50 protein-coding genes and 1 pseudogene (2 of these 51 only partly in view) are annotated in these 57,671 nt (G+C 66.0%); 15 read left to right on the forward strand and 36 right to left on the reverse strand.

Annotated features, from left to right (window positions below):
• Together R3P95_RS13635 and R3P95_RS13640 are read left to right on the forward strand one after the other, a co-directional pair.
• A protein-coding gene (locus R3P95_RS13635; RefSeq protein ID WP_269593935.1) for a LysR family transcriptional regulator crosses the window boundary here: on the forward strand, positions 1 to 945 show its 3' portion. 42 nt of this gene lie to the left of the window's left edge; the window shows 945 of its 987 coding nt (coding positions 43–987); its start codon lies beyond the left edge, outside the window; its stop codon occupies positions 943 to 945.
• Positions 946 to 1,025: 80 nt separating this feature from the next.
• Positions 1,026 to 2,747, forward strand: coding sequence for an HNH endonuclease signature motif containing protein (locus R3P95_RS13640; RefSeq protein WP_269593934.1), 1,722 nt, complete (start codon positions 1,026 to 1,028; stop codon positions 2,745 to 2,747).
• Between the two features lie 53 nt (positions 2,748 to 2,800).
• Here R3P95_RS13640 and R3P95_RS13645 read toward each other — a convergent pair whose 3' ends face one another.
• From R3P95_RS13645 to nadA, 5 genes are all read right to left on the reverse strand, one after another.
• Positions 2,801 to 2,983 carry a hypothetical protein gene (locus R3P95_RS13645; protein ID WP_068052666.1) on the reverse strand — a complete coding sequence of 61 codons (183 nt, stop codon included), beginning with the start codon at positions 2,981 to 2,983 and terminating at the stop codon, positions 2,801 to 2,803.
• A 66-nt stretch (positions 2,984 to 3,049) separates the two neighbouring features.
• Positions 3,050 to 3,424 (reverse strand): RNA-binding S4 domain-containing protein, encoded by a 375-nt coding sequence (locus tag R3P95_RS13650; protein ID WP_269593933.1) that lies wholly within the window; start codon positions 3,422 to 3,424, stop codon positions 3,050 to 3,052.
• Positions 3,425 to 3,457: 33 nt separating this feature from the next.
• Positions 3,458 to 4,333, reverse strand: coding sequence for a carboxylating nicotinate-nucleotide diphosphorylase (gene nadC / locus R3P95_RS13655; protein ID WP_269593932.1), 876 nt, complete (start codon positions 4,331 to 4,333; stop codon positions 3,458 to 3,460).
• A 1-nt stretch (position 4,334) separates the two neighbouring features.
• Positions 4,335 to 5,903, reverse strand: a complete 1,569-nt coding sequence (locus R3P95_RS13660) for an L-aspartate oxidase (protein WP_269593931.1) — start codon at positions 5,901 to 5,903, stop codon at positions 4,335 to 4,337.
• The gene (nadA, locus tag R3P95_RS13665) at positions 5,900 to 6,958 is read right to left on the reverse strand and encodes a quinolinate synthase NadA (RefSeq protein ID WP_269593930.1); all 1,059 of its coding nucleotides are present in this window, start codon (positions 6,956 to 6,958) and stop codon (positions 5,900 to 5,902) included. The genes R3P95_RS13660 and nadA overlap by 4 nt, the downstream gene beginning before the upstream one ends.
• Before the next feature lie 67 nt (positions 6,959 to 7,025).
• Between nadA and R3P95_RS13670 the strand changes: the two genes are divergently transcribed.
• Positions 7,026 to 7,736: an NUDIX hydrolase gene (locus R3P95_RS13670; protein WP_394855418.1), complete on the forward strand. Its 711-nt coding sequence runs from the start codon at positions 7,026 to 7,028 to the stop codon at positions 7,734 to 7,736.
• A 10-nt stretch (positions 7,737 to 7,746) separates the two neighbouring features.
• Here the strand turns inward: R3P95_RS13670 and R3P95_RS13675 are convergent, their stop codons facing one another.
• The 3 genes from R3P95_RS13675 to bioB are packed head-to-tail and all read right to left on the reverse strand — an operon-like array spanning position 7,747 to position 9,583.
• Positions 7,747 to 8,343 (reverse strand): DUF2567 domain-containing protein, encoded by a 597-nt coding sequence (locus R3P95_RS13675; RefSeq protein ID WP_269593928.1) that lies wholly within the window; start codon positions 8,341 to 8,343, stop codon positions 7,747 to 7,749.
• Positions 8,344 to 8,568 carry a biotin synthase auxiliary protein BsaP gene (gene bsaP, locus R3P95_RS13680; protein WP_068283637.1) on the reverse strand — a complete coding sequence of 75 codons (225 nt, stop codon included), beginning with the start codon at positions 8,566 to 8,568 and terminating at the stop codon, positions 8,344 to 8,346.
• Positions 8,569 to 8,590: 22 nt separating this feature from the next.
• Positions 8,591 to 9,583 carry a biotin synthase BioB gene (gene bioB, locus R3P95_RS13685; RefSeq protein WP_317548573.1) on the reverse strand — a complete coding sequence of 331 codons (993 nt, stop codon included), beginning with the start codon at positions 9,581 to 9,583 and terminating at the stop codon, positions 8,591 to 8,593.
• 126 nt (positions 9,584 to 9,709) lie between these two features.
• Here bioB and R3P95_RS13690 point away from each other — a divergent pair, with 126 nt between their 5' ends.
• A complete protein-coding gene (locus tag R3P95_RS13690) occupies positions 9,710 to 10,297 on the forward strand; it encodes a TetR/AcrR family transcriptional regulator C-terminal domain-containing protein (protein ID WP_269593927.1) in 588 nt (195 codons plus the stop codon).
• Between the two features lie 4 nt (positions 10,298 to 10,301).
• Here the strand turns inward: R3P95_RS13690 and R3P95_RS13695 are convergent, their stop codons facing one another.
• From R3P95_RS13695 to R3P95_RS13705, 3 genes are all read right to left on the reverse strand, one after another.
• On the reverse strand, positions 10,302 to 10,709 hold the full coding sequence (locus tag R3P95_RS13695; RefSeq protein WP_068052689.1) for an META domain-containing protein: 408 nt from the start codon (positions 10,707 to 10,709) through the stop codon (positions 10,302 to 10,304).
• The gene (gene secA2 / locus R3P95_RS13700; RefSeq protein WP_269593926.1) at positions 10,702 to 13,005 is read right to left on the reverse strand and encodes an accessory Sec system translocase SecA2; all 2,304 of its coding nucleotides are present in this window, start codon (positions 13,003 to 13,005) and stop codon (positions 10,702 to 10,704) included. The genes R3P95_RS13695 and secA2 overlap by 8 nt, the downstream gene beginning before the upstream one ends.
• Positions 13,006 to 13,071: 66 nt before the next feature.
• Positions 13,072 to 13,461 carry a hypothetical protein gene (locus tag R3P95_RS13705; RefSeq protein WP_269593925.1) on the reverse strand — a complete coding sequence of 130 codons (390 nt, stop codon included), beginning with the start codon at positions 13,459 to 13,461 and terminating at the stop codon, positions 13,072 to 13,074.
• A 62-nt stretch (positions 13,462 to 13,523) separates the two neighbouring features.
• On the opposite strand from R3P95_RS13705, the gene R3P95_RS13710 reads away from it, so the two are divergent.
• A complete protein-coding gene (locus R3P95_RS13710; protein WP_269593924.1) occupies positions 13,524 to 13,904 on the forward strand; it encodes a helix-turn-helix transcriptional regulator in 381 nt (126 codons plus the stop codon).
• 37 nt (positions 13,905 to 13,941) lie between these two features.
• On the opposite strand, the gene R3P95_RS13715 is transcribed toward R3P95_RS13710, so the two are convergent.
• Entirely contained in the window at positions 13,942 to 14,721 is a 780-nt protein-coding gene (locus R3P95_RS13715) for an SIR2 family NAD-dependent protein deacylase (protein WP_269593923.1), read from the reverse strand.
• A gap of 47 nt (positions 14,722 to 14,768) precedes the next feature.
• On the opposite strand from R3P95_RS13715, the gene R3P95_RS13720 reads away from it, so the two are divergent.
• Positions 14,769 to 15,368 carry a CHAP domain-containing protein gene (locus R3P95_RS13720; RefSeq protein WP_269593922.1) on the forward strand — a complete coding sequence of 200 codons (600 nt, stop codon included), beginning with the start codon at positions 14,769 to 14,771 and terminating at the stop codon, positions 15,366 to 15,368.
• A 3-nt stretch (positions 15,369 to 15,371) separates the two neighbouring features.
• Here the strand turns inward: R3P95_RS13720 and R3P95_RS13725 are convergent, their stop codons facing one another.
• Positions 15,372 to 16,241: a GGDEF domain-containing protein gene (locus R3P95_RS13725; RefSeq protein WP_269593921.1), complete on the reverse strand. Its 870-nt coding sequence runs from the start codon at positions 16,239 to 16,241 to the stop codon at positions 15,372 to 15,374.
• Between the two features lie 147 nt (positions 16,242 to 16,388).
• Between R3P95_RS13725 and R3P95_RS13730 the strand changes: the two genes are divergently transcribed.
• Complete coding sequence (locus tag R3P95_RS13730; protein ID WP_269593920.1) at positions 16,389 to 17,186, forward strand: MerR family transcriptional regulator; 798 nt, start codon at positions 16,389 to 16,391, stop codon at positions 17,184 to 17,186.
• 214 nt (positions 17,187 to 17,400) lie between these two features.
• Here the strand turns inward: R3P95_RS13730 and R3P95_RS13735 are convergent, their stop codons facing one another.
• Positions 17,401 to 18,615, reverse strand: a complete 1,215-nt coding sequence (locus R3P95_RS13735; RefSeq protein ID WP_269593919.1) for an MFS transporter — start codon at positions 18,613 to 18,615, stop codon at positions 17,401 to 17,403.
• A gap of 293 nt (positions 18,616 to 18,908) precedes the next feature.
• Between R3P95_RS13735 and R3P95_RS13740 the strand changes: the two genes are divergently transcribed.
• From R3P95_RS13740 to treZ, 4 genes are all read left to right on the forward strand, one after another.
• Positions 18,909 to 21,041: an acyltransferase family protein gene (locus R3P95_RS13740; protein WP_269593918.1), complete on the forward strand. Its 2,133-nt coding sequence runs from the start codon at positions 18,909 to 18,911 to the stop codon at positions 21,039 to 21,041.
• A 77-nt stretch (positions 21,042 to 21,118) separates the two neighbouring features.
• Entirely contained in the window at positions 21,119 to 23,410 is a 2,292-nt protein-coding gene (gene glgX, locus R3P95_RS13745) for a glycogen debranching protein GlgX (RefSeq protein WP_269593917.1), read from the forward strand.
• A 3-nt stretch (positions 23,411 to 23,413) separates the two neighbouring features.
• Positions 23,414 to 25,789: a malto-oligosyltrehalose synthase gene (gene treY, locus R3P95_RS13750; RefSeq protein ID WP_269593916.1), complete on the forward strand. Its 2,376-nt coding sequence runs from the start codon at positions 23,414 to 23,416 to the stop codon at positions 25,787 to 25,789.
• Positions 25,790 to 25,815: 26 nt separating this feature from the next.
• A complete protein-coding gene (treZ, locus tag R3P95_RS13755) occupies positions 25,816 to 27,561 on the forward strand; it encodes a malto-oligosyltrehalose trehalohydrolase (protein WP_269593996.1) in 1,746 nt (581 codons plus the stop codon).
• Here the strand turns inward: treZ and R3P95_RS13760 are convergent.
• Positions 27,534 to 29,089, reverse strand: a pseudogene (locus R3P95_RS13760) (MFS transporter). The gene treZ and the pseudogene R3P95_RS13760 overlap by 28 nt on opposite strands.
• A gap of 125 nt (positions 29,090 to 29,214) precedes the next feature.
• Here R3P95_RS13760 and R3P95_RS13765 point away from each other — a divergent pair.
• Positions 29,215 to 29,739: a TetR/AcrR family transcriptional regulator gene (locus tag R3P95_RS13765; RefSeq protein WP_269593915.1), complete on the forward strand. Its 525-nt coding sequence runs from the start codon at positions 29,215 to 29,217 to the stop codon at positions 29,737 to 29,739.
• Between the two features lie 27 nt (positions 29,740 to 29,766).
• On the opposite strand, the gene ilvA is transcribed toward R3P95_RS13765, so the two are convergent.
• Positions 29,767 to 31,122 carry a threonine ammonia-lyase IlvA gene (gene ilvA, locus R3P95_RS13770; RefSeq protein ID WP_269593914.1) on the reverse strand — a complete coding sequence of 452 codons (1,356 nt, stop codon included), beginning with the start codon at positions 31,120 to 31,122 and terminating at the stop codon, positions 29,767 to 29,769.
• A gap of 70 nt (positions 31,123 to 31,192) precedes the next feature.
• Positions 31,193 to 31,627, reverse strand: a complete 435-nt coding sequence (locus R3P95_RS13775; RefSeq protein ID WP_269593913.1) for a nitroreductase family deazaflavin-dependent oxidoreductase — start codon at positions 31,625 to 31,627, stop codon at positions 31,193 to 31,195.
• 157 nt (positions 31,628 to 31,784) lie between these two features.
• On the opposite strand from R3P95_RS13775, the gene R3P95_RS13780 reads away from it, so the two are divergent.
• The gene (locus R3P95_RS13780) at positions 31,785 to 32,054 is read left to right on the forward strand and encodes a hypothetical protein (protein WP_269593912.1); all 270 of its coding nucleotides are present in this window, start codon (positions 31,785 to 31,787) and stop codon (positions 32,052 to 32,054) included.
• Here the strand turns inward: R3P95_RS13780 and dnaE are convergent.
• From dnaE to lspA, 4 genes are all read right to left on the reverse strand, one after another.
• On the reverse strand, positions 32,025 to 35,561 hold the full coding sequence (gene dnaE, locus R3P95_RS13785) for a DNA polymerase III subunit alpha (protein WP_269593911.1): 3,537 nt from the start codon (positions 35,559 to 35,561) through the stop codon (positions 32,025 to 32,027). The genes R3P95_RS13780 and dnaE overlap by 30 nt on opposite strands.
• A 146-nt stretch (positions 35,562 to 35,707) precedes the next feature.
• Positions 35,708 to 36,364 carry a hypothetical protein gene (locus R3P95_RS13790; protein WP_269593995.1) on the reverse strand — a complete coding sequence of 219 codons (657 nt, stop codon included), beginning with the start codon at positions 36,362 to 36,364 and terminating at the stop codon, positions 35,708 to 35,710.
• Positions 36,364 to 37,290, reverse strand: a complete 927-nt coding sequence (locus R3P95_RS13795; protein WP_094640119.1) for an RluA family pseudouridine synthase — start codon at positions 37,288 to 37,290, stop codon at positions 36,364 to 36,366. Before R3P95_RS13795 ends, R3P95_RS13790 begins: the two co-directional genes overlap by 1 nt.
• Positions 37,287 to 37,919, reverse strand: coding sequence for a signal peptidase II (lspA, locus tag R3P95_RS13800; protein WP_394855419.1), 633 nt, complete (start codon positions 37,917 to 37,919; stop codon positions 37,287 to 37,289). Before lspA ends, R3P95_RS13795 begins: the two co-directional genes overlap by 4 nt.
• 89 nt (positions 37,920 to 38,008) lie before the next feature.
• Here lspA and R3P95_RS13805 point away from each other — a divergent pair, with 89 nt between their 5' ends.
• Positions 38,009 to 39,001 (forward strand): hypothetical protein, encoded by a 993-nt coding sequence (locus R3P95_RS13805; RefSeq protein WP_317548574.1) that lies wholly within the window; start codon positions 38,009 to 38,011, stop codon positions 38,999 to 39,001.
• Positions 38,998 to 39,741, forward strand: coding sequence for a hypothetical protein (locus R3P95_RS13810; RefSeq protein ID WP_269593908.1), 744 nt, complete (start codon positions 38,998 to 39,000; stop codon positions 39,739 to 39,741). The genes R3P95_RS13805 and R3P95_RS13810 overlap by 4 nt, the downstream gene beginning before the upstream one ends.
• A 94-nt stretch (positions 39,742 to 39,835) precedes the next feature.
• Here R3P95_RS13810 and R3P95_RS13815 read toward each other — a convergent pair whose 3' ends face one another.
• From R3P95_RS13815 to murD, 15 genes are all read right to left on the reverse strand, one after another.
• Positions 39,836 to 40,321 (reverse strand): hypothetical protein, encoded by a 486-nt coding sequence (locus R3P95_RS13815; RefSeq protein WP_176460298.1) that lies wholly within the window; start codon positions 40,319 to 40,321, stop codon positions 39,836 to 39,838.
• Between the two features lie 197 nt (positions 40,322 to 40,518).
• Positions 40,519 to 41,877 (reverse strand): DNA polymerase IV, encoded by a 1,359-nt coding sequence (locus tag R3P95_RS13820; protein WP_317548773.1) that lies wholly within the window; start codon positions 41,875 to 41,877, stop codon positions 40,519 to 40,521.
• A 2-nt stretch (positions 41,878 to 41,879) separates the two neighbouring features.
• Complete coding sequence (locus R3P95_RS13825; protein ID WP_269593907.1) at positions 41,880 to 42,527, reverse strand: peptide deformylase; 648 nt, start codon at positions 42,525 to 42,527, stop codon at positions 41,880 to 41,882.
• Positions 42,524 to 45,661, reverse strand: a complete 3,138-nt coding sequence (gene ileS / locus R3P95_RS13830; protein ID WP_269593906.1) for an isoleucine--tRNA ligase — start codon at positions 45,659 to 45,661, stop codon at positions 42,524 to 42,526. Before ileS ends, R3P95_RS13825 begins: the two co-directional genes overlap by 4 nt.
• Before the next feature lie 541 nt (positions 45,662 to 46,202).
• Positions 46,203 to 47,054 carry a DivIVA-like cell division protein Wag31 gene (gene wag31 / locus R3P95_RS13835; protein WP_094640120.1) on the reverse strand — a complete coding sequence of 284 codons (852 nt, stop codon included), beginning with the start codon at positions 47,052 to 47,054 and terminating at the stop codon, positions 46,203 to 46,205.
• A gap of 160 nt (positions 47,055 to 47,214) precedes the next feature.
• Positions 47,215 to 47,502 (reverse strand): YggT family protein, encoded by a 288-nt coding sequence (locus tag R3P95_RS13840; RefSeq protein ID WP_068051947.1) that lies wholly within the window; start codon positions 47,500 to 47,502, stop codon positions 47,215 to 47,217.
• An 82-nt stretch (positions 47,503 to 47,584) separates the two neighbouring features.
• Entirely contained in the window at positions 47,585 to 48,229 is a 645-nt protein-coding gene (locus tag R3P95_RS13845) for a cell division protein SepF (protein ID WP_269593905.1), read from the reverse strand.
• An 83-nt stretch (positions 48,230 to 48,312) separates the two neighbouring features.
• Positions 48,313 to 49,068, reverse strand: coding sequence for a YggS family pyridoxal phosphate-dependent enzyme (locus R3P95_RS13850; protein WP_269593904.1), 756 nt, complete (start codon positions 49,066 to 49,068; stop codon positions 48,313 to 48,315).
• 19 nt (positions 49,069 to 49,087) lie between these two features.
• On the reverse strand, positions 49,088 to 49,855 hold the full coding sequence (gene pgeF / locus R3P95_RS13855) for a peptidoglycan editing factor PgeF (RefSeq protein ID WP_068051953.1): 768 nt from the start codon (positions 49,853 to 49,855) through the stop codon (positions 49,088 to 49,090).
• The gene (gene ftsZ / locus R3P95_RS13860; RefSeq protein ID WP_269593903.1) at positions 49,852 to 51,147 is read right to left on the reverse strand and encodes a cell division protein FtsZ; all 1,296 of its coding nucleotides are present in this window, start codon (positions 51,145 to 51,147) and stop codon (positions 49,852 to 49,854) included. Before ftsZ ends, pgeF begins: the two co-directional genes overlap by 4 nt.
• A 171-nt stretch (positions 51,148 to 51,318) precedes the next feature.
• A complete protein-coding gene (locus R3P95_RS13865; RefSeq protein ID WP_082898936.1) occupies positions 51,319 to 52,113 on the reverse strand; it encodes a cell division protein FtsQ/DivIB in 795 nt (264 codons plus the stop codon).
• Positions 52,110 to 53,615, reverse strand: coding sequence for a UDP-N-acetylmuramate--L-alanine ligase (gene murC / locus R3P95_RS13870; protein WP_269593992.1), 1,506 nt, complete (start codon positions 53,613 to 53,615; stop codon positions 52,110 to 52,112). Before murC ends, R3P95_RS13865 begins: the two co-directional genes overlap by 4 nt.
• A 63-nt stretch (positions 53,616 to 53,678) precedes the next feature.
• The gene (gene murG / locus R3P95_RS13875) at positions 53,679 to 54,821 is read right to left on the reverse strand and encodes an undecaprenyldiphospho-muramoylpentapeptide beta-N-acetylglucosaminyltransferase (protein WP_269593902.1); all 1,143 of its coding nucleotides are present in this window, start codon (positions 54,819 to 54,821) and stop codon (positions 53,679 to 53,681) included.
• Complete coding sequence (gene ftsW, locus R3P95_RS13880; protein ID WP_269593901.1) at positions 54,818 to 56,416, reverse strand: putative lipid II flippase FtsW; 1,599 nt, start codon at positions 56,414 to 56,416, stop codon at positions 54,818 to 54,820. Before ftsW ends, murG begins: the two co-directional genes overlap by 4 nt.
• Positions 56,413 to 57,671 carry the 3' portion of a UDP-N-acetylmuramoyl-L-alanine--D-glutamate ligase gene (murD, locus tag R3P95_RS13885; protein WP_269593900.1) on the reverse strand. It continues 214 nt past the right edge of the window, so 1,259 of the gene's 1,473 nt are visible here — the last part of the coding sequence; its start codon lies beyond the right edge, outside the window — the gene reads right to left on this strand; its stop codon occupies positions 56,413 to 56,415. The genes ftsW and murD overlap by 4 nt, the downstream gene beginning before the upstream one ends.

Below are 57,671 nucleotides of genomic sequence, written 5' to 3' on the forward strand. Positions count from 1 at the left end.
GCGCAGCAACTGCATTTCGCGCGCGCTGCTCAGTCGCTGGGAATCTCGCGAATCCGCTTGAGCAAGACGGTCGTGGAACTCGAGGATCAGCTCGGCGTCGACCTGTTCGTACCGGGTGCCTCGCCCACCGAGCTCACCGCGGACGGCCGCGATCTACTGGAACGGGCGCTGGCGGCGATCGCCGAGGACGACCGGCTGTCGGAACTCGCGCAGGTTGCTGCAGCCGAACCGACGACCTTCACCATCGGGTACGCCGAGGGAGTCACGCTCACCAAGTGGACACGCATCTGGGCCGATCGGTTCCCCGATGTCACTCTCTCCGTGGTGGCGACCACACCGGAGACACAGGTGGCGGCCTTGCACGACGGCACGGTCGATGTGAGCTTCGTTCGTCCGCCGATCGATCGTGAAGGTCTCAACGCGATCGGTCTCTACCAAGAGGTGCAGGTCGTGGTGGTACCGAAGGACCACGCAGTCGCCGCATTCGATTCGGTCACCGCAACCGACCTCGCCGACGAGCATCTGCTCGCCGACCCCGCGACGGTGCCCGAATGGGCAGCTGTGGCAACCGAACTCGTGACCGGCAGCCGCCCGGAACTTCCGCCGATGAATTCCGCCGCGGAGACGTTCGAGTACGTGGCTGCCGGGTTGGGGGTGGCGATCGTGCCGCACTCGGTGGCCCGTTTCAACGCCCGTAAGGACCTCGTCTACCGCCCGGTGACCGACGTCGAGCAGTCGCAGATCGCACTCGCCTGGGTCGCCGCACGCGAGGACGACCGTATCGAGGAATTCATCGGCATCGTCCGCGGCCGCTCGACCCGCAGCTCACGCGGTGCATCGGACGAGACACCGGTCAAGAAGAAGAAGAAAGCGCACCCCTCCAAACCCGCTCGCCCCGTTGCCAAGACGAAAACGAACGCCCGACGCAGCGGGAAGCGTCGCTGAATCTGCACCCTCGCGCCGGCCCGGATCCTGGACGAACCTGTGTTCGAAAGTTTGTCGGTGGGTCGCGGTAGATTCTGTTCATGCTTTCGGGGGACGGCGGATCAGGGGTGGACGGCATCGATACGGTGCCGTCCACCCCTGACGTGTCCGATCCGGACTTGTCGGTGTTGGTGGAGCGGGTCGAGGCCGCGTTTGCCGAGTTGGCGGAACAAGCGTCGGCGTCGTGGACGAACCCGGATCGGCGTGCGGTGATCCAGCGCATGGAGATGCTGACACGGTCGCTGACCGCGTACTCGTACACCTGGCTGAACGAGCTGATCGCGCAGCACGGCCTCGACGTGTATCCGGGCTCGGTCCCGTCCTCGGTGGCGTGGATGCTGCGGATCACCCCTCGAGCAGCAGGAGCACGAGTGCGTCTGGCCGCGGAATTGGGTGACCGGACTGCGTTCTCCGGAGAAGTACTGGCCCCGTTGCTGCCGCGGACAGCGCAAGCACTGCGGGCGGGGTTACTCGATGCCAAGCATGTGCAGATGATCCGCGAATTCTTCCGCCATCTGCCCTCGAGTGTCGATCCGCAGACCCACGATCTCGCCGAACAACAGTTGGTGGAACAGGCAGTGAAATTGCGGCCGGACGATTTCGCGCCGGTGGTGGCGTGCCTGGACGCGATGCTGAACCCGGACGGCGACCACGATGATGATGACGATGACGACGGAAACCCACCGAAGCCGCGGAAGCGACGGGATGCGTTCTTCTACCTCGGCGAGCAAGGGGTCGACGGAATGTCGGAAGGAAAATTCTGCGTCGACCCCGAACTACGCGCCTACCTCGAGGCCCTGTTCTCCAAAGCCGCGAAACCCGGCATGTACAACCCCGCCGACGGCAAACCGATCACCGACAACGACACCGAAGGGGACGGCAGTGCCACTGCGCCGCAGCCCGAGTCGACGTCCAATGATGCAGGGTTGTGGGACAACACCGGCTGTGACGGTGACGGCGAATGCGGCGAGGGTGCCGACTGTGGTTGCGGCACTGAGTCAGGTGACACGCCTGACCCCGACGACACCGGCGACGACGACAGCGACACTGGTGTCGACGATCCCGCCGCGGACAAGACAGCAGCGCGGGACGCTGCCGCCGCACGCGATCTCCGCACCCAGAACGAACGTCGTCACGACGCCCTGAAGCTGGCGCTCCGGCACACCCTCGCCTCCGGGACCCTCGGCACACATCGCGGCCTGCCCGTCACCGCGATCGTCACCATGAGCCTGAAGGATCTGGAAGCCGGCAGCGGCTATGCGAAGACCGCCACCGGATCACGAGTGTCGATCCGCGACGCCATCCGCATGGCCTCCCACGCCCACCACTACCTGACCATCTTCGACGACCACGGCCGAGCGCTGTACCTGGGTCGCTCGAAACGCATCGCCTCCGCCGACCAACGCATCGTGCTCATCGCCCGCGACCGCGGCTGCAGCTTCCCCTCCTGCACCCGCCCCGCAACCTGGTGCCAAGCCCACCACCTCACCGACTGGATCGACGGTGGCACCACCGACATCGACGGGTTGACCTTCGGCTGCGACATGCACCACGCACTCGTCGGCACCGGACCAGGAAAGTGGGCAACCACCAAAACCACAGCAACACATCGCTACCCCGGCCGGACCCTGTGGCATCCACCGGCCGGGATGGACCCGAAGCGCCGCGGGCTGATCAATCACGCACACCACCCCGAGGAAGTGCTGTACCCAACCGACCAGCACGACGACACCGGCGACGAGGAACCGCGACAACCCGCCTGACGACCCACACCAGTCTCAGGGCACAGCCCTGCCTGCACCCGCGCTGACGTGCCTCAGCGAACCGGGTGGCGCTTCCGATTGTGAATCAGAACAGCTACCCCGAGTCCCACCAACGTCAACAGAAGCGGTGCAGCGATGACGAGGGAAGCGTCGATCGCCACGAACAGAATGAGCAGCAACGCTGCTGCCAGGAAATACACGGCGGCGAAACGTGGAGTCCACAGGACGGAGTCCATTCCACACCTCCTTGCGCGTACGAACTACTTGTCGTTACCGAAGGTAACTGAAAAGAGCTGAGCGCACTAGAGGCCCAGGCCCCGCAGGCGGTCGATCTCACGACGATCGCGCTTGGTGGGCCTGCCTGCCCCTCGATCACGCCTCGGTACGGAAGCCAGAACTTCTTTCGGTGGCGGCGGCGGACTGCGATCGATCAAGCACTCCGGTACGACCGCTGCGCCGACGCGTTTGCCGATGGCCCGCACCACGACGACGATCTTCTCGAGCCCATCGACTCGAAGCCTGATCTCGTCGTCGGGGCCGATGCGATGCCCTGGCTTGGCGGGTGTTCCGTTGACGCGAACGTGCCCGCCGCGGCAGGCAGCAGCGGCGGCGGACCGCGTCTTGAACAACCGGACCGCCCAGATCCAACTGTCGAGGCGGACACTCTGAACTTCCATCTTCGAACGAATTCCTCACATTGCGAGGCTCGACTACATGTCCAGGCCGAGATCGAGCACTGTCACCGAGTGTGTCAGACCGCCGACGGCAAGAAAGTCGACCCCCGTGCGCGCATAGTCACGTGCCACGTCGACGGTCAGGCCACCCGAGGATTCCAGCTTCGTCTGCGGCGCGAACTTGTCTCGGCGCTGCACGGCCATCTGCGTCTGCCACAGCGCGAAGTTGTCCAGCAGAACGAGTTCCACGTTCTCCGACAGCACCTGGTCGAGTTGCTCGAGGCTGTCGACCTCGACCTCGCACGCGATGTCGGGAGCCGCAGCCCGCACCGCGTTCAGAGCGGCGACGACCGAACCGGCCGCTGCGACGTGATTGTCCTTGATCAGCGCGGCATCGCCCAGACCCATCCGGTGATTGACGCCACCACCTGCGCGTACCGCGTACTTCTGCAGCGAACGCAACCCCGGCAACGTCTTTCGACTGTCCCGGATCTTGCACTCGGTGTCTGCGACCTCGGCGACCCAGCCGGCCGTCGCGGTGGCGATTCCCGAGAGATGGCAGACGATGTTGAGCATCGTGCGTTCGGCAGTGAGCAGACCCCGCGTCGGTGCCTCGACCGTCAGAACGGCCTGTCCCGGTTCGACCTCGGATCCGTCCTCGATGCGATGCACGACGGAGTATCCGTCGGCTCCGATCACCTCGTCGAGAACCAGGAGGCCGACGTCGATCCCGGCGATCGTGCCGAACTGGCGCGAGACCACCGACGCCGTGGCGACGGCATCCTCGGACACCGTTGCCAGCGTGGTGATGTCGGGCCCGTACCGCAGGTCCTCATCGAGCGCGGTCCGGATCAGTGCGAGTACCTCGGTGCGATCGACGCCCGGGTTCACCTCGTTCGCGGTGTCGGTCATGTCAGCGTGCTCCCGTCATCACGTCGTCGTTGACTATCGCCAGCCGTCCGTCGAGATCTCGTTCGACGAACAGGCTTCGGCGTTGCGCAGGCGCGCTCTCCGGATGATCGCGTCGGGTATGGCACCCTCGGCTCTCACGGCGCTCGGCCGCGGCCAGCACGATCACCTCCGCCGCAGCGGTCAAGGCTGCGTCCTCGACGGCGCGCGCATCCACCGGAGGTTCCGATACCACGCCGTGCGCCAGAACGCGTTGCGCTGCAGCAAGACCCGTCGCATCTCGCACCACTCCGACCTCGGCGGTCATGGTTCGCTGCAGTACCGCACGGTCGATACGGGAATACGTGGGCATTGCGACATCGGAAATGCTGCCGTGTCTACCGACCCGTTCGGCAGCCACGTAGGCCGCACGCTCACCGACGACGAGACCCTCGAGCAGACTGTTCGACGCCAACCTGTTGGCACCGTGCAAGCCGGTGCGCGCCACTTCACCTGCAGCGAGCAAGCCGGGAACCGAGGTGCGCCCGGATGTATCCGTCGCCACGCCCCCGCAGGAGTAATGCGCTGCAGGTGCCACCGGAATCAGGTCTTTCGCCGGATCGATGCCGGCCTCTAGACATGAGGCGGTCACGGTCGGGAACCGTTCGTGGACGCGTTCCACCGTGCGGGCATCCAGTAACACGTGGTCGTCACCGCGTTCGTGCAGCAGCTCGGCGATGGCGCGGGACACCACGTCGCGTGGCGCGAGGTCGCCGAGCGGGTGCACTCCCGCCATGAAGGCACGGCCGGTGACATCGACCAGGCGGGCTCCCTCTCCCCGCACTGCCTCGCTGATCAACGGGCGACGGCCCGTCGACCCCGCGGCGAACAACACCGTCGGATGGAACTGCACGAATTCCAGATCCGCGATCCGAGCACCGGCGTCGAGGGCGAGTGCGATGCCGTCGGCCGTCGCGCCGGACGGGTTGGTGCTGCACGAGAAGAGTTGTCCCAGTCCGCCGGTCGCGAGCAGCACCGTCGGGCAATGAACGACGCCGACACCGCGAGGCCCGCGCACGAGCAGACCGACCACCTCGCCGTGGGTGGTCAGTACCCGCAGCGCGGTGGTGTCGAACTGCACCGTGGGCACGGACGCGTCCAACGTGCGCTGCACCTCTGCCCCGGTGGCGTCTCCCCCGGCATGAACGATGCGACGGACGCTGTGGCCACCCTCGCGGGTCCGCGCAACGGTGCCGTCGGCCGCCAGGTCGAACTGAGCGCCCGCAGCTTCGAGCGAGGTGATCGCCGCCCGCCCGCCGGAGACGATCGAACGCACCGCGTCCTCGTCGCACAGGCCGGCACCGGCGACGCAGGTGTCGGCCACATGCGATTCGATCGAATCCTCGAGTTCGGGGCCGACGACCGCGATCCCGCCCTGGGCGTACTGCGTCGCCGTGTCGGTGGAACGCCCCTTGCTGACGGTCAGCACCCGCAGGCCGCGAGCTGCCGCCGTGCGAGCCGCGGTGAGTCCGGCAATTCCACCGCCGACCACGACGAGATCGGCCGCGGTTTCCCACGCGACCGATGGATTCACTCGCCGCCGCCAGGGGTGCCGATCTCGATCATCCGCTGCACCGACTTGCTCGCGATGTTCGCGGTCTCGAGGTCGACGTGCACCTCGTCGCGGCCCTCGACGAGGCAGCGCAGCAGAGCAGCAGGGGTGATCATCTTCATGTAGCCGCACGAAGCGCGGTCGTTGACGGCGAGGAAGTCGACGTCGGGTGCAGCCATCCGCAGCTGATGCAGCATGCCGATCTCGGTGGCGACCAGAACCTGCTTGGACGCGGTGGTGCGGGCAGCGTCGAGCATGCCGCCGGTGGAGAGGATCTTGACCTTGTCGGCGGGTACGAACCCCTCGCCTGCGAGGTACAGAGCCGATGTGGCGCAGCCGCATTCGGGGTGCACGTACAGCTCGGCATCGGGGTGGGTACGAGACTTCTCGGCCAACTCGTCTCCGTTGATGCCGGCGTGCACATGGCATTCTCCGGCCCAGATGTGCAGGTTCTCGCGCCCGGTCACGCGCTTGACGTGCGCGCCGAGGAACTGATCGGGCAGGAACAGGATGTCGCGGCCCGGATCGATCGACTCGACGACCTCGACGGCGTTCGAGGAGGTGCAGCAGATGTCGGTCAGTGCTTTGATCTCGGCGGTGGTGTTGACGTACGAGACGACGACGGCGTCGGGAGAATCGGCCTTCCATTCGCGGAGCTGGTCTGCGGTGATGGAATCGGCCAGTGAGCAGCCGGCGCGCTGGTCCGGGATGAGGATCGTTTTCTGCGGGCTCAGGATCTTGGCGGTTTCGGCCATGAAATGAACTCCACAGAACACGATCGTGTCCTCGGGCACCTCGGCGGCCATCCGCGAGAGCGCGAGCGAGTCGCCGACATGGTCGGCAACGTCCTGAATCGCGGGCAGCTGGTAGTTGTGCGCGAGCAGCGTCGCGCCGCGCAGATCGGCGAGCCGTCGAACCTCTGCCGCCCACTCGGGAGTTGCCTCCACTCCCCCGTAACCACCTGCTCCGTCGACGATGTCGCGAACTCCGGCGAATGCCGAGTCCAGGATGTTCACCCGGGTAGCGCTGCTGGTCATGACGGTTCTCCTTCACCGATCATCCGGTCGTCGGTGACCGAATTTCCTCCGAGGGAGTTTTCGACCTATGATCGAAAACGTGACCTATCGTAGCACCGTCCACGAAGTACTCATTGCGGTGTTCCAAGTTCGAGCCTTTTCCGACCCCGACGCGCCTGAACTGGCGGTGCTGCTGTGGCAGCGCGCCCTCGACCCCGAGGCCGGCACCTGGTCGCTGCCCGGTGGCACGCTGCGCGACGACGAGAACCTCGCCGCGTCCGCGCGCCGTCAGCTCGCCGAGAAGGTCGACGTGCGCTCGGTGGCGCACCTCGAGCAGCTGTCGGTCTTCAGCGAACCCGAACGCGTACCGGGAGACCGGCGGATCGCGTCGACCTTCCTGGGCCTGGTACCGATCTCGGCCGAGCCGACACTCCCCCCGGACACCGCATGGCACCCGGTTTCGGCACTGCCCGACATGTCGTTCGATCACGGAACCGTCGTCGCGCACGCGAGACATCGACTGGTCGCCAAACTGTCGTACACCAACATCGGATTCGCACTGGCTCCGGTCGATTTCGCGATCTCGTCGCTGCGCGAGATCTACGGTGCCGCACTCGGATATCAGGTCGATGCCACCAACCTGCAGCGGGTGCTGAGCCGGCGCGGTGTCATCGAACCCACCGGACGGCGCGCGCCGTCGGGCAAGGCCGGTGGTAGACCGCCTGCACTGTTCCGCTTTGCCGACAACAGCATTCGAGTCACCGACGAGTTCGCCGCATTGCGGCCGCCCCAGGCGTGAACGGCTGCTGTCAGTCGGCTCGATTCGAGTCGAACGATGGTGGCGGCGGATAGAACTCGACTTCGAGGTCGTCCGGATCGGGATCGGTGTGTTGCAGATTGTCGTTGGGATTCATCGCCGCCAGAAGCATGATCACCAGCGACGCCATCAGTGCCTGAACGATCAGCACCTGCGGAGTCTCGATACTGGGCGCAACGGTGACGATCGACCCGACCTCCGGATCGGTGACCTTCGGAAACCGAAGAGCAGCAATCCCGTTGCCCACCAAAATCGCAGCGACCGAGCCGACGAGTGCGCCGACGAAGACGGCACCGAACAGCCGCGGCCCCCGCTCGGACCTCCACAGCCACCACCCGATCGGGAGAACGAGACCGAGGGCCAAGGAAAGGAACGAGAACATCGCGAGGCCGTCGAAGCTGTGCAGGCTCTCCCCGGTCAGGGCCGCCCCGCGATCCTGCGCCACCACGAGCAGCTGCTGCGCCGGTGCCAGGAATCCCCACAGCATCCCGCCCAGAGCCGACACTGCCACCGAGATTCCGACAACCACCGACAACACCCGAACGGTGCTGCTCCGCGGCGGCACTTCGAGAACGTCCGACGTGACCACCTAGCGCCTACCCGTCGCGGCCGAATCGACGAGGCCGTGACGCGAGCACAGCGACGTCCACCCGTCGGGGACGATCTGCACCACCATGCGGCGACCGCATTCTGCGCAGAACCGCGGCGGCTCCAAACCGAGTCGGACGGCGACCGACAACGAACCCGCACTCACCTCGGCTCCGGCGTCGACAGGCCGACCGGTGTACGGGTCGTAGTGGGTCTCGCTCGTCATTCGACCCACCCTAATACGCCCATCAGATCGTCGAGTTCAGCGCTTTGATCGGCATCTGCAGCTCGCCGAGAAGATCGAGATCCTGCTCTGCCGGGCGGCCGAGTGTCGTCAGGTAGTTGCCGACGATGACGGCATTGATCCCGCCGAGAATTCCTTGCTTGGCACCGAGGTCGCCGAGGGTGATCTCGCGCCCGCCTGCAAATCGCAGAATCGTGCGTGGCAGAGCGAGACGGAACGCGGCGACGGCGCGCAGAGCATCGGATGCCGGCAGCACATCGAGATCTCCGAACGGAGTTCCAGGCCTGGGGTTGAGGAAGTTCAGGGGCACCTCGTCGGGTTCGAGTGCGGTGAGATCGGCCGCGAACTCGGCGCGTTGCTCGAGCGTCTCCCCCATACCGAGAATTCCGCCGCAGCACACCTCCATGCCTGCCTCGCGCACCATGCGCAGGGTGTTCCACCGTTCCTCCCACGTGTGGGTGGTCACCACGTTCGGAAAGTACGAGCGAGAGGTCTCGAGGTTGTGGTTGTAGCGATGTACACCCATCGCCGCGAGCTGATCGACCTGATCCTGGTCGAGCATGCCGAGCGAGCACGCGATATCGATCTCGACCTCGTTCCGGATGGCTTCGATACCGGCGGCGACCTGCGCGAGCAGCCGAGCGTCGGGGCCACGCACCGCCGCGACGATGCAGAATTCCGTTGCTCCGGTCTTCGCGGTCTGCTTCGCAGCTTCCACCAGCGACGGAATGTCGAGCCACGCAGCACGAACCGGGGAAGCGAAAAGACCGGACTGCGAACAGAAGTGACAATCCTCGGGACACCCACCGGTCTTGAGGCTGATGATTCCTTCCACCTCGACCTCGGGCCCGCACCACTTCATCCGCACCTCGTGGGCCAACAGCATCGTCTCCTCGAGACGGTCGTCGCCGAGCTCGAGAACCTCGAGAACCTGAGGTCGATCGAGCGCGATGCCGTCACCGAGCACCTGAGTACGCGCCGTGCGCAAAATGTCCATTCCGGGTCCCCTCGTAGTCGAACGGCATCATCATTGAACACCGTTCAAGTTGAACGGCGTTCACGTTAGGCGCCGGGCTCGGCTACTGTCAAAGCGAAGACGCGTCGAACGACTTGGGGGGCAGCAGTGCAACTGAACAGGCAGGACGTCCTGGACGGCGCGATCGCCATTCTCGACGAGTACGGCCTGGCAGACCTGACGATGCGGCGTCTGGCGACGTCCCTGCACGTGCAGCCGGGCGCGCTGTACTGGCACTTCCCCAACAAACAGACGCTGCTCGGTGCCATCGCCGACCACATACTCTCCGGTGCCGATGCACCGTCCACCGAGGATTCGTGGGACGCACAGATCGCACAGATCGCCCACCGACTGCGCGACGCCCTTCTCTCTCGACGCGACGGTGCCGAATTGGTGGCCGCGACCTACGCGTCGAGGCTGACCACCAACCACATTCGCGAACGCATTGCCGCCGTGTGCATTCGAGCAGGACTGCCGCGACGCGACGCGGAACTCACCGCCGACACGTTGCTGTACTACATCCTGGGCCAGACCGTGGACGAGCAGGCGCGCCTACAGATGGACTCCGTCGGAGCCCTCACGCCCGACGCGTCACCGCTGTTCGAAGAACCCGACCCGACGAGCAGATTCGATTTCGGACTGAAGCTCTTCCTCGACGGAGTACGGCATACCGCGGCGGACCGCATCCGCCACTAGTCGATCAGAATTCGGCGAAGACGATCCGCCCGTTCCCGTTGTCCAGGGTCATGGTTCCGTCGTCCCGAGACCACCGCGGGGTGGAGGTCAGGAACTCCGACAGCCACCGGTCCTGCTCCATCAACGCCTCCGGGCAAGCCATCCGCGTCGACCCGAGAGAGTCGATGGTGATCCTGCCCTGCGAGGTGTCCACGGTGCCGAACAACCTGTTGCACCCGGCCTCGGCCGAGATTCGGTCGTCGACGAACTCGAGCCTGACCGTCGTACCGGCGACCGGCGTGTAGGAGTCGGGTGCCTCGACCGACGAGTACGTCTTGCCGGCCGGGAATTCACCGTACGAGTCGGTGCACCCGGAGGCCACCGCACTCGCACCCAACGCGAGAGCGACCAGCGCGCGCCGCGCGTCAGCCACCGAAGATCGGCCCCAGACCGGCCGCACCGGCATTTCCGCGGGACGCGAACGGGTTGTCGTGCACCATGTACGTCCAGGTCGACGTCGGGCGTCGCAAGCCCGCCTCGTCCAGATCGATTCCGTCCGAGGTGATCTCGGCCGACTCGAACGTAGCGTGCGAGAGATCCATCGCCTTGGAGGACACCGTTTTGAACGCCTCGACAGCGATCCGGTGGTACTCGTCCAACGGATTCTCCCGACCCAGTGCGCGCAGGTGAATACTCTCGCGCACGTCGGCGAGGTGCGCGAGATAGTCCGACCACGACCGATCGAGGTGGTACAGAACGATCTGGCGGGCGACATCGACCAGAGTCTTCTCGGACACGTTCTCGCGCAACTCCTTCGAGCGCGCAGGCGCGTGCTGCTCGAGTAGCGTCAACGCCTCGTCGGTGTCGAGCAACGTGGCCCGGCGGCGATCCAGGATCTCACGGTGCTGAGCCGTCAGCTGGTTGTAACGCCAGGTACGCGAATGTATTTCGAGCATCTGCCCCTCGGCGATGCGCTGTGCATGATCGACGCGGTCGGCCGCGGCCGAGGAAGTGAACATTCCGCTCTCGTCGATGTCCTTCGGTGCATCCTTGTCGCCGATGTTGTTCTTGACGACGTCGTCCTCCCAACTGCCGAAGAACAGCGACCGCCCTGGATCTCCCTGCCTGCCCGCGCGTCCGCGGAGCTGATTGTCGAGACGCTCGGTGGTGTGGCGACCGGTACCGAGAACGAACAGTCCGCCGAGCTCGGCGATACGTTCGCGATCGGTGCCGTCGGGACCACCGAGCTTGATGTCGGTTCCGCGCCCGGCGATCTGCGTCGATACCGTCACTGCGCCGTGCACACCCGCCGCGGCGATGACCGCCGCTTCCTCGGCGTCGTTCTTGGCGTTGAGTACCACCACGTCGACGCCCGAGGCGGTGAGCGTCTCGGCCAGCGCCTCGGACTCGGCGACATCGTGGGTACCGATGAGAATCGGCTGACCGGTCTCGTGAATCTCTTTCACCTGCAGAGCAATTGCAGCGTTCTTGTGCTCGATCGTGTCGTACACACGGTCGTCCTCGTCGACGCGCACCGTCGGCACATTGGGGGCGATGACCGAGACACCGAGACTGTAGAACGTGCGAAGCTGCTCCCCCGCCGCCATGGCCGTACCGGTCATACCGCACACCGTTGCGTACCGATTGATCAACGCCTGCACGGTGATCGTGTCGAGAATTTCACCGGTCTCGGTGGGGGCGAGCCCTTCCTTGATCTCGACCGCGGCCTGCAACCCGTCCGGCCAGCGCTGCAGTTCGGCGACTCGGCCACGCGAGGCGTTGATCAGCTGTACACGGCCGTCACGAACGATGTAATCGACGTCGCGCTGGACCAGCACCTGGGCGTGCAGGGCCACGTTGACCGCAACCAACGTCGTCCCGACGTGCTGCTCGGAGTACAGGTCGATTCCGCCCAGTTCCTTCTCCATCCGCAACGCGCCCTCGTCGGTGAGGAACACGTTGCGTCCTTCGGCATCGGTGTCGAAATGAACGCCCTTGTCCAACAACCGGACCGCATCCATGACCGTCGAAGTCGAGACGTCACCGGAGACCGAACCGGCCAACACCAGCGGAACGAGCGCCTCGTCGACCAGCACCGAATCGGCCTCGTCGATCAGGGCAACGCCCGGCACGGGCGCGACCAGATCGTCGCGGTCGTTCACCAGATGATCACGCAGAACATCGAAACCGATCTCGTTGACCGAGGCATAGGTGATGTCGCAGGCATACGCGGTGCGCCGCTCCTGGGCAGTCGAGGACTCACCGATGGAACCGACGGTGATACCGAGGGACTCGAACAGCGGTTGCATCCACTGCGCGTCACGTTGCGCGAGAAAGTCGTTGACCGAGATGACGTGCACCGCGCGTCCGGACAACACGTATCCGACGGCAGCGATGGCACCGGCCAGCGTCTTGCCCTCGCCGGTAGCCATTTCCACCACGTCACCGGCGAGCAACCGCACGGCACCGTGCAGCTGCACGTCGAAGGGCCGTAGCTTCAGCGCACGCTCGCTCGCCTCGCGCGTCAACGCCAGATACCGCGGAACGTCGAGACGCTCGGCGGCGTCGACACGCAGCGCGGCCGCCTCGGTCGCCAATTCACTCTCGCTCAGGGCAGCTGCCCACTCCGCGTGCTCCTGGGCCCGGTCGACGCTTCGACGCGAGGTGCTCTGCGCCTTCTGTGCGGATCGGCCGAGTACACGCCAGAATCGGTCGGAGCCCAAAGCCATCTGTTATCCCTACCTGAGAAAGAAAAACCGTTCTCACCCACAGTACCGATGCGGCTCCGCCCAGCTCTAGGCATCGAGCGGCGTCGTCACCGCGATCCGGCGCGTGCCGTCGTCCAACGTCACCACCTGATAGGCATTGCGCTCGGTTCCCACCGGCGAACCGTCGGAGTCGAGGTTCTCGAGTAGAAGATGCCCGACCCAGATACCCGGCACCTCTGCCTCGGTGACGATGTCGCGGGCCCGCACACCCTCGATTCCGCGCGACCGATAGTAGGTCTGCCCCTCCCGAAAGAACTCTCGAGTCTGCTGCGGATCGGCGATCGCCGCACATCCACGCGCTGTGACCGCCAGAGCCGGATAGTTGTAGATCTCGGCCAGACCGTCGAGATCACCCGAGGTCAGGTACCCCGTATAACGAGCGAAGAAGCTGTCGACCGATTCGTTGTCAGGTGTCATATCGACAACGGTAGGACCCATTCCCGTCAGGGCTGTGTCGGGAATCGGGAAAAATTCGGACGGTGCCGAAGCAGAATGCGCCCCAGTCGCTCGACAGCGTGCTCACCCTGCGCCGCGTCGCGCGTCAGCAGCGGATCGTCGAATGGCTGGGGTCGGCAGCTGCGCCGTTGACCTCGCCTGAACTCGCGCAGCGGCTCGGGGTCTCCGTGCGCACCGTCGAACGCGACCTCGCCCGGTTGCGTGAGTCCGGGGTCCCTGTCGATGCGGTGCCGGGTGTGCACGGCGGATCTCGGCTGGCGAGTGTCGCCTCGCCCCGGCCTGTGAGGTTGACCGCCCCCGAAATAGCAGCACTCATCGCGAGCCTCGCCGCTCTGGGGCCCACCGAAACCGACAGTGCCGCATCGGCAATGAAAGCCTTGATCGAGGCATTGACCACCGAGTGATCCGGGAGTAGGCATCACCGTTTTCACGCCACCAGGGTCAGAGTTGCGCAACCAAGGCAGGCAATCCCGTCGCGGCCGTGGTGCGCCACCGGTGATCGGCCATGTCCGAGACCTCGGTCTCGACCGGGTTGATCTCGACCACCGTCGCTCCGGCGCTGCGGGCGATCGCGGGCAGCCCGGCGAACGGGTACACCACTCCGGACGTGCCGACGACGAGAACGAGGTCGGCCTCACGAACCGCGTGCTCGGCCGCCTCCCACGCGGCCTCGGGCAGAGATTCGCCGAACCACACCGCTCCCGGCCTGATCAACCCACCGCACAGCGGGCATTCCGGCGGCGGAACTCGCTGATCGGCCTCGGCCGGGGCGTCGGCCGCACCGTCGTCGAACGATGCTCGTGTGCCACAGTCGCTGCAGTACGGCTCGAACAGACTGCCGTGCACGTGCGAGAGAACTGTGGCCCCGGCCCTCTCGTGGAGGTCGTCGACATTCTGGGTGGCGATATCGACGTGCGCCCGCTGCTGCCATTGCGCCAGTGCCACGTGACCGGCGTTGGGCTCGGAGCGTCGGACCAATTCGGCTCGCCATCGATACCAGCCCCACACCAGATCGCTGTCGGCCAGCCACCCCTCCGGGCTGGCGAGATCCTTGGGGTCGAAGTCCTTCCACAACCCGCTCTGGGCGTCCCGGAACGTGGCGATCCCCGACTCTGCGGACATACCCGCGCCGGTGAGCACGGTGATCCGCGATGCTCCTCGCGCGGAGTCCACGACGGGCTTCGGAACGGCTACGGGCGACTGGTTCTCGGAAGTGCTCACCCGGTTATTGTGCCGAGCGGTGTGCCGCGTCGCGCTACCGTGGTCGCATGAGCATCGACACCACCGCGCGCACTCTACGACGCCGACCTCTGTGGTTGGCCGCCTGCGCAGCCGTCGTCGTGGTGGTGGTGGCTGTCGTGGTTCTGTGGCTGGCACCGAGCCGGTACCTCCCGTGGGACACCGAAGCGTTCCCCGAGGTGAGCACCGGCGAGCTGACCGCCGATCAGGCTCGGGTGGTCGAACTCCTGCGCACCGAGCACGAACTGCAGCGTCCGGGAACGTTCTACGCCGAGGGCGTCGAGGAAGCGTGGTGCGCCGATTTCGTCAGCTGGATCATGAAGGAGGCCGGCCTGCCGCTGTCGAATCCCCATTCGGGTTCGTGGCGCATTCCCGGCGTCTACACCCTGCAGGAGTACTACCAGGAGCAGGGACGATTCGAGGCCGTCGGCGACTACACGCCATCGGTGGGCGACGTGGTGCTCTACGACAACACGAGCTTCAGCGGCCAACACACCAACGTGATCGTCGCAGTCGACGGCGACGAGGCCGTCACCGTCGGCGGCAACGAAGCCGGCAAGATCAGGGTGCACACGCTGCACTACGGATCCGATTCCGGAGTCGTCGGATTCGGTCGACTCCAGAGCTGACGGTCACTCCGGCGGGATCGCGTCTGCGTCACCGTACGAACGAGCGCCGCCGTCTCGTTTGGCTCGGTAGAGCAACATGTCCGCGCGGTCGAAGCAGTCGTCGACGGACTCCCCGGCACGCAGTGTCGTGTAGCCGGCAGAGAATTTCTGTCCGTCGGGCACGACCGCCGACAACTCGGCCAGCACGGCCGACATGGTCGTCGTACCCGCGCCGGGCATCACCAGAGCGAACTCCTCGCCGCCCCACCTGGCGAGGGACGCGCGGCCACCGAGCAGGCCCTCGGCAGCAGCAGAGAACTGAATCAACAGCCGATCTCCGCGTCCGTGCCCGTACTTGTCGTTGTACGACTTGAACCGGTCGAAATCGAGCATCGCCAGAGCCAATACGACATCGGCACCTCGCGGTGTCGTCAACTGATGCAGCCGATCTCGCCATCCACGCCGGTTGAGCAATCCGGTGAGGGCATCGGTCTGCGCGGCCTGACGGAGGTCGTCCTCGACGCGCCGACGGTCGGTGGTGTCGTGCACGACGGCCATCGTCCATCGAATGCCCGCGGGGCCAGGAACCTCACTGGCCGAGACCCATCCCCACCGGATGGCGCCGTCCGCATGCAGGTAGCGCTTCTCGACGTGCACCGATTCCCCACGCGCCTTGGCGTCGGCCATGATCTGTTCCATGGCGACATGCTGGGCCAGATCGTCGGGATGGGTGAACTCGCGTGAAGACCGGCCGGCCAACAGGTGACGCGGACAACCGACGATGGCCGCGTACGCCTCGTTCGCGAGAACCAACAATCCGTTCTCGTCGGCCAGGGCCAATCCGACCGTGCTGGCCTCGAACATCTCCCGATACCAACGTTCGGTGTCGACCATCTTCAGCCGGTCTCTTCCTCGAACAGTGCAAGCCACGTCGAATCGCACGGACCACCGAGAATACTCGGTGCGTCGCACACGGGCGGCACGTGAGCAGGGCTCTGCCGATCTTGACCTTGACGTAGCGTCACGGTTCACACTGAACACATGAGAATCGGATCCCTGGCCGACGCCGCCGGAACGACACCTCGAACAGTGCGGCACTATCACCGTCTCGGCCTGCTCGGTGAGCCACGCCGTCTGTCCAACGGCTATCGCGAGTACACGATCGACGACGTGGTTCGACTGATGAGAATCCGCTGGCTCGCCGATGCCGGAATGCCCCTCGGCGCGATCGCGGCAGCGCTGGACCAGCGGGCAACGGACGAGAGCGACGTGGTCGCCGATCTACGCGCTCTGCTGGCCGGTATCGAAACGGAGCAGAAAGCATTGGCGCACAAGCACACTCGATTGTCCGCCCTGCTCGACGACGCCGTCGAGCATCGTCCACTGACCGCTCTGCCGCGCGATGCGGCGGACACACTTGCCGTATTGATCGATGCCGCTGCGGAGACCGACCGCGAAGCGCTACTCCGTGAGCGTGACCTGCTCGAGGCGATGGCGATCGCGGGCACCGTCCCCGCGTCGTTCTTCGAGACGACGACAGCGGCGCTGGCCGATCCCGACACCCGGGTGAAGTACCTGGCGCTCCTGCGCAGATTCAGCGCGCTCGAAGGCCGAGACGTCGACGATGCCGCAGACGACATCGATTCGCTCGCAGCAGAATTGGCCTCGATGCTCGATATCGGCGCTCTTCTCTCGGCTGCGCCCGACGACACTGCCGACCAGACCGGCCCGCTGAGTATCGACGACATCGTGCCCGATCCCGCTCAGCGCGCAGTGATCATCGAAGCCACCGCACGCCTGCAGACCACCGAACCGAGCAGACCGGGTGATAGTCGATGACGGTCGTCGCGACGGTGGACCGAGCGAGCATCGTCTCCGCTCGAATTCACCGCCGCTTCGGCGTCGTGTCGCCGACGCTCGACGGCGGCCGACTCGTCCTACCGAATCAGGACGGCACCACCGTCGACATCGATTTGTCCTGCGCAACAGTGGTGTCCGTGCCCGCACCCCTGCAGCGATGGAGGCTCGAGGGTAGTGCCCACTCCTTCGGCCTTCACGTGGACGATCCAGCGGCACTGGTCGCAGCGCTCGGTCGGTCCGCCCCCTCGATCGGATCCCCGTCGGCGCGTCGGAGCAGTCCGGTTGCGAACAACAGCACCATCAAGGCCGCCGCGGTGATACCGGATCCGGCCCAGATGGGCGAGGTGTAGCCGAGACCGGCCGAGATCGTCACACCACCGAGCCACGCGCCCAACGCATTTCCCAGATTGAACGCGGCGATGTTCGCGCCGGACGCCATCGTCGGAGCGTCGGATGCGAACGACATCACCCGCATCTGCAGCCCCGGGACCGTCGCGAAGCCGAACGCACCCATCAGCACGAGGGATGCGATCGTCGCCGGGCGACTCTCCGCGGTGAGCGCGAAGAAGACGAGTACGACGGTCAGTGCACCCAGCAGAATCGTCAGCGTGCCGGTGAGGTTGCGGTCTGCTGCCTTGCCGCCGAGGTAGTTGCCGACGAACAATCCACCGCCGAACAGCACGAGCAGCCACGGCACCGAACTCGACGCGAAGCCACTGACGTCGGTGAGCGTGAACGCGATGTAGGTGAACGCACCGAACATGCCGCCGTACCCGAGCACCGTGACCACGATGGACAGCCACACCTGCACCGACCGGAACGCGCGCAGCTCTCGACGCAGATTGCTCACCTCACCGCTCCCGGTGTCACGAGGAACGAGGGCGGCGATACCGATCAACGCGACGACGCCGATCACCGTGATCGCCCAGAACGTCGAGCGCCAACCGTGGTTCTGACCCAGAAACGTCCCGAACGGAACTCCGAGGACGTTGGCGGCGGTAAGACCGGCGAACATCATGGCGATGGCTCCCGCCTTCTTCGCAGGCTCGACGAGGCTGGCCGCGACGACGGCACCGATACCGAAGAACGCTCCGTGACACAGCGCAGCGACGACGCGGCCGAGCAGCATCATCTCGTAACTGCTCGACAGTGCGGAAACGAGATTGCCGACGATGAACAGGCACATCAGTGCGAGCAGGACACTCTTGCGAGGAAACCGTGTCACGGCGGCGGTGACGAGCAGGGCCCCGACGACGACGGACAGCGCGTAGCCCGTGATGAGCCATCCGGCCGTGGCCTCGCTGACCGCGAAATCGGCCGCGACTTCGGGCAGTAGCCCCATGATGACGAATTCGGTCAAACCGATTCCGAATCCCCCGATGGCGAGGGCGAGCAGGCCGAGTGGCATGTCTGAACTCCTGATTGGAAGATGCGTACGCAATTATCGAGCTACCGCGTGTAGTTGCACGCGCTTGATAAATGCTTGCATGCGCGTCATATATGCGCAAGCCGGGCACTGTTCGATCGGACCGAAACCGTCCCCGAACTGGGCATATCGCGGCAAAGCAGACTCCGAGGGTTACTTCACCTCACGTACACGTATTGTTTGCCCCAGAATCCCGATCTCATCAGGATCGGATACCACCGTCCGCGACCCCCGACCGAGTGGTCGATACACAGCCGGGAAGTCACTTCTCCTCCATGCACGTACCCCACAGCAGCTCCGATACGTCGGCTCCGGTTGTTCCGGCTCAGGGGGACACAGCTCCGCCGCCCAGCGGACCGCGTCGGCCACCGCAACGCCGAGATCTCAACGGCCTTCGCGGTGTCGCGATCGCACTCGTCGTCGTGTTCCACATCTGGATGGGCCGGGTGTCGGGAGGCGTCGATGTATTTCTCACCCTGTCCGGCTTCTTCTTCACCGCATCTCTGCTGAGATCGGCCGAGGCCGGGGCGAGCCTGAATCCGTTCACCCGGATCACTCGGGTGCTGCGCAGGCTCGGGCCTCCCCTGCTGATCACGCTGCTCGCGGTTGCCGTCGCATCGGTATTCCTGCTGCCGCGCACTCGCTGGGCCGACCTGGGCGATCAACTCGTATCCGGCGTCTTCTACTACGTGAACTGGCAGCTGGCGACGACGGCGAACGACTACCTTGCGGCCGACCCCTCGGTGAGCCCACTTCAGCACCTGTGGTCGGTGGCCGTCCAGTTCCAGTTCTATCTCCTGGCCATCGCCGTCGTGTTCGGTCTCGCATGGGTCCGACGCATCGCGCGACCCCAGGGGCCTCGAAGTCTCGATCCGCGCACCTTCGCCGTGATCTTCTCGCTCATCGCCGTGCTGTCCTTCGCCTACGCAGCGGACGGTGTGCAACGCCACCAGGCGTGGAACTACTACGACACCGGGGCGCGGCTGTGGGAAATCATGCTCGGAGCCGCAGTAGCCGCCGTGTTCGCCGCACGCAATGGCGAGCCGTCGTCCGAGCCGTCCTCCGATGAGACCCGAACGCGGTCGCAGCTACGCGCGGCCCTTGCCGGTATCGGAATAGCGGTCATCGTCGCGTGCGGCTTTCTCGTGGACGGTGTAGCTGCATTTCCCGGTCCGCTGGCCCTGATTCCGGTGCTGGCCACCCTCGCGTTGATCGTCGCGGGCTCCGAGACCGCAGTGGCGGCCACGCTCTCCAATCGGTTCTTCGCCTGGCTCGGATCCATTGCGTTTCCGCTGTACCTGTGGCACTGGCCGCTGCTGATCTTCCACCTGTCGGCGACCGGCCGAGCCCACGCCGACATTCTCGGCGGTCTCGGCATCGTCGGAGCCTCGGTTGCACTGGCATGGCTCACCGTGCGCCTCGTCGAGCGACCCACGCAGTCGCCGACGTTCACGCCGGCACGCATCGCGGTGACTGCGACTGCGGCGATCGCTGCCGTCACGGTGACGGCAGGTTCGATCGGATGGAACTTCCACATCGATCGGTCGATCGACGCGGTGCAAGCCGACGGATCGGTCGACGAGCAGACTCACCCGGGAGCGCTCGAACTGACCGACGGTATTCGCGTGGAGCCGGCCGACGTCAGTCCCCCGCTGTACTCCGCCCCCGAGGATCTGCCGGCCACCACCCTCGAGGGCTGCATCGCGGACTTCGAGACGCGCGACGCGGTCTCGTGCACCTACGGCGACGTCGACTCGGACCGGACGATCGTGCTTGCAGGCAGCTCGCACGCCGAACACTGGGTGACCGCCCTCGACACGCTCGGTCTCCGGCACGGCTTCGCGGTCGTCACGTTCTTGAAGATGGGCTGCCCGCTGAGCACGGACACGATGCCGATGCTCGGCCCCAACGAATACCCCGACTGCCTGGACTGGACACAGACCGTGCTGGCTCAGGTGGCCGAGATGCAACCCGACTACGTGTTCACCACCGCCACCCGGCCCAGGGAGGACGCGCCCGGCGACTTCACACCGCCCTGGTACGCCTCGGTGTGGCAGCAACTGACCGCGAACGGCGTCGGAATTCTGGGCATCCGAGACACCCCGTGGCTCGCGTATCGGGCGATCGACTGCCTCGCCGACGGCGGCACGGCCGCCTCCTGCGGTATCCCGAGGGACGAGGCGCTGGACCCCGTCAACCCGGCCCTGGCCTCCTCGTTCCAGCTGCCCGGATTCTCTGCTCTCGACCTGTCCGATGCGGTGTGCGACGACACCGTGTGCCGCGCCGAGCAGGGGAACGTTCTGATCTATCGTGACGAACACCATCTCACCGCCACCTACGTGCGAACGCTCACCACCGAGCTGGGCCGACAGATCGGATCGGCCACCGGCTGGTGGGCCGGACCGTGATCCAGTCGGTCCAAGGCCAGGGGCATGCGGCTCGCGCTCGGTAAGCCCGGGCCCACCCGCCACAGTAGGGTTGATCCATGCTGCACGAAGCCTCCGACGACACGCCTGCCATCGCAGTATGGCCGGGATCCGCTTATCCGCTCGGCGCGACCTACGACGGAGCAGGAACAAATTTCGCACTGTTCTCCGAGGCCGCGGAGGCCGTGGATCTGTGCCTGATCGCCGCTGACGGAACCGAGACCCGCATCCGTTTCGAGGAGTCCGACGGCTACGTCTGGCACGCATATCTGCCCACGGTGGAACCGGGTCAGCGCTACGGCTACCGCGTGCACGGCCCGTGGGATCCAGCAGCCGGGCACCGCTGCGATCCGAGCAAACTGCTCGTCGATCCGTACGGCAAGGCGTTCGAGGGATCGTTCGACGGCGACCGATCGCTCTTCTCGTACAACATGGACGCGCCGGCTCCCGCACCCGAGGCCGCGGTACCGACCGACGACGAATCCGCGGATTCACTCGACTCCGAGGCACCGTTCGAGGACACCACCGATCTCTCCGATCCCGACGACGAGATCATCGAGGACGCTCCCCTCGCACACGACGACGCGCCGAACAACGACTTCCCCCAGCACGATTCGCTCGGACACACGATGACCACCGTCGTCATCAACCCCTTCTTCGACTGGCAGGCCGATCGCGCCCCCAAGCGCCCGTACCACGAGACGGTGATCTACGAGGCCCACGTCAAGGGCATGACGATCAACCATCCCGACATCCCCGAAGCCGAGCGCGGCACCTACGCGGGCCTGGCGCATCCGGTGATCATCGACCACCTCAACCACCTCGGTGTCACGGCCATCGAGCTCATGCCGGTGCACCAGTTCATGCAGGACCAGGTTCTGCTGGACAAGGGATTGCGAAACTACTGGGGCTACAACACTTTCGGCTTCCTGGCCCCGCACGCGGAGTACTCCTCACACAAGTCCCCCGGTGCCGCGGTCACCGAGTTCAAGGCCATGGTTCGTTCGTTCCACGCCGCAGGCATCGAAGTGATCCTCGACGTGGTCTACAACCACACCGCCGAGGGCAACCACATGGGCCCGACCATCAGCTTCCGCGGCATCGACAACGCCGCGTACTACCGGCTCGTCGACGGCGACCTCGAGCACTACATGGACTACACCGGTACCGGCAACAGCCTCAATGCGCGACACCCGCACACGCTGCAGCTCATCATGGACTCACTGCGCTACTGGGTCACCGAGATGCACGTGGACGGATTCCGATTCGATCTCGCGTCCACCCTGGCGCGCGAACTGCACGACGTCGATCGCCTGAGCGCGTTCTTCGATCTGGTGCAACAGGATCCGGTCGTCAGCCAGGTGAAGCTGATCGCCGAGCCCTGGGACGTGGGCGAAGGCGGCTACCAGGTCGGCAACTTCCCCGGCCTGTGGACGGAGTGGAACGGCAAGTACCGCGACACCGTGCGCGACTACTGGCGGGGTGAGCCGGCCACGCTGGGCGAGTTCGCGTCGAGGCTGACCGGATCCTCGGATCTGTACGAGGCCACCGGCCGTCGCCCCGGTGCCAGCATCAACTTCGTCATCGCGCACGACGGGTTCACGCTCAACGATCTGGTGTCGTACAACGACAAGCACAACGACGCCAACGGTGAGGACAACAACGACGGCGAGAGCCACAACCGCTCGTGGAACTGCGGCGTGGAAGGCCCGACGGACGATCCGGAGATCCTGGACCTGCGTGCCCGCCAGATCCGCAACATCATGGCGACGTTGCTGCTCAGCCAGGGCACGCCCATGATCGCCCACGGCGACGAGATGGCGCGTACTCAGCAGGGCAACAACAACGTCTACTGCCAGGACTCCGAACTCGCCTGGATGGACTGGTCGTTGGCCGAGAAGAACGCCGAACTGATCGAGTTCACCCGCAACGCCATCTCGCTGCGCGCCGAACATCCGGTGTTCCGGCGTCGACGGTTCTTCGAGGGCCGTCCCATTCGAACCGGCGAGCAGGCCCGAGACATCGCCTGGCTCACCCCGGCGGGCGAGGAGATGACCCCGGAGGACTGGGACAGCGGATTCGGCAAGTCGCTGACCGTGTTCCTCAACGGTGACGGAATCCCGGAACCGAACCAGCGCGGAGAGCGAGTCGTCGACGACTCGTTTCTGTTGTGCTTCAACGCACATCACGAGACCATCGAGTTCGTGACCCCGGACGGGAACTACGCCAAGGAATGGACGGTGGCGCTGAACACCGCGTCGCGAACCGGGACAAGTGAGAAATCGATCGAAGCGGGTACACCGGTGGAAGTCACCGCTCGTTCCCTGCTCGTTCTACGAAAGACTGCCTGACATATGCCGCTGCCCACCAGTACATACCGGTTACAACTGCGGGGCGATGCCTTCACCCTGGCCGACGCCTCCGACGTGGTCGACTACCTCCACGACCTCGGGGTCACCCACCTGTATCTGTCGCCCATCCTGACTGCGACCGAGGGCTCGACCCACGGCTACGACGTCACCGACACCGCCACGGTCTCGGCCGCACTGGGTGGCCGGGAAGCGTTGACGCAGTTGCATTCTCGTGCAGCAGAGCTGGGCATGGGGATCATCGTCGACATCGTCCCCAACCACGTCGGAGTGGAGGACCCGCGGCAGAACGCATGGTGGTGGGACGTGCTGCGACGCGGCCGTGACTCCGACTACGCGACGTACTTCGACATCGACTTCGGAGCCGACAACGGCGTCGACGGCAAGATCGCCATTCCGGTCCTCGGTAGCGCGAGCGACGTGGGCGAACTGACCGTCGACCGCTCCGAGGACCAGCCTCTGCTCGCGTTCTACGAGCACCGCTTCCCCATCGCCGACGGCACGGACAGCGGCGACGCGCAGGCCGTACACGATCGTCAGGCGTACCGACTGGTGAGCTGGTCCGACGGACTGATCGGGTACCGACGGTTCTTCTCGGTGAACGGTCTGGCAGGAATTCGGCAGGAAGACCTCGACGTCTTCACCGACTCCCACCGCCAGGTGGCCAGTTGGATCGACGACGGTCTGATCGACGGACTTCGCGTCGACCATCCCGATGGCCTGGCCGACCCGGCCGGCTACCTCACCGAACTACGCGGGCTCCTCGGCCCCGACCGGTGGCTGGTCATCGAGAAGATTCTGGCCGACGGCGAACCGCTGGACGAATCGCTCCCCGTCGACGGCACGACCGGATACGACGCGCTGGCCGCGGTCGGCGGAGTCTTCGTCGACCCCGAGGGCGTGCACGCGCTCACCGCACTGTCTCAGGTGCGCTCGGGCATCGCCTACGACAGCGAGACGCTGCACGAGACGGAACTCGACCTCAAGACCGGTGTCGCCCGCGGCGATCTGTCCCCTGAGGTGCGACGCCTCGCCCGGGCGGTCGTTCGCGAGTCCGGCACCACCGTCGAGCTCGAGTCCGTCATCGACGCGATCGTCGCCGTCGTCGCGGCCGTACCCGTGTACAGGACCGACTACGCACCGCTGGCCCGCGTACTGTCCGGCGTGATCGCGGACATCGGCGAGGAGCAGCCCGAATTGGCAGCCGGCCTCGGTGCGTTGACGACAGCTCTCATCGGCGGTGCCGAATCGCCGGTGCGATTCGATCAGGTGTGCGGTGCCGTCACCGCCAAGGGCGTCGAGGACTGCCTGTTCTACCGCGCCAACCGGCTCATCTCGTTGCAGGAGGTCGGCGGCGATCCCGGCCGATTCGGTTGCAGCACAGAGTTCTTCCATCTCACCAATGCGGACCGCGCGAAGCGATGGCCGGCGGCAATGACGACGCTGTCGACTCACGACACCAAGCGAGGCGAGGACGTGCGAGCGCGCATCGGCGTGCTGTCGCAGACTCCCGAGCTCTGGGCCCGATGCATCACGGACTGGGAGGAACTGACCCCGAGCCCCGACGGCACCACCGGAATGTTCCTGTGGCAGAACCTGTTCGGAGTCTGGCCGGCGGACGGAGTGGTCACGTCCTCGCTGCGTGAACGCGTCCACGCCTACGCGGAGAAGGCGATTCGCGAGGCCGCCCTTCGCACCACGTGGACCGATCCGGACGAGGAATTCGAGTCCGCGGTACACAGCTGGCTCGATGCGATCTTCGACGGTGCCGTCGCCCGTTCGATGTCGATGCTCGTCGAGAAGCTCGCTCCGCACGGTCATTCCGACGCTCTGGGTCAGAAACTACTGAACCTGGCCGGGCCCGGCATCCCCGATGTGTACCAGGGCACCGAGCTGTGGGAGGACTCGCTCGTCGACCCCGACAACCGCAGGCCCGTCGACTACTCGGTTCGTCGATCGATGCTCGCCGCGTCGAACCCCGCTGCGCTCTCGGTCGATACGGGTGCCGCCAAGCTCGCCGTCGTTCGCTCCGCCCTGCACGTGCGACGCGAGCGACCCGAGAGTTTCGTCGGCGGAACCTACGCACCCATCGTCGCGGACGGATCCGCAGCCGAGCACCTCGTCGGATTCGCACGTGGCCCGCTGCCCGGCAACGCCGACGTGGTGGCACTGGCCACCCGACTCTCCCTCGGCTTGGCCGAGCAGGGGTGGGGCGAGACGACCGTGACCCTGCCCGACGGTCGCTGGCGAGATCGGCTCACCGACGTCGAACACACCGGCACCGTGTCGGTGGCCGAGGTGTTCGCCTCGCTCCCGGTCGCACTTCTGGTGCGCGACAACGAAGGAACGGTGACACAGTGACCTCTCCCGCAGTGACGTCACCGGCAGTGACATCGGCAGCAGCGACTCGTCGGTTCCAGGTCTGGGCACCGACCCCCGAGACAGTCCGCCTCCAACTCGACGACACGGTGCATCCGATGCAGCGCTCCTCGAGCGGGTGGTGGCATGCGGACGTCTCGTGCAGCCCGACGAGTCGTTACGGCTTCCTGCTCGACGACGCAGACAAGGCGCTCCCGGATCCGCGGTCGCCGCGGCAGCCCGACGGAGTCCACGAGCTGTCCCAGGTCTTCGACGTCGATCCGACGCTGTGGACCGACGCGGCCTGGACCGGCCGGCAGCTGCCCGGCTCGTCGATCTACGAACTCCATATCGGCACGTTCACCGACGAGGGCACGTTCGATGCGGCCGTCACCAAGCTCGATCATCTTGTCGATCTCGGCGTGACGTTCATCGAGATCATGCCGGTGAACGGGTTCAACGGCGTGCACAACTGGGGCTACGACGGTGTTCTCTGGTACACCGTGCACGAGGCGTACGGCGGGCCGGAAGGCTTGCAGCGCTTGGTCGATGCGTGCCACGGCCACGGCATCGGCGTCGTTCTGGACGTGGTCTACAACCACCTCGGCCCGTCCGGCAACTACCTCGACCGCTTCGGCCCGTACATGACCGAGGGTGCCAACAGTTGGGGCCAGGCGATCAACTACGCCGAGGCCGACTCGGGCGAGGTGCGGCGCTACGCCCTCGACAACGCGCTGCGATGGTTCTCCGAGTTCCACATCGACGCGCTGCGACTCGACGCGGTGCACGCGATCGTCGACCACACTGCGATGCACCTCCTCGAACAGCTCTCGATCGAAACCCGAAGCCTCTCAGCTCATCTGGGCCGGCCACTGACCCTGATCGCCGAGAGCGATCTCAACGATCCGATGCTGATCACTGCTCGGTCGGGTGGCGGTTACGGACTCGACGCCCAGTGGGACGACGACATCCACCACGCGATCCACGCAGCCGTCTCCGGTGAGCGGCAGGGTTACTACGGCGATTTCGGTTCACTGCAGGGGCTTGCGAACACGCTGCGGCAGGGCTTCTTTCACGCCGGAACGTACTCGAGTTTCCGCGGTCGCGTCCACGGTCGCCCACTGGACACCCGGCGTATCCCGGCCAGTTCCCTGGTGACCTACACGACCACACACGATCAGGTGGGCAACCGCGCGATCGGCGACCGACCTGGGTTCTACCTCTCCCCCGGCCAGCTCGCGATCAAGGCCGCCCTGGTGCTGACCTCCCCCTACACTCCGATGCTGTTCATGGGCGAGGAGTGGGGGGCGTCGACGCCGTTCCAGTTCTTCACCTCGCACCCCGAGCCCGAGCTGGGCAAGGCCACCGCAGAGGGGCGCAAGGCGGAGTTCGCCGAGCACGGTTGGGACAAGAGCGATATCCCCGATCCGCAGGATCCCGAGACGTTCACGCGGTCCAAGCTGAACTGGTCGGAGCTGGGCGACGGCGATCATGGGCGACTGTTGGCCGTCTACCGGGATCTGTTGCGGCTGCGTCGTGACCGGACCGAACTGACCGATCCGTGGCTCGACCACGTGAAGGTGGAGTACGACGAGGACGCGCAGTGGATCGTCGTTCGCCGAGGCCGCATCAGCGTGGTGTGCAACCTGTCCGAATCCGCGGTGACGGTACCGGTCGGCGGCTCAGCACTGATCGAGTGGGAGCCGACGACCTCGGACGAGACCGGCTCTGCCACCACGGTTCCCGGTCACTCCGTCGTCGTGCTGGAGTCCTGACGCTTACGTAGATTGACCAGGACGAACACGGCGGTGATCGCCAGCACCACCGCGGTGGCGACGGCCGCGACATGCATGCCCGACACGAACGCAGCATGCGCGGAATCGAGCAGAACCGTCGCCACCGAGTCCGGCAACTCACGAGCCACCGCATCCGCGCCGCCGAGTGTCTCCCCTGCCCTGGCTCCGAGTTCCGGGGTCAACTGGGTGACGTCGATTCCGCGGCGGAAGATGGCCATGACCACGGTGCCGAGTACGGCGACACCCAACGCGATACCCAACTCGTATGCGGTCTCCGACACCGCCGAGGCCGCTCCCGCTCGTTCGGGTTCGACGGAGCTGACGACCAACTCGGAGGTCAGCGTGAGCGCCACACCGACCCCGGCTCCCACCAGGACGAATCCGGCGATGAACAACGCCGGTCCGCTGTCGGTCGCGAGTCCGACCAGGATGCCTGCGCCCGCGGCGGCGACGATCATCGAACACCCAGAACCGTTCCCGCGCTGAAGTATCGAACCAGGACCGCGACCAGCAGTGAGGTGACGATACTGGCGGCGGTGCCGGGCAGCAGCAACAGTCCGGCTTCGAGTGGGCTGTTGCCGAGCACGAGCTGCAGGTACTGCGAGCCGAAGAACAAGACCCCGGCGAGGGCGAACACCGACAGGAAGTTCGTGGCCACGCCCGTCGAGAACGCCCGGTTGGCGAACAGTCGTAGGTCGATCATCGGGGCGGCAAGAGTCCGCTGCCGACGGACGAACACGTACCCGGCGATGACGCCGACCACCGCGGAGAGCAGGTAGACCACGTCGAATCCGTGTGCCGCAGTCTCTTTCACCGCGAACACCACGGGGACGATGGCAAGCATCGACAGTGCCGAGCTAGTCAGGTCGAAGCGCCCCGGGTTCGGATCCTTGGACTCGGGGATGACCAGGGGCCCGAGCGCGATCAGCACGATCATCACGGGGATGTTGATGAGGAACACCGATCCCCACCAGTAATGCTCGAGCAGCCAGCCGCCCACGAGCGGGCCTGCGGCGGCACCGCCGCCTGCCATCGCGCCCCACACGCCGATCGCGGCGACGCGTTGACGCGGGTTCAGGAAGATGGTCCTGATCAGGCCGAGAGTCGCGGGCATCAGAGTTGCGCCGGAGATGCCCTGCAGCACCCGGGCGGCGATGAGCATCTCGGCGCTGGTCGACACCGCGGCGACGAGCGAGGCGAGACCGAAGCCCGCTGCTCCGATCAGCAGCAGTCGACGACGACCGATTCGATCGCCGAGCGTGCCCATGGTGATGAGCAGGCCGGCCAGGACGAACGAGTAGACGTCGATGATCCACAGCAGCTGGTTGCTGGTGGGTGCCAGATCCGCGCTGACGAACGGCAGGGCCAGATCGAGGACGGTGCCGTCCACAGCGATGAGCAGCACCGCGAAAGCAAGCACCACCAACCCGAGCCAATCTCGGGGGCCGGCCCGATGCTCGGACGCTCCGTCGACCTCGTGCACCGAACCGGTGCGCACGTCACTCACCACGATCTCCTACGTTCTGCGCTCGGCGACCGTATAGGCCGGACGAAGCGACGACACGTACCGACCGTCCAGCCGGTACAGTGATCGAGAGTACCGCGAACCGTCCAGCCGGTAAAGTGACTTTCATGTCATCGGACACCCGCGACCGAATACTCGACGCACTCGAATCGATGCTGATCGAACACGGCATGACCAAGGTGACCCTCGACAGCGTCGCCGCCGCCGCAGGCGTCTCCAAGGGCGGCCTGCTCTATCACTTCAAGACCAAGGACGCGCTGATTGCCGCCATGGTGCGACGACTCGGTGCCCAGGCCGACAAGCAACGCGCCGACGCCACAGCAGGGGGCACCTCGGTGTCCGAGTGGTATCTGCAACCACCCGACTCCATCTCCGAGAAGGAGATCGCACTGTATCGATCGACCCTGGCCGCGTTGCGTAGCGTCGACGGTAATTCCGGCGAGGTGCAGGACGCCGTCACGGAGATGATGCGATTGTGGGACGAGGGGCTACGCGCCGAAATCGACGATCCCGTTCAGGCCGAGATCATCCGACTCGTCGGCGACGGCATCTACCTTGGAGCCCTCCTCGATCTGCCGGGCGTGGACCCCGAACTGCACCGACAGGTGGTCGATCGCCTCCTCGGCCGGTAACTCCGCAGGTAGGTCCGGTGGGCCGGCTCAGGTCAGGTAGCGATACACCGGAGAGCCCGGCTCCAGCTGCTCGACGTGCAGGTGCGAATTCCGCATACGTTCGAGCAGCGGGCTCAATCCGGCCGCCGACCCGAGTTCGACGCCCACCAGAGCCGCACCGGTCTCACGGTTGTTGCGCTTGACGTACTCGAACAACGTGATGTCGTCCTCGGGGCCGAGCACCTCGTCGAGGAATCTGCGCAGCGCCCCGGGTTCCTGCGGGAAATCGACCAGGAAGTAGTGCTTGAGCCCCAGGTGGACCAGAGAGCGCTCGAGGATTTCGCCGTAACGGGAGACGTCGTTGTTACCACCCGAGACGAGGCACACGACGGTACTGCCAGGGGCGATGTCGAGGTGCTCGAGCGCAGCCACCGCGAGTGCGCCCGCGGGCTCGGCGATGACGCCCTCGTTCTGGTAGAGCGCCAGCATCGCCGTGCAGATCGCGCCCTCGTCGATCTGCGTGATCAGGAACGCGCCCGGGCCCGCACTGTCGAACACCGGCGCAGTGAGCAGCGGCAGCGAGGCATGCGAGACCACACTCGCTCCCAGCGACCGCAACGCGGCGTACGGCACGTCTCCGATGCGGCGGACGGCAGCTCCGTCGACGAACGGATCGATGTCGGCGAGTGTCACCGGACCACCGGCGATCAGTGCGGCGGTCATCGACGCGGCTCCGGACGGCTCGACGCCGACCAGTGAGGTCTGCGGTGCTCGCTCGCGCAGGTAGCTCGAGATGCCCGCGATGCATCCGCCGCCGCCGACCGGCATCACGACGACATCCGGCGCGCCGCCGAGCTGGTCGACGATCTCGGCGGCGATAGTGCCCTGGCCGGCCACGGTTCGGGGGTCGTCGAACGGCGGCACCATCGTGGCACCGGTACGAGCGACATCCTCGGCAGCGGCGGCAGCTGCCGCGTCGAACGTGTCGCCGATGACGATGAGATCGACGAATTCCCCTCCGTGCACCCGGATGCGGTCACGCTTCTGCTTCGGGGTGTTGGCCGGGACGTAGATCCTCCCCCGCACCTGCATCGTGCGGCATGCGAATGCGACGCCCTGCGCATGGTTCCCGGCGCTCGCCGTCACCACGCCCACGGCGAGCTCGGCGTCCGTCAGCTGATCCATCAGGTTGTATGCGCCGCGAATCTTGTACGACCGCACGATCTGCAGGTCCTCGCGCTTGAGGTAGACCTTCGCGCCCGTCTCCGCGGACAGCCGCTCGCACAGCTGCAGGGGTGTCGCGGCCACCACCGAAGAAATTCGCACCGCAGCGGCATCGATGTCGGCAGCGGTGACGGCTACCGACGATGAGTGCTGGGAGGCGAGTTCAGGGGATGAAGACACCAGGACATGCTGCCACCAGCGTGGAACGGTTGCCCATCCGGGACCGTTCCACGACCAGTGCAGGCACGCCTCAGGCGCGCGAGAGAACCAGAACCGGTATCTCGCGGTCGGTCTTCTTCTGGTAGTCGGCGTAGTCGGGGTACGCGGCAACCGAGCGTTCCCACCACACGGCCTTCTCGTCGCCGGTCACTTCACGTGCGATGTAGTCGTGCTTCTCGGGACCGTCCTGCAGCTCGACCAATGGCTCGGCCTTGACGTTGTGGTACCAGACGGGGTGTTTCGGCGCGCCGCCGAGGGAGGCGACGATGGCGTACTCGCCGTCGTGTTCGACCCTCATCAACGGCGACTTGCGGAGCTTGCCGCTCTTGTTGCCCTTCGTGGTCAGCAGCACGACCGGCATGCCGTTCATCATCGTGCCTTCGGTTCCGCCGGAGTTCTCGTACAGCTCGGCCTGCTCGCGGGCCCAGTCGGATGAACTCGGTTCGTATTCTCCTGTCAATGGCATGGCTTTCAGTCAACACCCACCGACGTGGCGACGCCAGGAGATCGCCAACAATGCCAGGCCGAAGCACAAGTTCGGTGGACCGAATCTTTTGTTGGGTATAGTCTGAACTTCCCGCAGCGGAGACCCGAATCTGCCGGTGGCACCAGAGGAGAACGCGATGACCTACACGAGCACCCAGGTGAGCCGTCGACCCGCTCCTACCCTGCGCACCGCGGACGTGGCAGGCATCGCATGGCCGGTCTACAAGCTCGAAGCCCTCGCACTCGGATTTCTCGTGTTCGCCGCGACCCTCGTCATCGCCGGCTCCCTGCAGGCAGCCGTGCTGGCCGGCGCAGCGGTCGCCGTAGTCGCCTGGTGGACGCTGCGGGTGACCGAGCTGGGTTCGACCGCGCCGGCGTCAGCCCGTCAAGCAGCCCGGCCCCAGTAGCGCCTTCAGGTCTCCCATCAACGCCGAGGTCGGCGTCACCCTCAGGCTGTCGTCCAGCTTCATCGTGGTGATCTTGTCGCCGCTGACCAGCCGCAGATGGACGTCCGAGGTCCCTGGGTGACTGATCAACACCCGCTTGAGCGCGCCGACCTTGTCGGCGGTGCACAGTCGCGTCGGTAGACTCACCGCGAGCGGCTTGTCGATACCGATGGCCGAAAGATCGGGCACCGCAAGGTCGTTCGCGATCAAGGAAACTCGGTCGTCACGCACCGAAACCCGACCCTTGACCAGCACTACCGAGTCCTCGGTGACATCGGCACCGAACACCGAGTACGCCTGCGGGAAGAACAGCACCTCGATACCACCGGCCAGGTCCTCGAGCTGAGCCGACGCCCACGTCAGACCGTTCTTGTTGATCCGACGATTCACCGAGGCCAGAATGCCGCCGACGGTGACCTGGGTGCCGTCCTTGATGTCACCCTCGAGGATGGTCGGGATGTTGCAGTCGGACTTCGCCGCCAACATGTGCTCGACGCCCAGGAGCGGGTGGCCCGAGACGTAGAGACCGAGCATCTCGCGCTCGAGGGCGAGCCGATGCTTGGATTCCCACTCCTCGTCCGGCACCCGGACGTTGAACACCGCAGAGATGGACTCGTCGGCATCCTCGCCGCCGAACAGGTCGAACTGGCCGATCGCCTCGGCCTTCTTGGTACCCATCACCGCGTCGATCGCATCGGCGTGAATGAGCATCAGACCTTTGCGCGGATGATCGAGCGAGTCGAAAGCACCTGCCTTGATGAGAGATTCGGTGACCTTCTTGCTGCACGCGACCGCGTCGATCTTGCCGAGGTAGTCGGAGAAGTCGGTGTACTTCGACTTCTCCGATCGCGCCCTGATAATCGACGCGACCACATTGGTACCGACGTTGCGGACAGCGCCGAGACCGAACCGGATGTCCTTGCCCACCGACGCGAAGTTGAGTTCGGACTCGTTGACGTCCGGCGGCAACACCGTGATCCCGAGCTTGCGGCAATCGGCCAGATAGATCGCAGCCTTGTCCTTGTCGTCGCCGACGCTGGTGAGCAGGCCGGCCATGTACTCGGCCGGGTAGTTGGCCTTCAGGTACGCCGTCCAGTACGACACCAGGCCGTAGCCCGCGGAGTGAGACTTGTTGAACGCGTAGCCCGCGAAGGGCAGCACGGTGTCCCACAGCGCCTTGATGGCCGCCTCGGAGAAGTCGTTGTCCAACATGCCCTGCCGGAACCCGGCGTACGCCTTCTCCAGCTCGGAGAGCTTCTTCTTACCCATGGCACGACGCAGCAGGTCGGCCTGGCCCAGGGTGTAGCCGGCCACCTTCTGCGCGAGCTGCATGATCTGCTCCTGGTAGACCACCAGGCCGTAGGTCTCGCCGAGAATCACCTTGAGCGGCTCTTCGAGCTCCGGGTGAATCGGCTTGACCTCTTGCCTACCGTTCTTGCGGTCGGCGTAATCGTTGTGCGAGTTCATGCCCATCGGACCGGGCCGGTACAGCGCCAGGACGGCGACGATGTCCTCGAAACCGGTGGGCTGCATTCGCCGGAGAAGATCGCGCATGGCACTGCCATCGAGCTGGAAGACGCCGAGAGTGTCTCCGCGAGAGAGCAAGTCGAAGGTCGCCGGGTCGTCGAGCGGGAGAGCGTCGAGGTCGATGTCGATGCCGCGGTTGGCCTTGATGTTGTCGATGGCGTCACCGATGACGGTGAGGTTTCGCAGGCCCAGGAAATCCATCTTGAGCAGGCCGATGGCCTCGCACGACGGGTAGTCCCAGCCGGTGATGATCGCGCCGTCCTGCGCGCGCTTCCACACCGGAATCGCGTCGGTCAGCGGCTCGGAGGACATGATGACCGCGCAGGCGTGCACGCCTGCGTTGCGAATCAGGCCCTCGAGTCCCTTGGCCGTCTTGTAGATGGTCGCGACGTCGGGATTCGAGTCGATGAGCGCTCGAACCTCGACGGCTTCCTTGTAGCGCTCGTGCGACGGATCGGTGATGCCCGCCACCGAGATGTCCTTGGCCATGATGGGCGGCGGCAGCGCCTTGGTGATCTGATCGGCGATCCCGAAACCGGGCTGGCCGAACTGCACTCGGGCCGAGTCCTTGATCGCGGCCTTGGTCTTGATGGTGCCGAACGTGATCACCTGGGCGACGCGATCGCTGCCCCACTTCTCGGTGGCGTAGCGGACCATCTCACCGCGGCGGCGATCATCGAAGTCGATATCGATATCGGGCATCGACACACGCTCGGGGTTGAGGAATCGCTCGAAGAGCAGACCGTGCGGCAATGGGTCGATGTTGGTGATGCCCATGGCGTAGGCGACCAACGATCCGGCGGCGGAACCTCGGCCCGGCCCGACGCGGATGCCGACGGCCTTGGCGTGGTTGATCAGGTCGCCGACCACGAGGAAGTAGGCCGGGAAGCCCATCTCGAGGATGACCTTGATCTCGTACTCGGCGCGTGCCAGGTAGTCCTCGGCCGGTCCGTCGGGGAACCGTCGCTCGAGTCCGGTCATGACCTCGTGGCGCAACCAGGTGCCCTGGGTGTGACCCTCGGGCACGGGGAAGATCGGCATGCGGTCGCGGTGCGCCCACACCTCGTCGTAGGGCTGTACTCGCTCGGCGATGAGCAGGGTGCTGTCGCACGCACCCGGCACCTGGTCGTCCCAGAGCTCGCGCATCTCGGCGGCGGACTTGAGGTAGTAGCCGTCACCGTCGAACTTGAACCTAGTGGGATCGCTGAGCGTCTTACCGGTCTGGATGCACAGCAGCGCCTCGTGGTTCTCGGCGGCATCCTTGGTGACGTAATGGCAGTCGTTGGTGGCCAACGGCGGGATCGAGAGCTTCTTGCCGATGTCGAGCAGGCCTTCGCGGACGCGTCGCTCGATGGACAGGCCGTGATCCATCAGTTCGAGGAAGAAGTTCTCCGGACCCCAGATCTCGCGCCACTTGGCAGCGGCCTCGAGCGCCTCACGATCCTGGCCGAGTCGCAACCGAGTCTGCACCTCACCCGACGGGCAGCCGGTGGTGGCGATGATGCCCTCGGCGTGCGAGGCGATGATCTCCTCGTCCATCCGGGCCCACTTGCCCAACTGACCCTCGATGGAAGCGAGCGAGGACAGCTTGAACAGGTTGCGGACTCCGGTGGCGTTCTCGGCAACCATCGTCATGTGCGTGTACGCACCGCTACCCGAGACGTCGTCGGACTTCTGGCTGCGGTCGCCCCACAGCACACGCTTCTTGTTGAACCGGGACTCGGGCGCGATGTAGGCCTCGATGCCTATGATCGGCTTGATGCCGGCCTTCTTGGCCTCGTTGTAGAACTCGCTGGCCCCGTACATGTTGCCGTGGTCGGTCATGCCGACTGCCGTCATCTCCAACCGTGCTGCCTCGGCGAACATCGCGCCGATCTTGGCGGCACCGTCGAGCATCGAATATTCGGTGTGGTTGTGCAGATGAACGAACGAATCGGCCACGAAGGTTCTCTCCTGAAGGTCGTGCGTCGGCGTGAATACGAGCCGCGAACGTACTCACTGTAAGCGGTCGAACCGACAGAATTTTCACGCTGCCGGTGTGTCCTGGGAGGACGTGACAGGTGTGACGGATGCGACGAGAAATCGCCTCATCGGGTCGGCACGGGACCGTCGTCCGGGAGCGGACCGACGACGTCCACGTGCTCCGGCAGGAGCGGCTCGACTGCGAACTTGCCGGACACCGCATCCGGCGGAAGCGCCTGCACCGCTCGCACATCGGCGCGGCCGGCCAGCTCGCTCAACTCGGCTGGGGTCGCGCGCACCACCAACGTCACCACACACGCACACCCGTCGAGCAGCCGTTGCCGCGACACTGCGGCGATCTGCGCCTGCCGGTCCCTCGCCCCGAACGATTCGGTGGCCAGGCTCGCGGCCCGCGCGGTCGAATTCAGTACCGAGCGTTCGCTGCCCGGCACGCCGACGGTCAGGATCGGGGTCTGCACACGATCGAGCGGAACACGCAAAAGCACCTGCGAGATACGAATCCCGTCGGCCACGGCGTAGGCCTGTTCGGCGGTGAGTTCGCGATCGAACGACACCGAGCCCCACCGAGGTTCGGTGTTGTCGCTGCGCAGGCTCGCCTCGGCGCGGGCCAGGTAATCGATCACCTGCTCGCCGCTGTCCGGGCCGAGCCGGTCGGTGCCCACGCCCAGCTGTCGTACCGGGTTGAGGTGCCCGATCACCGCGAGCGCCACGAACACGAGTGCAGCGGCAACGACACCGCCCAGCACTCCCCTGGTGCGCATCACGCCTTCCGAAGCACCTCGAGTGCGTGCTCGAGGTCGGCCGGATACTTGCTCTCGATCTCCACCCAGCGGCCGTCGGACGGATGCGCGAAGCCGAGCGACCGCGCATGCAGCCACTGCCGTTCCAGGCCCAACCGTTCGGCCAGCCGCGGATCGGCACCGTAGGTCAGATCGCCGCAGCACGGATGACGCAGAGCCGAGAAATGCACCCGAATCTGGTGCGTGCGACCGGTTTCCAAGTGCACGTCCAGCAGGCTCGCGGCCTGGAACGCCTCGACCGTGTCGTAGTGGGTGACGCTGGGTTTGCCGTCGGCACGAACGGCGAACTTCCAGTCGTTGCTGCCGTGTCGACCGATCGGGGCATCGATCGTTCCACTGCTCGGATCCGGATGCCCCTGCACCAATGCGTGGTAGCGCTTGTCGATCGTGCGCGCCTTGAACGCCCGCTTGAGCACGGTGTACGCGCGCTCGGACGTGGCGACCACCATGACCCCGGACGTGCCGACGTCGAGGCGGTGCACGATGCCCTGGCGTTCGTGCGCACCGGATGTAGAAATTCGGAAACCGGCGGCCGCGAGACCGCCGATGACGGTGGGTCCGGTCCAGCCGACACTGGCATGCGCAGCGACCCCGACGGGCTTGTCCACGGCCACGATGTCGTCGTCGGCGTAGAGGATGTCCATCCCCTCGACCGGCTCCGCCTCGATCGTCAACTCACGGGCCGGCTCGGGCAGCGTCACTTCGAGCCACGACCCGGCGGCCAGCCGGTCGGACTTGCCTACGGCACCGGCATCGACCAGAACCGAGCCCTCCTCGGCCAGTGCCGCGGCGACGGTACGCGAGAGCCCGAGCAGCCGAGCGAGACCGGCGTCGACCCTCATTCCGTCCAGACCGTCGGGCACCGGCATCGAGCGCGATTCCCTCACTTGTCGGCCTCGGCTGCGGCATCGGATTTCGCCTTCGTCACCCGTTCACCGTTCGGCTCGAACCCGAACAGGCTCAGGACGACGAGCAGGATCGCACCACAGACGATGGACGAATCGGCAACGTTGAACACCGGCCACCAGCCCACCGACACGAAGTCGACGACGTGTCCCTGGAACGGACCCGGGGCACGGAAGAATCGGTCGATCAGGTTGCCGAGCGCGCCGCCGAGAACCAGACCCAAACCCAGTGCCCACCACGGCGATCGCAGCGTCCGACCGATCTTGATCACACCGATGACGACCGCGACTGCCACGACCGTGAGCAACCAGGTCATTCCGGTGGCCATCGAGAACGCCGCACCGGGATTACGCACCAGCCGCAACGTCACGACGTCTCCGACGATCGAAATCGGGTTGCCGGGCTTGACGTAATGCACCACCACGATCTTGGTCACGAGGTCGAACAGCAGAATCACGGCCGCGATCACGACCAGCAACCGCGTCTTGAGCGGCTTCGGAACGAGACTCGCGGCGCTGTCGGTATCGGTCACCTGCGAGTCCGCGGTCTCGTTCGGTGCCGGAACACTACTCGTCTCGGCTGGCGGATCGTCGGCGCGGTCTTCACTCACCTGTCCATCATGGCGTATGGACGGCGGCGGGTCCTCATCCGTGCCGCGCACCACCGGTCTCCACGGGCGGTGTCAGTAGCCTGGTGGCCGTGAAGTCGACCGATCGTTTCCGCACCGTCCGCTCCGGCACCGTCCGCTCCGGCACCGTCCGCTCCGGTTTCCTCGCCGCCTGCTGTGCACTGGTTCTCGTCGCCGGATGTTCGAGCACCGACTCGGACACCGATCCCGCTCCCGAGCAGGCGGCGTCCTCGAACGAGGTGACGATCGCCGTGACGCCGACGACCACCACCGTGGTCGACCCCGGCACCGAGCCGCGACGCGTACTGGCCTTCGACACCTCCGACGCGAACGAGCAGAACGTGGACCTCACCACCACCTCCACCGTCTCGCAGCAGATCAGCGACGGGACTCCGCAGGACTTCTCCAGCCCCGAACTGACCGTGCCCCTGTCCGCATCGACGTCCGATACCGTCCCGGACGACGACGCCTCGACCGGCGCTACCCGGTCCGTCGAGCTGACCATCGGAGCTGCGACGTCGCCCGACGAGGGACTGACCGACGCCCTCTCCGCATCCGAGGGCTCGTCGGCACGGCTGGCGACCACCGACTCGGGAGCGATCACCGCACTGCACATCACCCCCGCCGACGCCGCGCTCGACACCGCCCGCGCGGCGATCGAACGCTCGTTGAACGCCGCGGTGTACCGCTCCGTCGATTTCCCCGAGGCAGAGGTGGGAGTGGGCGCGACATGGACCGTCGATCAACAGGTACTGAGCGGTATCACGTTGAACCAGCGCACCACGGTCACGCTGCGAGCACTCGACGGTGACCGAGCGACCCTGGACGTCGCGATCACCCAGACGCCCGAATCGACCACCTGGAACCTGCCCGACGACGCGGGGACGCTCAACATCGAGACCTACACGTTCACCGGCTCGGGAACGCTCGAGATCGATCTGACCCGACCGCTTCCCGTCGGCGGATCGATCACCGCAGGTGGCGAGCAGATGTACACCGACCCCGAAAGCACGACCGTGCTACGTCAGACCGTCGGAGATTCGATCACCTGGGCTGCCCGATGACCGCGCGGACCGTGACGCAGCTGCTGGCGGCGCTGTCTGTCCTCGGCGTCGCCGCGTCCGGGTGCAGCGCAGACCAGCCGGCCCCGACCCCTGCACCCGCGCCCAGCTCCGTCCCCGCACCCGACCCCCTGCTCGGTGCCCCGATCACCGACTCCGGCGTCCTCGCCGCAGCGATGTTGGGTCTCGGCGACCTCCCGGACGGCTTCTCCTCGATTCCCGACCCCGTCCAGGATCTCGGTCTCGACCCGGCTCCCGAGTACGACTCCCCCGACGAGTCCGGTACCGACCCGGCCGAGTGCGCTGCGGTACTGGCACCGATCTCGGAGCAGCGGAGCGGTGCGGCGTCGAACGCAGTCGTCCGCTTCTCGGGACCGAACTTCTCCTCGATCGACGAGGATGCGGCGAGCTACCCCGATACGGGCACGGCCGAGGCCTTCACGGCGATCCAGCAGGCGTGGGTGGGGTGCACGACGTTCAGCGGCACGGACGCGGACGGGGTGAGCGTCGACTACGCGTTGGCGGGCCGGGAGCAGTCGACGGTCGGTGACGCGTCGGCCTCGGTACGCCTGACCACCAGCAGTGAAGGGTTCACCTTGGTCTCCGATGTGGTGGTGGCCGTGGTCGACTCGACCGTCGTCCAGATCGTCGTCTCGGATCAGGCCGGCCTGGAACCGGAGACCGTGACCGCTGTCGCCGAGGCTGCCGTCGAACGCATTCGATCGGTGACACCGAGCATGTGAATCGAGCCGGGCCCACGAAAAACTGCCGGTGACACGTCCCCGAGGGGACATGTCACCGGCAGTGTTCTTGTCGGTCAGAGACGATCGGCAGGACTCAGGGTGCGGGGCACGCCGGGCTGGTCAGCTGCGCGAGCGAGACGATGCCGCACGCGTTGTCCTTGGAGAGCTTCCAGACGCCGTCCTCGGGGACGAACTGGAAGGTGCCGGGGTTGGCCTGGCCGTTGAGCGTGATCGTGATGCCTGCGTTGAGGACGCCGGTGCCGAGATCGTCGATGCTGGTGATCTCGATTTGCGCGTTGTTCGCGACGGCAGCGGCGGCGACCTGGTTGATCAGTTCGGGGTCCTCGGATGCACCCTGGATCAGGGCGGCCTTCTCCTCGACCGGAACGTTGGGGTCGAGCCCGCGTACGAGCTGAGCGTTGAGGTCCTCCACGGTCGGCACCGGCGGGTACGCACCGGCGTCGGGAGCGGCAGCGGCAGACGTTGTGACCGCCGTCGTCGTCGCGGTGGGCTCTTCGTCGCCTCCGGAGCTGCAGGCGGTCATGGTGAGCGCTCCGGCGATGGCGATGCCGGCAACCATTGCCCGTCGGGTGTTACGAAGCTTCAAGTGCTTGTCCTTTTCACTCTGAGTCACGTCTCGATCGTTCTGTGACTCGTCGGTCGTCTGGAATGGGGTCGTCTCGGACCTGGTCCACTATGTCAGCTCGACACGCCCGAGTCACAACGCGATCGGCATACCTGTGAAACCTCACAGAGTTTCCTCAGCGACGCCACAACTCACTTCAGGCTGTCGAGAACGTCGGCAACGACCAGGTTCTCGTCCGATTCGGCGAAGGTGCGCGCGATTCCCGGCCCGCTGGTTCGCGTCTCGAATCGCACGGTCACCACCGAGTGACCGGCCCCCTGCACCCAGCCGTGACCGAAGTCGGGATGCCGGACGTCCATGCCCGGTTGCCACCGCGGACCGTCCGGGACGACGACATCCGCGGCGGCCTCGATCAGTGCAGGCGACTCCTCGGTCGCATCCGCGGCCGGCTCGTACTCCAGCTCGGGAAACAGCGAACCCTGTCGCACGGCCGACAATCCGGCCAGCCCGACGCCGACCAGCCTGATCGGACCGACGTCGACCGGATCGACGGCAAGTCGCTGCGCCGTGGCCACGATGGTCTGCTTGTCCACCGTCGCGTACGGCAACGTTGCCGATCGGGTGATGATGCTCATGTCGGACTTGCGCAGTTTCAGTACCACCGTCCTGGCACCCCGACCGTCCTTCAGCAACCGGCGATGCGTCGAATCGACGATGGACTCGATGGCCGGGCGGAGCTGAGCGAGAGAGATCAGGTCCTGTGCGAACGTCGTCTCGGCGCTGACCTGTTTGGCCTCGGCCCGCTCGGCCACGACGCGATTGTCGATTCCGCGTGCGAGCTGATGCAGGCTCGGCCCCATCGTGGCCCCGAGAATCGACGCCACCTCGGACTCCGGGGTGGCCACGAACTTGCCGATGGTGTCGATCCCCAAGCGTCGCAAGCGCTCTCCGGCCACCGGTCCGATCCCCCACAATTTCCGAACCGGCAGAGCCGCCATCAACTCGACCTGGATTCCCGGAGCGACGACGGTGATGCCGTCGGGTTTGGCCAGTCCCGACGCGATCTTGGCAATCTGTTTTCCGGATCCGGCACCGATCGAGGCGACCAGTCCGGTCTCGGCGAGTATCAGTGCGCGCAGGCCCGCGCAGAACTGCTCGACCTCGTGAACCGTCGCACCGGCGAGTTCGAGCGGCTCACCGAACGCCTCGTCGATCGAGAGTTGTTCGAGAACGGGCATGGGTCCGCGTAGTGCCTCGAAAGCGCGTCGGCTGAGCTCGGAGTAGAGAACGAACCGCGGTGGCAACACCACGGCCCCGGCTCCGACGAGTCGGCGAGCCTGATGCATCGGCATGGCCGAACGCGCCCCGAAGGCACGCGCCTGGTAGCTGCAACCGGCCACCACTCCCCGCCCACCCGCGCCGCCGACGAGGACCGGGCGGCCCCGCAACGTGGGGCGAGTGAGCTGTTCGGCGGATGCGAAGAACGCGTCCATGTCCAGGTGCAGCACCCATCGGCGACTCCGGAGAGTGTCGTCGGCGATGTTCGACATCGTCAGCCGAGATCGACGGTGAAGCCGAGCGCCTGCGCCGCCCGTTCGGGTGTCGGATCCGACCACAGCTCGCCGTACACCTCGCTCGTCGTCAGCGATCGCATGTGCGCGGTGTCGATGTACAGGGTGCCGTGGAGATGGTCGGTCTCGTGGGCCACGATCCTGGCCGGCCAGCCGGCAACCACCTCGTCGATCTCGCGACCGGCTTCGTCGGTGCACTCGAGCCGCACCTCGGCCGCTCGCGTCACGACGGCCTGATAACCGGGAACACTGAGACAACCCTCGTAGAAGCCTGCGGTCCGCGATCCGACCGGGGTGTACCGAGGATTGACCAGTACCCGGAACGGAAGCGGCGTGCGCTCCCGGACCCGGGACACCTCCGCTTCGACGTCGCAGCGATCCTCGATCACTGCGATCTGCAACGGGATGCCGATCTGCGGTGCGGCCAGGCCGACACCGGGCGCGTCGTGCATGGTCGCGCGCATCACCTCGATCAACTCCGCGAACGTCTCGGAGTCGAGCTGACCGGAATACCGCGCTGCCTCGGACCGCAGAACCGGGTCACCCGCCGCGACGATGGGCACGACGCCGCCGCGAGCTTCGGCGAGAAGCTCGCGGACGGCACCGACCGATACGTCGCCGTCGATCATGACGACTTGGTGATCGCTGCCCGCACTCCCTCACCGAGATCGCTGCCGTCGTCGCCGACGCGTCCGTCGACGAGCGAGAGTGCGAGCACCTCACCGGCGATGAGATCGCGGTGCGTGTCGAGCCACGCCTGCCGATGTTCGGGGACCTCGATGACGATGTCGATGCGGTCCGAGACGTCGAAGCCGTGATTGCGACGCGCGTCCTGCAGTTCGCGGATGCGGTCCTTGGCCCAGCCCTCGGCTTCGAGTTCCTCGGTGACGGCGGAATCGAGCACGACCAGTCCGGCGTTTCCTGGCAACGGTGCCGTCGATTCGGGCTCGGCGGCAACGAGCCTGCGAGTGAATTCCTCCGGCAGCAGCGCAATTCCTGCTGCGCTCACCACACCGTCCGCGTCCTCGGACCAATCGCCTGCCTTCACGGCCTTGATGACGGTCTGGACGTCCTTGCCGATCCGCGGGCCCGCAGCACGCGCATTGACGACGAGCTCGAACTTTCCGTGTACCGCAACGTCTTCGGTCAGATAGACCTTCTTGACGTTGACCTCGTCGGCGATGATGTCGACGAACGGACGCAGCCGCTCCGCATCGGCGGCCGCGACGGTCACCTCGGGCAGCGGCAACCGCACGCGCAGGTTCTGTGCCTTGCGCAGACCCAGAACGGTCGAGCACACGGTGCGGACTTCGTCCATGCTCTCGACGAGTTCGGGATCCGACGGCAGTTCGTCGGCCTCGGGCCAGTCCGTCAGGTGCACCGAGCGGCCACCGGTCAAGCCCCGCCACACCACTTCGCTGATCAGCGGCAACAGCGGGGCGGCGATACGCGTGAGCACCTCGAGCACGGTGTGCAGGGTGTCGATCGCGTCGGCGTCCTCGCTCCAGAACCGCGAACGCGACCGTCGCACATACCAATTGGTCAGCGCATCGCAGAACGTGCGCAGCTCGTCGCAGGCACCGGCGATGTCGTTGCCCTCGAGCGCATCGGTGATCGCGTCGCGGGTGGCCGACAGCTTGGCCAGAACGTAGCGATCGAGCACGTGCGGAGAATCGGTACGCCATTGCCCGGGCTTCGAGGCGTAGAGCTGAAGGAAGCTCCACGCATTCCAGATCGGCAGCAACGCCTGGCGGACGCCCTCGCGGATGCCCTGCTCGGTGACGATGAGGTTGCCGCCGCGCAGGATCGGTGAGGACATCAGGAACCACCGCATGGCGTCGGAGCCGTCGCGGTCGAAGACCTCCTTGACGTCCGGGTAGTTGCCCTTGGACTTGCTCATCTTCAAGCCGTCGTCACCGAGCACGATGCCGTGTGCGGCAACGGTCTTGAACGCCGGACGATCGAACAATGCGGTCGCGAGCACGTGCAGGGTGTAGAACCAGCCGCGTGTCTGCCCATTGTACTCGACGATGAAATCGCCCGGGTTGTGCGTGGAGAACCACTCCTCGTTCTCGAACGGGAAGTGCACCTGCGCATACGGCATCGAGCCGGACTCGAACCAGCAGTCCAACACCTCGGGAACGCGACGCATCGTGGACTTACCCGTCGGGTCGTCCGGGTTGGGACGCGTCAGATCGTCGATGTAGGGCCGGTGTAGATCGGTCGGCCGCACACCGAAGTCACGCTCGAGCTCGTCCAGGCTGCCGTACACATCCAGCCGCGGGTAGGCCGGGTCGTCGGAGGTCCACGCCGGAATCGGGCTGCCCCAGTATCGGTTTCGGCTGATGTTCCAGTCGCGTGCACCTTCGAGCCACTTGCCGAACTGGCCGTCCTTGATGTGCTCGGGAACCCAGGTGATCTCCTGGTTCAGCTCGACCATCCGATCACGGAACTTGGTCACCGCGACGAACCACGACGGCACTGCCATGTAGATCAGTGGCTGACCACTGCGCCAGCTGTGTGGGTACGAGTGCTCGATGGTTTCGTGCCGCAGCAACCGACCCGAGGCCTTGAGGTCCTTGATGATCACCGGATTGGCGTCGAACACCATCAGGCCCTCGTACGGCGGCACCAGCGAGGTGAACTTGCCGCCTGCGTCGAGCGGCTGCACCACCTCGATGCCGTTCGCGGTGGCGACGTCCATATCCTCCTCACCGAAAGCCGGTGCGAGGTGGACGATTCCGGTGCCCGAATCGGTGGTGACGTAGTCGGCCTGCAGCACGCGGTGCGAGTTCTCGTGGCCGAGGAAGAAATCGTACGGCGGTGCGTAGGCAAGTCCGACCAACTCGGTACCGGTGTGCTCCGAGAGCACCTCCGGCTCCTCCCCCAGTTCCTTCGCGTAGTGCGAAAGACGCGCAGCGGCAAGCACGTAACGCTCACCGTCGGTGCCTCGCACCTGCACGTACTGCACCTCGGGATGCACCGCGATCGCCAGGTTCGACGGCAGGGTCCACGGCGTGGTGGTCCAGATCAACGCGTTCGCGCCGTCCAGGGGCGAGCCGGGAGCCGTCAACGGCATCGTGACGGTGACCGCGGGATCCTGACGCATCTTGTACGCGTCGTCGAGGCGGGTCTCCTGATTGGACAGGGGTGTCTGCTCGTACCAGCTGTACGGCAGAACTCGGTAGCCCTGGTAGATCAGGCCCTTGTCGTGCAGCGTCTTGAACGCCCACATGACGGACTCCATGAAGTCGACGTCGAGAGTCTTGTAGTCGTTGTCGAAGTCGACCCACCGCGCCTGCCGGGTGACATAGTCCCGCCACTCGTCGGTGTACTGGAGCACCGACTGCTTGCAGTAGGCGTTGAACTTCGCCAGGCCCATCTCGTCGATCTCGGACTTGTCCTTGATACCGAGCTGCTTCTCCGCTTCCAACTCTGCGGGCAGACCGTGGCAGTCCCAGCCGAAGCGGCGCTCGACCTTCTTGCCCCGCATCGTCTGGAATCGCGGGACGAGGTCCTTGACGTAACCGGTGAGGAGGTGGCCGTAGTGCGGCAGACCGTTCGCGAAGGGAGGGCCGTCGTAGAAGACGAACTCCTCGGCACCCGCTCGATTGTCGATGCTGGCTCGGAAGGTGCCGTCCTCGGCCCACTCGTGCAGCACGATGCGTTCGAGATCGGGGAACGGGACACTGCCCGATCGGCCCTCGGCCAAATCGACCAGCGGGTACGACGCATTCTTCGGACGTGCGCTCGCATCTGTCATATCTGTCTCCTCCGTGCCGGACGCGTACTGGACGCGACACCTGTTGGCACGGGGACGACATTCGACGATCGGGACGTCGGATACCGCGGTACCACCCCGCTTGCTCGGCTCCGACGACACTGTCGCCGGAGCAAGCCTCTCCACGTGAGCTGTGACGGGCTCACCCGTTCGGTTCTACTGGACGTCGATTCGAGGTGGTTGCCCCTCGAACCGAGTCGTTCTTCCGAAGGCTCCCCGGTGATGGCCGGATCGACGCCTGAAACAACTGGGGAAAATCAGCACATATTACTTATCGGGTTCCGGCGGTGGTCGTTTGCCCGTCAATGCACCGACAAGTAGCAGGACTGCTCCCACGATACACACGACGATGCAGGCCCACGCCCACACAACCGACCCCGTCATCAACGCGAGAACCAGAAAGCCGAAACCGATAGCCGCTGCGCCGAGAGTCAGGACCAGCACGTGATTCCTCGCTCACCGTTCGACGCGACGTCAGGGTGCGATGCTGCCGTGTTCGGCAGCATCGGCACGAACTCCTGCGTCAGTTGCCCTTGGCGTACGACTGGCTGTACCCCGACGACTGGCTGTCCTGGTTGAAGTTGTCCTGCCCGTTGTCCACCGGCAGCGCCGAGGAACGGTTCTCGAGCTCTTCGAGCTGCGATTCCAGGTAGGACTTGAGCCGCACGCGGTACTCCCGCTCGAACGTCTTGAGCTGCTCGATGCGACCTTCGAGTACCGAACGCTGCTGGTTGATCGTCGCCATGATCTCGGTGTGCTTGCGTTCGGCATCGGCCTGCAATGCGTCGGCCTTCTCCTTGGCCTGACGCAGCTGGGTCTCGGAGCGCGTCTGTGCGTCGGACAGCAGCGACTCGGACTTCTGCCGAGCCTCGGACATCATCGACTCCGAACGCGTGCGGGCATCCGAGACCAGACGCTCGGCGTTGGTGCGCGCGTTGCCGAGCAGCTGCTCGGACTCCGACTTGGCATCACCGGTGAGACGATCGGCCATCTCCTGAGCGAGGCCCAGAATCTTGGCGGCCTGCATGTTGGAGTCGCCACTCTGCTGCGGGGCCGCCGCAACGGGTGCGACCGGAGCGGGCTGCGCCGCGACGGGCGGTGGCTTGGGGGGATCCACCGGGCGCTGTGGCTCGGCCTTCGGTGCCGCGACCTGAGCCGCCTGCGGGCTCTGCCGCGAAGCGTTCTTGGCGTCCGCAAGCTCCTGGTCGAGCTCACCGACCCGCTGGCGGAGGTCGGCGTTCTCTTCGATCAGTCGCGACAACTCTTGCTCGACGAGGTCGAGAAAAGCGTCGACCTCGTCTTCGTTGTAACCACGCTTACCGATGGGCGGCTTGCTGAACGCGACATTGTGCACATCAGCTGGAGTCAGCGGCATGGAAGGATCCCTTCACGCGTCTTGGGGCGGTAGAGCAAGCATTCAGTTATATGCCATTCCGCGCGAGTGCAGAACAATCAAACTGTAACTGGCGTCCATTCTGTCACACAGGACACGCAGCATGCGCTGGGTCCCGCGTTCTAACGTTTCGTCTGCGATCTCAGGCCGCGAGACCGCTGGTCACATTCCACGCGATGAAGACGACGAACAGCAGGACCATGATGGACAGGTCCAGTCGCACTCCGCCGAGGTTGAGCGGCGGAATTATCCTGCGGAGGAACTTCACCGGCGGGTCGGTGACCGTGAAGATCGCCTCGAGCACGATGACGACCAACCCGGTCGGTTGCCAATCTCTCGCGAAAGTTCTGATGAACTCGACGATGATTCGACCGATGAGAAGGAGCCAAAAAAGAAACAATACGATGTTGATCACCGTGAACACGATCACAGCTATACTCTGCCTGAATTCGACGGGCTGAGCAAAGCGCGCTGGTCACAGCCCTGCACTACCTCTCCGAACAGCGAATCTCTCACTGCTGACTGTAGAAGCCGGTCTCGGCGATCCGCCTGCGCTCCTGCGGCGAGACATCGACGTCGGCCGGCGAGAGCAGGAATACCTTGGTCGCAACCTTGTCGAAGGAACCGCGCAGCGCGAAGGCGAGGCCTGCCGCGAAATCGACCAGGCGCTTGGCGTCCGCGTTGCTCATCTCGACCAGGTCCATGATGACCGGAGTGCCGTCGCGGAAACGCTCACCGATGGTGCGCGCCTCGCTGTAGTCACGCGGTCGCAACGTGGTGATCTTCGAGAGCGGGCCGCCGTCGTCCGCGATCGGGCTGCGTCGCGTCTCCGCACGCACGTCCATCCGAGTGTCCATGGCCAACGCTCCCCTGGTTGCCGCACCTCGCGTGGTCGGTGCCGCGCCACGTCCTCGTCCGCCGATCGGGGCCAGCGTCGCCGGACGCGGGGCCTCGTAGTCGTCGTAGTCGTCATCGACCTGCGCGTGCCGAGATCCACCGAACGACGGCTTCACGAATTCACGCTCATCCATGTCGTCGTAGCTGTCACGACCACCACGGGAACTGCGTCGCGTGTCCGGATCGTCGAGGTAGTCGTCCTCGTAGTCGGCGAGCGGAACCATGCCGAAGTACGCCTTGAACTTGTGCAGGGTGCTCATCGTTCTGCCTTCCGTGGCGGTGTGTCTACTGTCCATCTCCAGGTTCGCAAGTGTCTGTTGTGACTGATGTGATCCATGGACTGTTATTGCGAGGTTATCGGCCGCGCGCCGAGTATTGCGGTACCGACACGCACGCACGTCGATCCGTGCCGCACAGCAGCTTCCAGGTCTCCGGTCATGCCTGCGGACAGCTCGAGCGCTTCGGGATGATCGGCCGTCAGCCGACGGTGCAGGCTCTCGAGATCGGCGAATGCGGCGTCCGGATCGGCACCGAGCGGTGGCACCGCCATCAACCCCGCCAAACGCAACCCGGACGCGTTCGACACCGCGTCGGCGAGCTCGTGGAGTTCGTCGCGTTCTACGCCGCCGCGGTGCACATCCCCGTCGAGACTGACCTGAACGATCACGTCGAGTTCGGTCCGACGCACACCCTCGTCCAATGCCGCCGTCGTCGCCTTGGACAGTGCGGCCACCAACCGCGCACTGTCGACGGAATGAATGGCGTGCGCCCACGCGGCAACCGACTTCGCCTTGTTTCGCTGCAGGTGTCCGATCATGTGCCAGCGAGGCGGATCGCCGACGAAATCTTCGGCCGTCTCGGCGACCTTGGGCGACGCGTCCTGCTCTCGGGACTCGCCGAAGTCGCGGCACCCCAGTTCGTAGAGAATCCGCACGTCCGAGGCGGGGAAGAACTTGGTCACCGGCAGCAGAGCCACGTCGGCGGGCGACCGGCCCGCATCGACACAGGCACGGTGCAACCGCTCACGCACCGACGTCAACGCCGTCTCGATCTCCTGCGCCCGGTCGGTGCCCGACGCGCCGCCGGTGGGTTCGCTCATGACAACCTCTTCTGCCGGTTCACCGGTCTGCCGTTTCGGCCCGATCACCTGGGGATGTGCTGTCCATCCAGACGACACTGGCGATTCGGCCGGTCGATCCTTCGCGACGGTGACTGAACAAGGCCCGGTCCTCGATGGTGCACCGCGGATCCTGAGCGACCCCGGACACTCCCGCGGCGAGCAGTTGAGCGCGGATACCGGCGGGAATGTCGAGCCCCGGCGTATTGCGGACCGTGGTCGTCGCGCTGCCGGGGAGATGCTTGTCGACGTCCGCTCGCATGGAGGCGGGCACCTCGTACTGTCGGCCGCTCGCCGCCGGACCGAGAAAGGCACCGATCCGCGCCGGAACCGCCCCGAGCTCGACCATGGCGGCCAACACCCGGGGAACGATGCCGATGCGGGCACCGACCCGTCCTGCATGCACCGCTGCGATCACGCCTGCCTCCTCGTCGGAGAGCAGGACCGGCACGCAATCGGCAGTCAACACCACCAGACCGAGATCACGTTGCGTCGTCACCAACGCATCGGTCATCGGCACCGGCTCGGACACCGGACCGTCCACCACGGTGACGGTGCGTCCGTGGACCTGCTCCATGAACACGAGCCGTTCGAGTCCCATACCCAGTCGATCACCGAGGCGTCGACGGTTGGCTTCCACCGAAGCGGGGTCGTCACCTACATGGTCGCCGAGATTGAACGTGTCGAACGGCGGTGCCGAGACGCCGCCCGCCCGCGTCGTCGAGACGCGTCGGACACGAAACGGACCGGCGGAAGCGGTGTCACTCACCGCCGCATGAAGGACGGCACATCGACTTCGTCTTCGCCCTCGTCCTCGGCGATCGGAACGCGACGGCCGGAACCGACGGAGTCGCGGCCCTGTCCGGACGAGTCCCGGCCCTGGCCGGACGAGTCGCGACCGTAACCGGCTGCGGATTCGCGGCTCGACGATTCGCGGTTGGACGAGCTCGACGAGTTCAGCGGCGGCAGACTGCTACCACTCGGTGCGCCGACCGGGTCGCGGAACACAGCACCGTCGGAACTGTCGGTCGATTTGGAGGACACCTCGCCCGAGCGGGCCGATCCGATCGGGCCGCGGGTGGAGGTGGCAGCTTCGACCGGACGCCGCGTCGGGGTTCCGCCGTCGAAGCCTGCGGCGATGACGGTCACGCGGACCTCGTCGCCGAGCGAGTCGTCGATGACGGTGCCGAAGATGATGTTGGCGTCGATGTGTGCGGCTTCCTGCACCAGCGAGGCGGCCTCGTTGATCTCGAACAGACCGAGGTCGGATCCACCGGCGATGGAGAGCAGCACTCCGCGTGCACCTTCCATCGAGGCTTCGAGCAGCGGCGAGTTGATCGCCGATTCGGCCGCCTTGATCGCGCGACCCTCACCGCGTGAGGATCCGATACCCATCAGTGCACTGCCTGCGCCGGACATGACGCCCTTGACGTCGGCGAAGTCGACGTTGATCAGTCCGGGAGTGGTGATCAGGTCGGTGATGCCCTGGACACCGTTGAGAAGTACCTCGTCGGCGCTGCGGAACGCGTCCATGAGGCTGACGGCCGCATCGCCGAGCTGAAGCAGTCGGTCGTTCGGGATGACGATGAGCGTGTCGCAGGACTCCCGGAGCTGCTGGATGCCGGTGTCGGCCTGTCCACCGCGCCGCTTGCCCTCGAAAGAGAACGGCCGGGTGACGACACCGACGGTCAGTGCACCGAGCTTGCGAGCGATGTTGGCGACGACAGGAGCGCCACCGGTGCCGGTGCCGCCGCCCTCGCCTGCGGTGACGAACACCATGTCGGCACCCTTGAGCACCTCTTCGATCTCGTCCTTGTGATCGTCTGCTGCGCGGCGGCCGACCTCGGGATCGGCACCTGCGCCGAGTCCGCGGGTCAGTTCGCGGCCGACGTCGAGCTTGACGTCTGCGTCACTCATCAGCAAGGCCTGAGCGTCGGTGTTGACCGCGATGAACTCGACTCCCTTGAGTCCCTGTTCGATCATGCGGTTGACCGCGTTCACGCCGCCGCCGCCGATGCCGACGACCTTGATTACGGCGAGGTAGTTGTGCGGGGGCGTCATGGGCTCTCGCCTTCCGTGGATTGTTGCCTGAAATGTGGAAAACCCTCAACCTAAACCACAGGCTTAGAGTTATGTCAAGTACTGAACTGGTCGAAACGCTATTCATCGCCGACGACTATCGCCATTAGGCGCGCCGACGCCACGCGAGAAATTCCGGTCCGCGCGTCGAAACTATTTGGTGGTGGGCAGATCCGGACTCGACACGTCGAAGATCTGACCGGGCTGGGACAGCAATGCGATCGCGACCGCGCCCTTGCGCTCGGAGTCGTCCTTGCTGCCCCACACGACGGTGCGCCCGTCGAGCAGCAGAATCGAGATGTCGGACAGCGTGCTCGCCCGCAGCTCGGCGGCCTGATCGCGCAGCAGCGGTGGCAACGTATCGAGAACCGCCAGTGCATCTTTCGTCACCGGATCACCGAACACCGGATTGTCGGTCACCAGACGCACCACCCCTGGCGGTGGCGGCGCGATCGCGAAATCGACGCCGGTGGAGTCCAGGAGATGGGTGCCGTCCGGAGAATCGAAGAACGCCACCGGAACTCGCTCCTCGACCGTCACCTGCACGGTGGACGGATACTGGCGTTGCACGCGGACCGTCGCCAGCGCCGGGATCGTTGCCACCCGCTGCGCCGCCCCCGCCGTGTCCACCCGAACCAGCGGAAGGCCGACGGGTACGTCCAGCCGGTCGAGGATCTCCTGCTCGGACACCGACGATGCCCCCGCGACTGCGATGGTGCGAACGGACAACAGCGGCGTGAAGTACACCAGCGCAGCCGATCCCACCACGACGACCACCACGGCGAGCGCAATCAGAGCGGCTTTGCGACGCGACCGCTTCACTCGGGCGCGCTCTTCTTCCCGTGCCTGAGCACGGGCTTGCTTGTCGGTGACCGCGGACGGCGAATCACCCTCTCGTGCAGCTGTTCCCGACCTCGAAGAACGGACTCGATCGGAGCGGCGGGTCACGTCGACGGCCGATCCTTCGGTACTCCGCGGCCGGTCGCAGCACCGAAATCGGTCTTCGAGCGAAGCGCATCGAGAATCGGCCCGCCGAGCATCGTCACGTCGCCGGCTCCCATGGTGATGACGACATCGCCGGGCACACTCAGGTGGGCGACCTGCTTGGCCACCAACGACAGATCCGGCTGATAGTTCACCGGCTTGGTCACCGAAGCGGCAACCAGCGCCCCCGTCACACCGGGCAACGGCTCCTCGCGCGCGCCGTAGACGTCGAGCACGACGATCTCGTCGGCCAACGACAACGCGGCACCGAACTCCTCGGCGAACGTCGCGGTCCGCGAGTACAGGTGCGGCTGGAACACCACCACCACCCGTCCCTGCTCGCCACCCGAACGATCCTGGCCTGCTACGAGGGCCTGCGCGGCAGTCAGCACCGCACGCACCTCGGTCGGGTGGTGCGCGTAGTCGTCGAACACGCGGACGCCGTGCTCACGCCCGGTGAACTGAAAGCGTCGATGCACGCCGCCGAAACCGGTGAGTCCGGCCAGCAATTCCTCGACTCCGGCACCGACCTGGCGCGCCGCGACGAACGCCGCCAGCGCGTTGAGTGCAGTGTGCCGACCGGGGACGCCGAGCCGTACGGTGCGCGCCGCGTCCTCACCTGCGATCTGCAACTGTGCGACGCCGCCGATGTCCTCGGGCTCCCACGCCAGCAGCCGAACGGCCATGTCGACCGGCCCCGCGTCGACGTCCGAGGACCCGTATCCCAGCACCGTGACTCCCGGAAGGTTCCGCTCGACCACGCGTCGAGCGAGCGCCGCCGAACCCGGGTCGTCCATACAGGCCACGAGCACACCGCCGGGACCGAGGAGCGCAGCGAAATCGTCGAACACCTGAACATAGGCGTCGGTGGTGCCGAAGTAGTCCAGATGATCGGCCTCGATGTTGGTCACGATGATGACGTTGGCCTTGTACTGCAGCAGCGAGCCGTCACTCTCGTCCGCCTCGGCCACGAACACGTCGCCGCTGCCGTGATGGGCGTTGGTCCCGGCTTCGTTGAGCTCTCCTCCGACGGCGAACGACGGATCGAACCCGCAGTGCTGCAGGGCGACGACCAGCATCGAGGTCGTGGACGTCTTTCCGTGCGTACCCGAGACCAACAGCGTGCGGTATCCCTGCATGAGAGAAGACAGCACGGCCGGTCGCAACACCACCGGGATTCCACGCATCCGAGCTTCGACGAGTTCGGGATTGGTCTGAGGAATCGCGGCGTGGGTCGTCACCACCACGGTGGGTCCGCCGTCGATCATGTCCAGGGCGCTGGCGTCGTGACCGATGCGGACCTGGGCGCCGCGTGCGCGCAATGCGAGCACGCCGCGCGATTCCTTGGCATCCGAACCCGACACCTGTCCCCCGCGAGCGAGCAGGATCCGCGCGATGCCGGACATGCCGGCACCACCGATGCCCACCATGTGTACTCGTTCGAGCTCTGCCGGCAGATCCGACATCGCACCCTCAGTTGTCACGCGGACGTCTCCCTCGTTCTCTTCTCATGCGCGACGCCGCCCAGCTCAGCGCCGCGACGCGTGCGCGGTGTCGAGCACGATCTGCGCGACGGCAGCTGCTGCGTCCTTGTGCCCGGCACCGGCGGCGGCACGAGACATGGTGGCGATTCGTTCGGTGTCGGTCAGCAGCGCGACCACTGTCTCGCTCACGTACTGCTCGGTCAGTGTCGCATCGGGTACCAGGATGCCACCTCCGGCGTCGACCACGGGACGGGCGTTGAGTTCCTGCTCGCCGTTGCCGTGCGGCAGGGGCACGTAGACGGCGGGCAGACCGGTCGCGGAAACCTCGGCGACCGTCATGGCACCGGAGCGACAGATCGCGAGGTCCGCAGCCGCATACGCCAGATCCATCCGGTCGATGTAGGCACGCGCGACGTACGGCGCGGCCGGATTGCGCTGCTCGACGTCGAGCGAGTTCTTCGGACCGTGGGCGTGCAGAACCGAGATACCAGCATCGGCGAGGGCCGCCGAGGCTCCGGACACCGCGTCGTTGAGCGATCGGGCCCCCTGTGAGCCGCCGAACACCAGCAGCACCGGGCCGTTCTCGGGCAGGCCGAAGTGCGCGCGAGCCTCCGCGCGGACGGCAGCCCGATCGAGGCCGGTGATGGTGGGACGCACGGGAATTCCGATCACGTCCGCGTCGGCAGCACCGCGCGCGGCGATCCCCGAGCCCGCGACCGCGGCGAGAACCCGCTCGGCCGAGCGGGCACCGACCTTGTTGGCGATACCCGCTCGTGCGTTGGCCTCGTGGATGACCACGGGAATTCGGCCGCCACGGCCGAACAGTCGACCGCGGGCCGCGAGATAGGCCGGTAACGCGACGTAGCCGCCGAATCCGACGAGCACGTCCGCCTCCACGGCCGCGAAGATCTCTCGGGTGCGGCGCACCGATCGCACGACGCGCAGCGGCAACTTGAGCAGGTCGACGGTGGGCTTACGGGGCAGCGGAACGGGCGGAATGAGCTCGAGTGCGTACCCGCGAGCCGGGACGAGAGTCGTCTCGAGGCCCCGGCTGCTGCCGAGAGCGGTGACGGTGACGGTGGGGTCGAGGACACGCAAGGCGTCGGCCACAGCGAGCGCAGGCTCGATGTGCCCGGCCGTTCCGCCCCCGGCAACCACTACGGAAATCGGTCGAGATGTCTGCTTCACCGTCGATATCCTCGCTCACCCGAGCGGACGGGAGGGCGACCGGGTTGTGGTTCCGGCCGCGGACGGTATGCCGATCGCGATCCTGCGGCGGGCTCTCGCCGGACCGGATCGCTTCGACGGGGGTTGCCGCGGGCGTTACCGCGGGGAGCGTCGCCCCGGTACGCAGCCGATGTGGGCGACATCGTGTCGGTCCGTGAACTGGAGACGCGCGTGCGGGCACGGCCGGGTTCGGCAGCCCGCGCTGTCCGTGCGTCACTGCCCTTGCCCTTACGGGACTCGAGGCGTTTGCGATCCTGCGCCGCCAGTGTGGGGCGAGTGGACTTCGAGCGCGCCATCGCGGCTCGCTTGGGCGAGAACACGGCGGGCAGCGGCAGCTTCAGAGCTCGCGCGATTCGGCCCTCCTGCCCTGCGTGCAGGGCCGCGATCGCCTCGGGTTCGTGGCGGGCGGCGCTCGCGATGATGCCGAACATCAGCAGCGTGATCGCGGTCGAGGTGCCACCGTAGGACACCAGGGGCAGCTGCAGACCGGTCACCGGCAGCAACCCGACGACGTAGCCGATGTTGATCATGGCCTGGCCGAACACCCAGCACGTGGCACCTGCGGTCAACAGCCGCAGGAACGGATCGACCGAACGCATGGCGATGCGCAGGCCGGTGTAGACGAAGAGACCGAACAATCCGATGACTGCGAGGCAGCCGATCATTCCGAGTTCCTCGCCGATGATGGCGAAGATGAAGTCGTTGTGCGCGTTGGGCAGGTAGCTCCACTTCGCGCGGCTCTGCCCGAGCCCGCGACCGAACATTCCGCCGTCGGCCAGCGAGTATTTCGCCTGGGTGGACTGATAGGACAGGCCCTGGGTGTCCTCACCCGGGTTGAGCCAGGCCTTGACGCGATTGGATCGGTAACCGGCGGTGAACGCGAGCACGGTCGCCAACGCCAGACCGGTCATCAGCACCGCACCGAACAGCCGAGCGTTGAGGCCGGCGAACCACAGCAGTGCCACCAGGATGATGCCGAGGGCGATGGCGGTACTGAGGTTCGGCTGCAGCACGACGAGCAGACACATCAGCAGACCTGCAGGCAACAGCGGCACCAGCAGCGATTTGATGTTGCCGTGCTCGCTGCGCCGCGAGGCCAACAGGTGTGCGCCCCACAGAACCAGCGCGACCTTGGCCAGCTCGGACGGCTGGAAGGACACGACGCCGAAGTCGAACCAGCGGCGCGCACCTTGGCGTTCGGCACCGATTCCGGGAATGAGCACCAACATCAGCATGGTGATCGAAACCAGGAACAGTGGAAAAGACAGCTTCCTGAGGTAGCGAACCGGCAGCCGGAGAGCGACGTAGAACGCCACGACTCCCAGCGCGACACCGATCAGCTGCTGGGTGAAGAGCGCGTACCCGGACTCATCGGCTGCGAACGACTCGGCGGACGACGCCGACAGCACCATCACCAGGCCCAACACCGTGAGCAGTACCGCGATCGTGACGACGAGGTGGAAGGACGCGAGCGGTCGGCCGAACCACAGGCCGATTCGGGTGCGTGGAGCGGCGGTGCGGCGAGGTGGACGCGGCGGATGACCGGCGGCAGTCACGATCGCGACGATCCGATGTCGGTGGCCTCGAGGCGCTGGACCGACTCGGCGAAGCTGCGGCCGCGGTGGCCGTAGTCGGCGAACATGTCCAGTGACGCGGCGGCCGGGGCCAGCAGGACCGTATCCCCCGGCGCGGCGAGTTCGGCCGCATGGGCCACGACCGCCCGCATCACCGCATCAGCATCTTCAGCACCATGAGTCACACCAGCATCGTCTCCCGAAGGGAGCCTGACGACCGGAACATCGGGCGCGTGTCGCGCCAAAGCCTCTGCGATCTGCATCCCATCGCGCCCGAGAACGACCGCAGCCACGAGACGATCGGCGATCTCGACCACCAGATCGTCGATCACCGCACCCTTCAGCAACCCACCCGCGATCCACACGACGCGATCGTGCGCCGAGATCGAGGAGCGAGCGGCGTGCGGGTTGGTCGCCTTCGAGTCGTCGATGAACGTCACCCCGCCGAGCTCGCGCACCACCGCCGCACGATGCGGACCCACCCGATAGGTCTGCAGCCCGACCCGAACAGCGTCGGCGTCCACCCCGATCGAACGAGCCAGCGCGCCTGCCGCGAGCGCATCGAGAATGCCGGACGGGCCGCTCGGCTCCACGTCCTCCGCAGCGAGAAGCTCGACGTTCGCACCGAAGGCGTCGTCCACGAGAATCCCTGCCCGCACTCCCAGCTCACCCGAGGCCGGCTCACCCAACCGAAACCCGACGACGGTGGCTGCGGGCGATCCGGCAGCGAGACCCGCCGCCCTGGAGTCGTCGAGACCGATCACCGCGACATCGCCACTCAACGCACGAGCCTTGGCCTGGACGTAACCGTCCATGCCGCCGTGCCAGTCGAGATGGTCCTCGGCGATGTTGAGCACCACCCCCGCCGCCGGACGCACCGACGGAGCCCAGAACAACTGGAACGACGACAACTCCACGGCGAGCACACTCGGATGCGGGGTACCACGCAACGCGTCGGCGATGGGGAGTCCGATGTTGCCGCAAGCCACCGATGCGATGCCTGCGGCGTCGAGTATCGACGCCAGCATCGAGGTGGTGGTCGTCTTTCCGTTGGTGCCGGTGACCACCAGCCAGCGAGTTCGGGGTCCGTACAACTCGGCCCGGTCCACGTGCCAGGACAACTCGACATCGCCCCACACCGGAATGCCCTGCTCGGTGGCCGCGGCCAGCACCGGAGAGTCGGGACGAAAGCCGGGACTGGTGACGACGAGCGAAAACGCAGCGAGCGCCGCCGGAT

It is taken from the genome of Rhodococcus cercidiphylli (genome assembly GCF_033042225.1).
Taxonomy (GTDB): domain Bacteria; phylum Actinomycetota; class Actinomycetes; order Mycobacteriales; family Mycobacteriaceae; genus Rhodococcoides.

What these genes read in the sequence shown, in the direction of transcription:
- R3P95_RS13735 (WP_269593919.1), bottom strand. Translation starts at nt 18,615, where the DNA reads ATGCCACTCGGCCTGCTCGCCCTCGCCATCGGGGGATTCGGAATCGGT.
- R3P95_RS13825 (WP_269593907.1), bottom strand. Translation starts at nt 42,527, where the DNA reads ATGATCGACGGCGACGTATCGGTCGGTGCCGTCCGCGAGCTTCTCGCC.
- glgX (WP_269593917.1), top strand. Translation starts at nt 21,119, where the DNA reads ATGCTGCACGAAGCCTCCGACGACACGCCTGCCATCGCAGTATGGCCG.
- R3P95_RS13645 (WP_068052666.1), bottom strand. Translation starts at nt 2,983, where the DNA reads ATGGACTCCGTCCTGTGGACTCCACGTTTCGCCGCCGTGTATTTCCTG.
- R3P95_RS13730 (WP_269593920.1), top strand. Translation starts at nt 16,389, where the DNA reads ATGAGAATCGGATCCCTGGCCGACGCCGCCGGAACGACACCTCGAACA.
- treY (WP_269593916.1), top strand. Translation starts at nt 23,414, where the DNA reads ATGCCGCTGCCCACCAGTACATACCGGTTACAACTGCGGGGCGATGCC.
- R3P95_RS13845 (WP_269593905.1), bottom strand. Translation starts at nt 48,229, where the DNA reads ATGAGCACCCTGCACAAGTTCAAGGCGTACTTCGGCATGGTTCCGCTC.
- R3P95_RS13765 (WP_269593915.1), top strand. Translation starts at nt 29,215, where the DNA reads ATGTCATCGGACACCCGCGACCGAATACTCGACGCACTCGAATCGATG.
- R3P95_RS13780 (WP_269593912.1), top strand. Translation starts at nt 31,785, where the DNA reads ATGACCTACACGAGCACCCAGGTGAGCCGTCGACCCGCTCCTACCCTG.
- nadA (WP_269593930.1), bottom strand. Translation starts at nt 6,958, where the DNA reads ATGACCAGCAGCGCTACCCGGGTGAACATCCTGGACTCGGCATTCGCC.
- ileS (WP_269593906.1), bottom strand. Translation starts at nt 45,661, where the DNA reads ATGACAGATGCGAGCGCACGTCCGAAGAATGCGTCGTACCCGCTGGTC.
- R3P95_RS13670 (WP_394855418.1), top strand. Translation starts at nt 7,026, where the DNA reads ATGATCGAAAACGTGACCTATCGTAGCACCGTCCACGAAGTACTCATT.
- R3P95_RS13820 (WP_317548773.1), bottom strand. Translation starts at nt 41,877, where the DNA reads ATGTCGAACATCGCCGACGACACTCTCCGGAGTCGCCGATGGGTGCTG.
- wag31 (WP_094640120.1), bottom strand. Translation starts at nt 47,054, where the DNA reads ATGCCGCTGACTCCAGCTGATGTGCACAATGTCGCGTTCAGCAAGCCG.
- R3P95_RS13725 (WP_269593921.1), bottom strand. Translation starts at nt 16,241, where the DNA reads ATGGTCGACACCGAACGTTGGTATCGGGAGATGTTCGAGGCCAGCACG.
- R3P95_RS13775 (WP_269593913.1), bottom strand. Translation starts at nt 31,627, where the DNA reads ATGCCATTGACAGGAGAATACGAACCGAGTTCATCCGACTGGGCCCGC.
- ftsZ (WP_269593903.1), bottom strand. Translation starts at nt 51,147, where the DNA reads ATGACGCCCCCGCACAACTACCTCGCCGTAATCAAGGTCGTCGGCATC.
- bsaP (WP_068283637.1), bottom strand. Translation starts at nt 8,568, where the DNA reads ATGACGAGCGAGACCCACTACGACCCGTACACCGGTCGGCCTGTCGAC.
- R3P95_RS13810 (WP_269593908.1), top strand. Translation starts at nt 38,998, where the DNA reads ATGACCGCGCGGACCGTGACGCAGCTGCTGGCGGCGCTGTCTGTCCTC.
- R3P95_RS13790 (WP_269593995.1), bottom strand. Translation starts at nt 36,364, where the DNA reads ATGCGCACCAGGGGAGTGCTGGGCGGTGTCGTTGCCGCTGCACTCGTG.
- bioB (WP_317548573.1), bottom strand. Translation starts at nt 9,583, where the DNA reads ATGGACATTTTGCGCACGGCGCGTACTCAGGTGCTCGGTGACGGCATC.
- nadC (WP_269593932.1), bottom strand. Translation starts at nt 4,333, where the DNA reads ATGACCGACACCGCGAACGAGGTGAACCCGGGCGTCGATCGCACCGAG.
- R3P95_RS13705 (WP_269593925.1), bottom strand. Translation starts at nt 13,461, where the DNA reads ATGACACCTGACAACGAATCGGTCGACAGCTTCTTCGCTCGTTATACG.
- R3P95_RS13815 (WP_176460298.1), bottom strand. Translation starts at nt 40,321, where the DNA reads ATGGTTGCCGGCATCGCCATCGCCGGAGCGCTCACCATGACCGCCTGC.
- R3P95_RS13640 (WP_269593934.1), top strand. Translation starts at nt 1,026, where the DNA reads ATGCTTTCGGGGGACGGCGGATCAGGGGTGGACGGCATCGATACGGTG.
- murC (WP_269593992.1), bottom strand. Translation starts at nt 53,615, where the DNA reads ATGTCGGATCTGCCGGCAGAGCTCGAACGAGTACACATGGTGGGCATC.
- R3P95_RS13850 (WP_269593904.1), bottom strand. Translation starts at nt 49,068, where the DNA reads ATGAGCGAACCCACCGGCGGCGCGTCGGGCACCGACCGGGCGCAGGAG.
- secA2 (WP_269593926.1), bottom strand. Translation starts at nt 13,005, where the DNA reads ATGGCTTTGGGCTCCGACCGATTCTGGCGTGTACTCGGCCGATCCGCA.
- R3P95_RS13740 (WP_269593918.1), top strand. Translation starts at nt 18,909, where the DNA reads ATGCACGTACCCCACAGCAGCTCCGATACGTCGGCTCCGGTTGTTCCG.
- R3P95_RS13720 (WP_269593922.1), top strand. Translation starts at nt 14,769, where the DNA reads ATGAGCATCGACACCACCGCGCGCACTCTACGACGCCGACCTCTGTGG.
- R3P95_RS13650 (WP_269593933.1), bottom strand. Translation starts at nt 3,424, where the DNA reads ATGGAAGTTCAGAGTGTCCGCCTCGACAGTTGGATCTGGGCGGTCCGG.